Raw genomic sequence first — 57671 nt, forward strand, 5'->3', positions numbered from 1 at the left:
TTTAGAAAACACATACAAAAACGCAGGCCGGGGAATCCCCGGCCTGCGTGATTACTGCCTGGCGCATCGACTATCCGACAGCGGCTAGCGTGGCGCCATCACCCTTTGGTACCAGGGTGTGCCTGTCTCGTGATTAAGTGCTCAGGCCTGCGAACGGCGACGCACGGGGGCGTCGTCGTTGTTGCGACGGCGCGGTGCGCGCTCCGGCGCGCCGCTGTCTTCGCTGATCTCCAGCGGACGGCCACCGACCTTGGCGCGGGCCATCTTGCTGAGGATGCTGGCCGGCAGGCTGCTCGGCAGCTCGACCACGGAGAAGGCGTTGCGAATATCGATGCGACCGATGCGGGCGCCTTCGATGCCACCTTCGTTGGCCAGGGCGCCGACCAGCTGGCCCGGCTTGACGCCATCCTTGTGACCGACGGCGACGCGGTAGCGGGTCATGCCCTCGCGCGGAGCGCTGTCACGACGCTTCGGCTTGCCATCACGGCTGTTGCGATCGTTGCGCTCCTTCGGTGCCTGCATGCGACCGATCGGTGCTTCGTCGGCGCGAGCCATGGCGGCGAAGGCACAGGCCAGCTCGACCGGGTCATGGCCTTCAGCGACCAGGCGCTCGACCAGCGTACGCTGCTCGTCGCTGCCGGCGGTCAGGGTGCCGACCACACGCTGATGGAAGATCTCGTCGCGATGGGCGCGAATGGCGGCCTCGTCGGGCAGCGGCATGTCGCTCAGATGCTGGCCGGTGGCCTGCTCGATCCAGCGCACCTTGCGGGTCTCGCGGAAGCCAACGAAGGTGATGGCTACGCCGCTACGACCGGCACGACCGGTACGGCCGATGCGGTGGGTGTAGGCCTCGGAATCCTGCGGCAGGTCATAGTTGATGACGTGGGTGATACGCGGCACGTCGAGGCCGCGAGCGGCCACGTCGGTTGCGATCAGCACGTCGACCTTGCCGCGCTTGAGGCGCGTGATGGTGCGCTCGCGCAGGCTCTGGTCTAGATCACCGGACAGGCCAGCGGCGTTGACGCCGCGTGCGGTCAGCTGCTCCACCAGGGTGGTGCAGGCGGCACGGGTCCGCACGAAGACGATGGCACCATCGACCGGCTCGACCTCGAGAATGCGCGACAGCGCCTCGAGCTTGGCACCGCCTTCGACGCGCACCATGCGCTGGTCGATGCTGTCAGCGGTACCCTGAGCGGCCTCGATGGTCACCTTGACCGGGTCGACCAGGTAGCGATTGACGATACGCTCGATCTCGGTCGGCAGGGTCGCGGAGAAGAACACCCGCTGAGCGTCTTTCGGGGTATCGGCGACGACACGCTTGACGTCATCGATGAAGCCCATGCGCAGCATCTCGTCGGCTTCGTCGAGCACCAGGGCGGACAGGCCGTCGAGCTTCAGGCTGCCACGATCCAGGTGATCGATGATGCGGCCGGGGGTGCCGACCACGACCTGGGCGCCACGCTTCAGGGCACCCAGCTGCTCACGGTATTCCTGGCCACCACAAAGGGTCGCGACCTGCAGGCCCTGCAGGTTCTGGCCGTACTTGCTGAAGGACACAGCGACCTGCTGAGCCAGCTCACGGGTCGGCGCCATCACCAGCACCTGGGGCTCGCGACGGGCGAGGTCAACACGCGACAGAATCGGCAGGGCAAAGGCAGCGGTCTTGCCGGTACCGGTCTGAGCCTGGCCGATCATGTCACGGCCTTCGAGCAGGGCAGGAATGGTCTGCGCCTGAATCGGAGAAGGAGTTTCGTAGCCCAGGGTTTCGAGGGCAGTCAGCACGGCAGGCAGCAGTGCCAGTTCGCCGAAGCTCGGCGAGGCGACAGAAGTCGAGGTCATCAATCACACCTTGGTAGGCCGGTCAGTACCGGCAACAGAGTTTGGTGGCGTCCCCGACCCGAAACACGCAATAGCACAGGATCCACGAAGGGCCTGTAGGGTCGAATGCGAGCCACCCCATGTCGGGGCTGGCTCGGGGCGGAGTCTGGGACGCCGGTCGCACCTGGCATTCGGTTCGCGTCGTAACACGGGCATGGCCCGGATCAAACGAGCTTCGAACAAGCACGGGGGCCTGCCGGAAACTCTCGGCGAACCGCTGTGGCGACCTTACGCGCCTTGCCATCGGGCAGTGGGCGCTCCATCTACAAATCCAGGCGCACTGGGCGAGGCCTTGGGCCTGCCCCGGGCGAACACTTGGCGAGCCCGGTCACAGCGCTTGGTCGCGGATCATCGCGCCTGGCGTCTTGCGAAAGCTTGCCATCCCAACCTAATGAGGCGGGTGCAATTCGTCATGATGGTGGGGGTCAACACATGCGAGGAGAGCGCATGCTATCATCGCGCTCCTTGCCATGCCAGCCTTTTCGGGAGCCGTGAATGCCTAGCCTGTGGGTCGATGCCGATGCCTGCCCGCGTGTCGCACGCGAGATCATCGTGCGTGCCGCCGAACGCACCCAGACGCCGACCTGGTTCGTCGCCAACCACCAAGTACCGCTGCCGGCCTCGCCCTGGGTCAAGCCGCTTTCGGTGGCGAGTGGCTTCGATGCCGCCGATGACGAGATCGTGCGCCGCCTGACACCCGGCGACCTGCTGATCACCGCCGACCTGCCGCTGGCCCAGGAGGCCATCGACAAGGGTGCTGCAGTGATGACCAACCGGGGCGAGACCCTGGATCGCAGCAATATCCGCGCTCGGGTACAGATGAGGGATTTCATGGAGACGATGCGCTCCAGCGGCGAGCATACCGGCGGCCCCAAGGGCTACTCCGATGTCGATCGCCGAGAGTTCGCCAATGCCCTGGACCGCTGGCTGGCCAAGAACGCCTGAGCAGGTCGCCTCTTACAGATTCGGCGCACACAAGGACAGGCATGGGAGCGCACTCCAGCCGCGAGCACACCGGCGGCCCCAAGGGGCTCTCTCATAGGACTGCCGGGACGTGGATCGCCGAGAGTTCGCCAATGCCCTGGACCGCTGGCTGGCCAAGAACGTCTAGCCCCTCTCGACGCAGACTCCGACCAGCACCATGAAGCCTCCTGAAGACAGGAGGCTTTCTAATGACGCCAACTTGCTATGCCGGCTTACGGCGAACGCCCTGACCCGGCAGGCGCTCACGGTCGTGGGGGCGCTCGAGATCGAGGGCGGGGCCCTTGGGCACGATACGGGTCGGGTTGATGGTGTCGTGGCTGTAATAGTAGTGGCGCTTGATGTGATCCATGTTCACCGTCTCCCTGATGCCCGGCCACTGATAAAGCTCGCGGAGATAGTGCGAGAGGTTCGGGTAGTCCTCGATGCGCCGGATATTGCACTTGAAGTGGCCGTGATAGACGGCATCGAAGCGGATGAGGGTGGTGAACAGGCGAATATCGGCCTCGGTCAGCCACTCGCCGGCCAGGTAGCGATGCTCACCGAGCCGCGCCTCCATACGGTCGAGAGACTCGAACAGCGCGGTGACATGCTTCTCGTAGACGGCCTGATCGGTGGCGAAGCCTGTCTTGTAGACGCCGTTGTTGATGTGGTCGTAGACATCGGCGTTGATCGTGTCGATGGTCTCGCGCAGATCGGCAGGGTAGAAGTCCAGGCGATTGCCGGTGATGCCGTCGAAGGCATCGTTGAACATGCGCAGCAAATCGGCGGATTCATTGCTGACGATGTTGCCGGCCTGCTTGTCCCAGAGAGCCGGGACTGTGACGCGGCCCGTGTAGTGCGGGTCGGTCAGGGTATAGAGCTCCCGATGGTAGTGCGCCCCATTGATCGGATCGCCACTCGAGCCCTCGTCCTGGTGATAGCTCCAGCCCTGATCGAGCATCAGCGGGCTGACGTGGGAGCTGCCGATCAGGTCATCGAGCCCCTTCAGGCGACGCAGAATCAGGGCACGATGTGCCCAGGGGCAGGCCAGCGAGACATAGAGATGGTAGCGGCCGGCCTCGGCGGGGCGCCCCGGCTGGCCATCCGGGCCTTCGCCGCCACCGGCGGTCACCCAGTCGCGCAGCTTGGCCGACTCGCGGACAAACTCGCCGCCATGCTTCTTAGTGTCATACCACTGGTCGTGCCACTTGCCGTCGATCAACAGGCCCATATGCCCTCCTCAAAGATGGAAGATTCATCCTATGGAGCGAGAGCCTACGCCCATTTCTTCGACGCTCAAGCGCGTATTTTCCGGCATTTCATTCGATCAGATCGAATCATTTCGGCGAGACCACCGCCTCCCACTCCCTCACCGACTGCATCAGCGCCGCGGCCAAGGCACGGGTTGCCGGCCCCGCCCGGTCACGATCGCGATGGATCAGCTGGATCGGCACCTGGCGATGACCACCGACGATCAGCGGCAAAGGCACCAGTTGCCCGCTCGCCAGCGCATCCTGGATCAGCGTCTCCGGCAGCCAGGCGAAGCCCAGGCCCCGCTTGAGCATGTCCACCGAGGTGCCCAGGTGGCTGACCGTCCAGCGCTGCTCGGCCTTCAGCCAGCCCGAATCCATGGTCTCGCGCTGCGCCGAATCACGCACCACCAGCTGGCGATGCTGCACCAGGTCCCGCAGGTCCAACGGCCGCTCCAGCCGGTGCAGGGCATGTTCGGGATGAGCCACGGCCACGAAGGTCAGGGTCGTCAGCGGCTCGCCGAGGAAGCCCTGCGCCGCCAAGCCCGAGACGACCAGATCGGCCCGGCCGTCGTAGAGCATCTCGACCCCGCCGTTTAGTACGGTCTCGTGCAGCTGCACGCGTACGTGAGGAAAGGCGGCCGAGAAACGCTGCAAGGCCTGCGCCAGCGCCTCCGGCGGGAAGATCTGATCGATGGCCAGTACCACCTCGGCCTCGAGCCCCTCGGCGAGGCTGTCGGCGACGTCCTCCAGCGCCTCAGCGTTCTCGATCAGCTGGCGAGCCCGGCGCAGCAGCATCTCGCCGGCCTCGGTGAGCCGCACGTTGCGCCCCACCGGCTCCATCACCTTGACGCCTAGCTGCTCCTCGAGCTTGTGCACGGCGTGATTGAGCGTGGAAGGGCTCTTGTGCACGACCTGAGAGGCACGGGCAAAGCCGCCGTGATCGACAACCGCGGCCAGCATCCGCCACTGAGCCAGCGTCACTCGAGACATTTCGATTTCCTCGAATCATTTGAGCAAAACTATGCGCTATCGTTGCGCTGGGTGCATGATCAACAATCTCCGCCATCAACACCACCCCCTGATAGAGGATGGCTCATGAACACCACCTCAGAACGCATCACCCGACGCATCCAGCGCCGCCTCACCGCTCAGCCCAGCCAGGACGGCGACGGCGTCAAGATCAAGCGCCTACATGACTTCGGCGGCGGCATAGATCCTTTTCTGATGCTCGACGAACTGGGCTCGGACCAGCCGGACGACTACATCGGCGGCTTCCCGCCCCACCCGCACCGCGGCATCCAGACCCTGACCTACGTGATCCACGGGGGCCTGACTCATGAAGATCATCTGGGCCATGCAAGCACCATCGCGGCCGGGGACGCCCAGTGGATGCACACCGGGCGAGGCATCATTCACTCGGAGATGCCGCTCACCGACCAACAGGGGCTGCATGCCTTTCAGCTGTGGCTGAACCTGCCCCGTCGCGACAAGCTGAGTCCCGCCACCTACCGGGATGTGAAGGCCACCGAGATGCCACAGCTGACCGAGGGCGGCGCGCACCTCATCGCGTTGGGCGGGTACTGGCAGGCCAGCGGCGGCGAGGCCATCGAGGGCCCGCTGACGGCCCTGGCCGGCCAGGGTGCGGTGGCCCACCTGTTACTGGAGGCAGGGGCGTCGCTTGAGCTCAACGCAAAGGCGCCCACCCTGCTGGCCTATGTCTTCGAGGGTACACTCACGATCGCCGGCGAGACCGTCGGCGCCGGAGAGTTGGTCCGCCTGAGCGAGGGAGACCGGCTGGTGCTGTCGAGCAACAGCGGCACTCAGGGCCTGCTGCTGGCCGGCACCCCTCACCACGAGCCGATCGCTCACTACGGCCCCTTCGTGATGAATACGGAGGCGGAGCTTCAGCAGGCGTTGCGCGACTACCGGGACGGTACCCTGACCGGCTGATCCCCGGCTCGGATCGGGCCCGCGGCAGTGCCAGAGCTTTATCGGGAACTTCTGAGCAAAACAGCGTTAATTTTCTGGCATGCTGCGCCTTTTATGACGACACTTTCCAGACCCTGTTTAGGCTGGCGCATGTCGCGACTAGCTGTACATTCTTACAGACTAGGCAGCTAATACGCCATGGGGTAAGGTTCTGATGCCTTTTTATATCCATTTGATCCTTACTGGCCCTTATCCACTATGTTGCGAATCCTTCATTCGCTACCGCGCACGCACAAGTTTCTCTTGTTACCCGTCGCCACGATGGTCACCGTGCTGGGCGCGCAGCAACTTTACACCGCCGTATCGGCGTCGGACGACGGCGCAGGTGATGGCGAATTTACCGTCATCGAGGCGCCCATCGGCGCATCCGCCACCGCCCAGGTCGCTCGGGCGGCTTCTTCCGGCGAGATGCCCGAGCGGACGCGCCCCTCACTACGCAGCGACGAGGAAGGCTATGTCCCCCTCGCCGATCTTCGGGCACAGGAAGTCGTCGACATCAACTTCCTGGCCAAGGCCCATGCCGACGCGCCGGCCGCCGCCCCCCGCCTGATCCCCCAGGAGAGCACCGGCCGCACCGCCGATGATTCCGCCGGGCTCGTTGCCGGCGAACCGCCAAGCCTCGACCCCGACGTGCTTCAGCTGGCCAGCCACCTGGCCGACCTCAACCTCGATGCGGCCGCCGAGGACGGCACCTCCTACGAGGATTTCTCCGCCGATCCGTTGTGGCTGGTCGATGACGACCCGTCGCTGGAGGCGGAGATCGTCGCTCACCAGACCTTCGTGCCCCAGTGGGAAACCTACACCGTGCAGTCCGGCGACACCTTCGCCGTGCTCGCCGAGCGCACCCTGGGCCTGGGCTACAGCGAGGTCATGCAACTACTCGACGCCCTGCCGGACAAGAACGTACTGACTCGCTGGCGCGTCGGCCAGAACTTCGACTATCAGGTGGACCAGAACGGGGAACTACTCGCGCTGCGCATCATGAAGAACGCCCGCAGCGGCTACCTGATCGAACGCACCAACACCGACCAGCAGGCCTTCGAGATCGCCGACATAGAGAAGGCCGGCGAGGCAACTCAACGCCTGTTCGCGGGCACCGTGAACGGCAGCTTCGCGCGCTCGGCACAGTCCACCGGCCTGACCTCCAGCGAGGTCGCCGAACTGACGAACGTGTTGTCCAAGAAGCTCGACTTCCGCCGCGACACGCGGCGTGGCGACAACTTCCAGGTCCTGATCGAATCCGACATCATCGACGGCCAGAGCCTCGACTCACGCATTCTAGCGGTACGCTATCAAGGCGCGCGGATGGATCTGACGGTGCTGCGCAACAGCACCGATAACCGCTTCTATACCCCGGACGGCCATAGCCTGGACCCGGCCTTCAACCGCTACCCCTTCAGGGGTCATTACCGGAAGAGCTCGTCGTTCAACCTGCGCCGCAAGCACCCGATCACCGGCCGCATCAGCCCCCACTACGGCACCGACTTCGCCATGCCCACCGGATCCGCGGTGCGCGCGCCGGCGGACGGTCGCGTGGTCAAGTCCGCGTATCATCGCCTGGCGGGCAACTACCTGGTGGTACGCCACGACAACGGCTACAAGACCCGCTACCTGCACCTCTCCAAGCGCCTGGTCAGCGAGGGTGAACGCGTCACCATGGGCGAGCGCATCGCGCTGTCCGGCAATACCGGGCGCAGCACCGGCGCCCACCTGCACTACGAGGTGATCGTCAACGGCAACCGGGTCGACGCCATGCGCGTCGACCTGCCGGAGAATCAGAGCCTCTCCGGCAATGCCCTGGCGGCCTTCCAGCGTGAGGCCGAACCGCTGCTGGCTCGCCTGGAAAACAGCGACGACAGCACCGCCATCGCCCAGGCCCAGCCCGTCCAGGGCGCCGACGACAGCTGACCCGACACCATCAGCCCGAGGCAAGCAAGCCTCATGACGCCCTGCCCCAGCACCGCTGCGGCGGGGCGTCTTGATGACGGGGCCTGTCTTGTGGCACTCACTGCCCTTCGAGCCCGGACTTCGAGCCCGGCACCCGTTACCCGTCACCGCCCCTCGGCTCCCTCTTCAGCCCTGTCGTCAGCCCTGTCGTCAGCCCTGCCTTCAAGCCAGCATGGCCTTCAGGCATGGCGTCGTGCACCGCGCCCTCTCCTTTCTCCTTGAGCGTTATTCCTCCCCGGCCTGGGGCATCTCTGCCACCTAGCGGTGCAATACGCACCATCACGGCCCGCCCAACCGATGCCTTGTCGATGGAAGTAGAAAACAGTGAATTGATATTAAAGAAAAAAACATAAAAAGGCAGGCTTATTGCTTACTCTTTACCAGTCACTATCAGGCGTAGACCAGGCTCCTTAGGGGTACGAGTGCGTCGGACTCAACCTTCAACGGCGAAGGCCCAAGATCGTGTGTTCGAACGTCATTCGGCGAGGTATTCCCCTATGGAAATCCGCAACAAAGCCAATAAGATTCGCCTGCTCAACTGGAAGACGCCTCAGATGCGGGCCTTCCACTTTTCCTGGTTCGCCTTCCACATCTGCTTCTTCGGCTGGTTCGGCATCGCCCCACTCATGGCAGTGGTGCGTGACGATCTGGGCCTGACCAAGACCCAGATCGGCAATACCATCATCGCCTCGGTGGCCATCACCGTGATCGTGCGACTGGCCATCGGTGTGCTGTGTGACAAGATCGGTCCGCGCAAGGCCTACACCTGGCTGCTGTGCCTGGGTTCGCTGCCGGTGATGTGCATCGGCTTTGCCGACAGCTTCGAGTCCTTCTTCCTGGCCCGCCTGGCCATCGGCGCGATTGGCGCTTCCTTCGTGATCACCCAGTACCACACCTCGGTGATGTTCGCCCCCAACGTGGTCGGCACCGCCAACGCCACCTCCGCGGGCTGGGGTAACCTCGGTGGCGGCACCACCCAGATCCTGATGCCGCTGATCTTCTCAGGCATGCTGATGCTTGGCGTCAATGAGGCCTTCGGCTGGCGCCTGGCCATGGTGGTCCCCGGTATCGTGCTGTTCCTGACCGGCATCGCCTACTACCTGTTCACCCAGGATGCCCCGGACGGTAACTTCGACGAGCTGCGCGCCCGCGGTGAACTGCCCGAGGCCAATGGTGAACACGGCATGGGGGCAAGCTTCGCCGCTGCCGCCAAGGATATCCGGGTCTGGGCCCTGTTCGTGGTCTATGCCGCCTGCTTCGGTGTCGAGCTGACCATCAACAACATCGCCGCCATCTACTACTTCGACAACTTCGACCTGACGCTCGCCACCGCCGGGATGATCGCCGGCCTGTTCGGCCTGATGAACCTCTTCGCCCGCACCCTGGGCGGCATCTTCTCCGATCTCTTCGCCCGCAACTCGGGGCTCAAGGGCCGGGTGCGCTGGCTGTTCATTGCCATGCTCTGCGAGGGCGTGGCGCTGATGTTCTTCTCCCAGATGCACGTACTGGCCCTGGCCATCGGCATCATGCTGGTGTTCAGCCTGTTCGTGCAGATGGCCGAGGGCGCCACCTTCGGCGTAGTACCCTTCATCAACAAGAAGGCGCTGGGTGCCGTGGCCGGCATCGTCGGCGCAGGCGGTAACGCCGGTGCCGTGGCCGCGGGCTTCCTGTTCCGCTCCGAGTCCCTGACCTATCAGGAAGGCCTGTTCTACCTCGGCATCGCGGTGATCATCGCCGCGCTGTGCGCCCTGTTGGTGCGTTTCTCACCAGAGGTCGAGGCCGAGGAGAATGCCGCCTATCGGGAGGCCGCCGGCGAGCAGCCGCAGGCCGCCCTGTCCCTGCGCTGATCCTCTTCCCTTCACGCATAGGCCGTCGCCACCGCCGCCCCTCGGGGCGGCGGTGGCGTTTTCATGCGGCGCAAAACCATTGCGCGCCTTTCGCGCCTTCGCCATGCTGGAAGCATCCGCGGATTAATTAGAGGGAATACAGATGAACGATCGCGTCCTGCTGATTACCGGCGCGTCCAGTGGTATCGGCGCCGCCACCGCCCGTGCCGCCGCCCGCGAAGGCTTTCGCCTGGTGCTGGCGGCCCGCTCCCGCGACAAGCTCACGGCCCTGGCTCAGGAGCTCGGCCCGGAGAAGGTACTGACCGTGAGCTGCGACGTGACCTCGATGGACGACCAGCAGGCCATGGTCGAGGAAGCCCTGGAGCGCTTCGGGCGCATCGATGCCGTGTTCGCCAATGCCGGGCGCGGCGGCTCGCCGGGCGGCTTCAAGGGCGCCGACCACGAGGCCTGGAAGGAGATGATTCTGACCAACATCTACGGGGTCGGCCTGACCCTGCAGGCCTGCCTGCCGGCGCTCGAGCATACCCGGGGCCACGTGCTGCTGACCGGGTCGGCGGCCGGGCGCGCCACCATCCCGGGCTCGATGTACGGCGCCACCAAATGGGCCGTCACCGGCATCGGCTACAACCTGCGGGAGGAACTGCGCGGCAGCGGCATCCGGGTGACCCTGATCGAGCCCGGCATGGTCGATACCCCCTTCTTCGACGAACCGCCCACCCACGCCCTGGAAGACAAGGACATCGCCAACGCGGTGCTCTACGCCATCGACCAGCCGCCCCACGTCGACGTCAACGAGATCCTGGTGCGCCCCACCCCGCCGCTCGAGGGCTAGCCGGTCGGCCCCTGCGCCAGTCCCTGAGTCAGCCCAGGATCATCAGCACACAGGCCGCGGTCAGCAGCCCCATCACCGCATTGAAGACCCGCCAGTGGCGGCGGGTCTTCATCAGCCGGCCGACCGCCACGCCGAAGCCCGCCCACAGCGCGATCGACGGCAGGTTGGTCATGCCCATCACCAGGATCACCGCCACCGCCGAGGCCAGGAAGGCATCGCCAGACAGGGTGAAGGAAGCGATCCCCGAGATCGCCATCACCCAGGCCTTGGGGTTGGCGAACTGGAAGGCGGCGGCTTGCCAGAAGGTCAGCGGGCGCGCGTCGTCATCCACCCCGCGCCGATCCGGCGGCGGCGCGGTGGCGATCCGGTAGGCCAGCCACAAGAGGTAGGCACTGCCGGCGATCTTGAGCCCCCGCTGCAGCGGCGGCCACTGCTCGAAGAGCGCGCCCAGGCCCAGTGCCACGGCGCCCATCAGCCCCATCACCCCGATCGAGATCCCCAGCATGTGCGGCAGGGTGCGCAGAAAGCCGTAGTTGGCCCCGGACGCGGTCAACATCATGTTGTTGGGGCCGGGGGTGGCCGACATGCTGATCGCGAACAGCATCATCGGACCGACCAGGGCCAGCAGCTCGGGCAAGGGAACGGACATGACAGCCTCCTGTGGGTGATGGGAATAGCAGGCCGCCGACATTGTAGGGGTACAATTTCGGCGAAAGTTCCTGACAACGGCGGCAATTGCGCACACAATTGCAGTATGCGCCGCTATCCGTTCCGATCAAGCAAAGCTTTGTCACCCCGACATTGCCCGGTCTAAGACGTTGCCCCGTCCCCCTGACCATCGGCCGCGGCGGCCGGCCCCTTTCGCCTTTTCGTCTCTTCCGCCGTCTTGCCGCTGGAGCATCGCCTCATGGATATTCAGGCCCAGGCCCGCGCCCGCTGCCACTGGTTACCCAATCTCGACGCCGCCGCTACCCCGCGCTACCAGGCACTGGTCGACCGGCTGGCCGCCGACATCGCCGCCGGCACCCTCGCTCCCGGCGAGCGCCTGCCGCCCCAGCGCCTGCTGGCCGATGCCCTCAAGGTGACCGTCGGCACCATCACCCGCGCCTATCGCGAGGCCGAGCGCCGTGGCCTGGTCGAGGCCCGGGTCGGCAGCGGCACCCGAGTGCGCACCCTGGCGGCGGATGCACCGCGCTTTCACCATCTGTCTCACGCCGCCGATGGCAGCGTCGACCTGTCGCTGAGCGTGCCGGTCCCCCATCCCATGCGCGCCCAGCAACTCGCCACCGTGCTGGAGCGTCTGGCCCATCGCCCCGGGGCCATCGACGCCGCCCTGGCCTATCACCCCGAACAGGGCAGCCAGGCCAGCCGCGAGGCACTGGCCGGCTGGCTGACGGAGCAGGGCGTGCCCATGGCCGCCGACGAGCTGATCCTCACCAGTGGCGGCCAACACGCCGACTATCTGGCCCTGCAGGCGCTGGTAAAGCCCGGCGAGGCGGTGGCCTCGGCGGCCCTGACCTACCCGGGCATGATCGCCGCCACCCGTCAGCTCGGCCTCAAGCACGTGGCGGTGCCGATGGACGCCGAGGGCATCCGGCCCGAGGCACTCGAGCGGCTCTGCCTGCAACAGCGGATCCGCCTTCTGTACCTGATGCCGGAGCACAACAACCCCACCGGCGCCCGCATGGGGCAGGCGCGACGGGAAGCGATCGTCGAGGTCGCCCGGCGCCATGATCTGCTGCTGCTGGAAGATGGCGTGCAGTTCGTGACCGCCGAGACCCGCGGCACGCCCTTCTACCGGCTGGCGCCGGAGCGCTCGCTGTATATCTTCAGCGTCTCCAAGTTGCTCGCCGGCGGCCTGCGCCTGGGAGCCCTGCGAGCGCCCGCCAACCTGGTGGCACGCCTCACCGCAGCATTGCGCGCCCAGTACTGGGCCGTGCCCGAGCTGATGGCAAGGGTCGCCGCCGACTGGCTGACCAGCAGCGATGCCAGGACGCTGATCGACTGGCAATGGCAGGAAGTGGCCGCGCGCCAGCGGCTTCTCGCCGAGCGCCTCGAGGGCCACCGGATCGGCGCCCACCCCTGCGGCTTCCACGCCTGGCTGACGCTACCGGAGCCCTGGCGGGCGGTGGACTTCGTGGCCCGCGCCGCCGAGCGCGGCGTGACCCTGATCGGCGCCGACCCCTTCTGCGTGGGCAGCCAGCCGGCCCCTCAGGCGGTGCGCATCTGCGTGACGCCTCCCGCCGAACGTGCCCGACTCGACGAGGGCCTGACGCGTCTGACCGCCCTGCTCGCCGAGGAGCCCCGGCGGGATTCGCCGCTGGTCTGAGGGCCTGGTCCGAGCTCGCCCGCACAAGCAGCCGCTTCACGGAATGTATGAGAGGAGAGACCCATGCGGCTCGCCTCCTCAGGGATTACAGATGGAGGCCCGGCGTCGACGGACTCTGACGCAGCAGCGTGTTCTGATCGATCATGTATTCCGTCGATATCTGGAAGGCGGCTGCACCGAGTGCACGAGCGATGCCGCCGAAGTGACCCGGCTTGATATCGGGTCGAGTGACGCCCTGCATATCCAGTCGGTCGAGCTGCCGCTCCACCTCGCCCACGAGACGCTTCCGAATCGAGGGTGGGAAGGCGCCGTCGATGACCACGGCTTGAAAGTCGATGACCGCCAGGGTGGAAATGATCGCATGCGCCAGGCTCCGTCCCGCCCGGCTGATCCAGGGTTGAACATGGGATTCCACTGCGGCCCAGTCATCGGCCTCGGGATTGAGGTCGCGCAACGGTTCACCGCTATGGTCCGCAATCATGCGCTCGAGGACGACAAGGGAGGCATGATCGACCAGACGATCGCCCCCGGGCTCATCGGGCACACGCAGTGGACCAAAGCCGCCTGAATTCCCGCTACGTCCGGGGAAGACGCTACCGTTCAAGACGACACCGCCGCCGATGAAGGAGCCCACGAAGAAATAGACGAAATCCTGTGCCGTTTCGGGGGGGCCGAACACCAGTTCGGCCCGGCAGGCCGCATTCCCGTCGTTTTCCACGGTGATGGGCCAGGGCACGATCTCCTTGAACGCCGCCACCGGATCGAAACTCCGCCAGGCATCCATCTCCTGCTGGGGAGCACCGAAATCAGCGACCCAGCTCCAAAGTTCGAAGGGCATGGCGATATTCATCGCGGAGATGTCGCTCTGCGACCTGCCGGACGAACGCAGAAGCGAGGTCAGTTGCTCCTTCAGGAAGCGCAGAGTGGCGGAGGGGGTGGGATAGGCATGTGACTCGGTTCGCCTGGCAAGCACCTCTCCAACAAAGTTCACGATGACCAGATCGAAGGTGCGTCGGCCAATCTTGAGCCCCACGTAATGTCGTGCATCCGGGTTCAGCATCATGGGGACCGAGGGCTGCCCGATTCGACCACGAATCGGGGTGCCCCGCAGAAGCAGCCCATCAGCCTCCAGGGCTCGAAAGATGACCGACACGGCATTCGGCGACAGTCCCGTTAGCCTTGTCGCATCGGCCTTGGTGAGCTTTCCGTGGCTGCGCACTAGATGCAGGATCAAGCGTTCGTTAACCCCTCTCACCGTCGTCAGATTCGACCCTTTCAACGGATGAGCGCTCAAGTGCTCTTCGTGATGATCTCCATCTCTGTTCTGCATACTGACCCCTAGGTTCATGGAACAGCTGCGGCACCCGAGGCCACAAGGTAAAAGCTGTCGTCGCTCTTTTCGCTGTCGTACTTTTCGCTGCCGTACTCGATGCCGTCTGACACCATGCCTGCAAACCGCGTGGCGTCCCTATGCGACCAAGGTGAAGCGGCACCCGGAATCGACGACTGTTCTGCAACCAGCGTCATCAGGCTGACGCCCCGTTGGATCGCGATCATCCTCCGGCGATCGATGCCCAGGGGCTCGATACCCACAACAGCATCGCTCTCCAGAGGTCCGGCATCGCAGCTTGTCGCAGGGCAGTCAGCACGCGCCATGCCTGATGCCCCGACGACACTCCGCCTCCAACAGGCGTTGTACTTTGGTCCCAGAAACCGCCGCTGCTGTTGACTCCTCATGCACGCAGCGCCTATACCGGAATGCACACCACCTCAGGTGTAAGACGAAATGGCAGGAAAAGAGAGCTCTCGATGTCAGAGAGATAGTCTGCATAGACGATCTGCCTGCCTTGAAGGATAAACCTGCTGCCGTCCTGAATACTAATTACTTCAAAATGAAGTAGTAAATATTCTCGAAGGCATCCCATGACTCGAACCGGAAGGACAACAATGACAACAACCAAGACCCGCATTGCCGCACTGATGGCCGCAACTGCACTCGCGAGCACGACCATGGTGGGCACCGCCATGGCCGATGATCACACAACCAGCGCCTGCTTGATTACCAAGACCGAAACGAATCCCTTCTTCGTCAAGATGCGAGAAGGCGCTAACGCCAAGGCCGAGGAACTCGGCATCGAGCTCAAGTCGTTCGCCGGCAGGATTGACGGCGACCACAAGACCCAGGTGCAGGCGATCGAGACCTGCATCGCCGACGGCGCCGACGGCATCCTGCTAACGGCCTCGGATACCTCAGCGATCGTGTCAGCGGTTCAACAGGCGCGTGACGCCGGCATCCTGGTCATCGCGCTGGATACCCCTCTCGATCCGATCGACGCAGCCGACGCCACCTTCGCGACGGATAACTTCAGGGCGGGTGAGCTGATCGGTACCTGGGCAGCCGGCCGACTTGGCGACGAGGCCGAGAATGCACGCATCGGCCTGCTTAATGTGAATGTCAGCCAGCCCGCAGTTGGCGTGCTGCGCAATCAGGGGTTCCTGGAAGGCTTCGGCATCGACCTGGGCGACCCCAACAAGTGGGGCGACGAGACGGATTCTCGCATCGTCGGCCAGGACATCTCGGATGGCAACGAGGAAGGCGGGCGTGAGGGAATGGAAAACCTGCTCGTCGAAGACCCGATGATCAATGTGGTCTACACGATCAACGAGCCGGCCGCCGCCGGGGCCTATCAGGCGCTGAAGTCCATGGGCCGCGAGAACGAGGTGCTGGTCGTATCGGTCGATGGCAGCTGCTCTGGCGTCGCCAACGTCAGAGACGGCGTGATCGGCGCCACCGCGCAACAGTATCCCTTGCGCATGGCGTCCCTCGGCATCGAGGCCATCAAGACGTGGGCCGACGAGGGCATCAAGCCGGAGCCGACACCGGGTAAGGATTTCTTCGACACCGGCGTTTCGCTGGTCACCGATCAGCCCGTCGACAATGTGGATTCCATTTCGGTCGCCGAGGGCATGCAACGTTGCTGGGGCTGATTATCTGCCCATGAGCCGAAGGGGTGGCCGCGACGCCGCCCCTTTCCACCCCAAGGCGATAATTGTATCAACCCCGTGAGGACTCCATGGACAAACCTGAAGTGAAGCGGCAAGAGAGCGACGTCGCTCTCGCCACTGCCAGTGAGACCGTTGCCGACTTCAACCCCCATCGTTCCGGCGTTGCCCACCGGCTGCAGCACGCGCTGCACATGAACCCCGCGATCGTGCCCATGATCGTGCTGCTGCTCTCGATCCTGCTCTTCGGCGCCTTGCTGGGCTCCAAGTTCTTCTCGCCCTTCGCGCTCACCTTGATCCTGCAACAGGTGCAGATCGTGGGGATCGTCGCTGCCGCCCAGAGCCTGATCATCCTGACAGCGGGCATCGATCTCTCGGTGGGGGCGATCATGGTGATTTCATCAGTCGTGATGGGGCAGTTCACCTTTCGATACGGGATCCCGGTTCCGGTCAGCATTCTTGCCGGCCTCATGTGCGGCACCTTCTTCGGCTGGGTCAGCGGTGTCCTGGTATCCAAGGTCAAGCTTCCGCCCTTCATCGTGACGCTCGGCATGTGGCAGATCGTGCTTGCCACGAACTTCCTCTATTCGGCCAATGAAACGATACGGGCCCAGGACATCGAAACCCATGCGCCCCTCCTGCAGCTATTCGGCGAGAAATTCAACATCGGGGGCGCGGTCTTCACCGTGGGGGTCGTCTTCATGGTGGCGTTGGTGCTGGTGCTCACTTATGCCCTGCGCCATACCGCCTGGGGACGGCATGTCTATGCCGTGGGTGACGACAAGGAGGCCGCCGCTCTCTCAGGCGTCAAGACGGACCGGGTGCTGATCTCGGTCTACATGCTCTCGGGGCTGATCTGCGCCTTTGCGGGCTGGGCCCTGATCGGGCGTATCGGCTCCGTCTCGCCGACGGCAGGCCAGCTCACCAACATCGAATCCATCACCGCCGTGGTGATCGGGGGGATCTCGCTCTTCGGCGGTCGCGGCTCGATCCTCGGCACGCTATTTGGCGCGCTCATCGTCGGTGTCTTCACCCTCGGGCTGCGACTCCTCGGAGCCGATGCTCAGTGGACCTATCTTCTCATCGGCGTGCTGATCATCGGCGCGGTCGCCGTGGACCAATGGATCAGAAAGGTGTCTGTCTAATGCAAGCACAAGCCCCCATTCTGCAGGCCAAGAACCTCGTCAAGCGCTACGGCCGCGTCACCGCCATCGACCACTGCGACTTCGAGCTTTACCCCGGCGAGATCCTCGCGGTGATCGGGGACAACGGCGCGGGCAAGTCGTCCCTGATCAAGGCGCTGTCTGGCGCCGTCACACCCGACGAGGGCGAGATATACCTGGACGGCCAACGGGTGAAGTTCTCCTCCCCGCTGGATGCCCGCGAACAGGGAATCGAAACGGTCTACCAACAGCTGGCAATGTCGCCCGCCCTGTCGATCGCAGACAACATGTTCATGGGCCGCGAGATTAGAAAGCCGGGCATCATGGGCAAGTGGTTTCGGCAACTGGATCGACCGGCGATGGAGCAACTCGCGCGCGAGAAGCTGAGCGAGCTGGGGCTCATGACGATTCAGAACATCCGCCAGGCCGTCGAGACCCTCTCCGGTGGTCAGCGACAGGGGGTGGCCGTGGCCCGCGCCGCCGCATTCGGTTCCAAGGTCATCATTCTCGACGAGCCAACGGCCGCACTGGGCGTGAAGGAGAGTCGCCGCGTGCTGGACCTCATTCAAGAGGTGAGATCACGGGGCATCCCGATCGTGCTCATCAGCCACAACATGCCGCATGTCTTCGAGGTAGCCGATCGCATCCATATCCACCGACTCGGCAAGCGACTTTGTGTGATCCGGCCCGACGATTACACCATGAACGACGCGGTCGCACTGATGACAGGCGCGAAGGAACCCTCTCAACTGGCAGAGGCGGGCTGATCGATGGCACCAGCATGTACCGATAGCGAGGCCGTCCTGGAGCTGATCAACCAGACGACGCCCTGCGACAAGCGAATCCTCATCGCCATCGCCGGTCCCCCCGGCTCAGGAAAATCGACGCTCGCTAAAGACGTCGTCGAACGACTGAACGCGACGTCAGGAAGCGAATCCCGGGCGGCGCTATTGCCGATGGATGGTTTTCATCTCGATAACGATATTCTTGCGGCACAAGGCATGCTGGCCCGCAAGGGGGCGCCGGAAACCTTCGATGCTCAAGGGTTGGTGCGGCTGGTGCGCCGCATAAGGACAGGCGGGGCCGACATACCCTATCCGTTATTCGATCGAGCACTCGACCGGTCCCTGCCAGAGGCGGGGCTCCTCAAGGCGGACACCCCCATCGTCGTGATCGAGGGCAACTATCTGCTGCTCGATGCGCCGCCGTGGCAGGAGCTTGCCGAATTGTTCGACGCCTCGGTGTTTCTGGCGCCGCCGATCGAGACGCTCGAGGAGCGCCTCATCGAGCGCTGGCTGAGCTTCGGATTCTCCCCCGAGGCGGCCGTGGAGAAGGCCAAAGGAAACGATCTCAAAAACGCCTCCATCGTCCTCGACAACAGTCGCAAAGCCGACCTGCTGCTCACGCAGAAGGACAGTGACCACTGACTGGCTGCCCTGCCTTGCCCGGTTGCGGCGCCCCTGATCGATAACGCCTCATGTTAGAGGAACCACCATGCCTAACCTGCTCGAACAACTGAAACAACACAGCACCGTGGTCGCCGATACCGGCGATCTCGACGCCATCCGCCGCTTCGCTCCCCGGGATGCCACCACCAACCCCTCGCTGATTCTCAAGGCGGTGCGGTCCGGCCAGTATGATGCGCTGCTTGAAGAGATCCTGAACGCCGCCCGGGACCATAACGGGACCCTGGACGAGGCGGTGGATGAGGCCTGCGACCGGCTGGTCGTGGCGATGGGCGGTCTGATTCTCGACCATGTGCCCGGCCGCGTCTCCACCGAGGTCAATGCCCGGCTGTCGTTCGATACCGAGGGCAGCATCACCAAGGCACGCCGCCTGGTGGCACTGTATGAAGAGGCCGGTATCGGACGTGAACGCATCCTGATCAAGCTGGCCTCGACCTGGGAGGGAATCCGTGCCGCCGAGGTACTCGAGCGCGAGGGCATCCAATGCAACCTGACGCTGATCTTCAACTTTGCCCAGGCCCGCGCCTGCGCCGAAGCCGGCGCCTTCCTGATCTCGCCGTTCGTCGGCCGGATTCTGGACTGGCACCGCAAGGCGGATCCCGATACCCGCTATGCGCCGGAGGAAGAACCCGGCGTGCAGTCGGTACGGGCCATCTATCATTACTTCCGCCGGCTTGAGTATCCGACCGTGGTGATGGGGGCGAGCTTCCGCAACAGCGGCGAGATCCTGGCGCTGGCCGGCTGCGATCGCCTGACCATAAGCCCGGCCCTGCTGGAGGAGCTGACCAGCAGCGAGGGCAGGGTCGCGCCGGTGCTGAACGACTCGCGGGAACGCGACACCCGCCCGGCTCCACTGACCGAAGCGGCATTCCGCTGGCAGCTGAACGAGGATGCGATGGCGACCGAGAAGCTGGCCGAGGGCATCCGTGGCTTCGAAGCCGATCAGTTGAAGCTCGAATCACTGCTGCACGACCGCCTCGCCGCGGACAAGGCATAAAGGCACCCGAGACGCGTACATCATCGCGTCGCCGCTAATCTGAGGGCCTGGCCCGCATCGCCTCCAGATCAGGCGATGCGGGCGCTACGCTCGAGCCGGATCGCCACCGCCTTGGAGGTCGGGGTATCGGTACCCTGGCCGACACTCTCCAGCGGCACCAGGGGGTTGGTCTCCGGATAGTAGGCCGCGCAGCAGCCTTCGGGAATGTCGTATGCCACCAGCCGAAAGGCCGGGGCACGACGGGGCGCGCCATCGTGATCGAGCCCGATCAGGTCGACCCAGTCGCCGGCGGTCAACCCCAGTCGCTCCATATCCGCCGAGTTGGCGAACAACACCCGGCGCTGGCCTTTCACGCCGCGATAGCGATCGTTATAGCCATAAACGGTGGTGTTGTACTGATCGTGACTGCGCAGGGTCTGCAGGGTCAGCCAGCCGGCATCGCGCTTGGCGTGCATGCGCTGATGCAACAGCACCTCGGGCAGCGGTGCGGCGCTGAACTCGGCGCGCCCGCTTACCGTGGGAAAGCGCCGCTCGCGGACGGGATTGGCCAGATGGAAGCCCCGCGGCCGGTCGAGGCGCGTATTGAAGTCATCGAAGCCTGGAATCACCGCGGCGATCTCATCACGAATCCTGTCGTAGTCGCTGGCAAGGGCGTCCCAGTCGACCAGGGCGGGATCGATGCCTCGGCGCGGCAACACCCGCGCAAGGGTCGCCTCGGCGATACCGGCGATGATGGCGGGCTCGGAGCGCAGCCGGGGCGAGGCCGGTTCGGTGCGCCCGGCGCTTGCGTGCACCATCGACATCGAGTCCTCGACGCTGATCTTCTGAATCGCCCCCGCCGGCCCCTGGCGGTCGCGCTCGCTGCGCCCGAGGCAAGGCAGAATCAGCGCATCGCCGCCCACCACCAGATGACTGCGGTTGAGCTTGGTGCTGATCTGCACGCTGAGCCGGGTGCGACGCAGCGCCGCCTCGGTGCGCGGCGTGTCCGGGGTGGCGCGGGCGAAGTTGCCGCCAAGCCCCAGGAACACCTCCGCCTGGCCCGCCTCCAGGGCATGGATGGCGCCCACGGTATTGAGCCCGGGCTCGCGGGGCATGGCCACGCCGTAGCGCGCTTCCAGGGCATCGATCAGCCAGGTGGGCGCCGACTCGTCGATGCCCATGGTGCGATCGCCCTGCACGTTGGAGTGGCCGCGCACCGGGCAGGCGCCGGCCCCCGGCCGACCGACGTGGCCGCCCAGCAGCAGCAGATTGATGATCTCGCGCACCGTGGCCACCGAGTGCTCATGCTGGGTGATGCCCATCGCCCAGGTGATGATCAGCCGTTTGGTGCTGGCATAGATCTCGGCAACATGCTCAAGCTCGGCGCGCACAAGCCCGGACTGGTCTTCGAGATCCGGCCAGGGCGTCGCCTCGACCAGGGCTCGCCACTCGGAGAGTCCCTGGGTGTGCTGGTCGATAAACTCGGTCGCTGGGGTGAAGCGCCCCTGTGCCTCCAGGGCAAACAGCGCCTTGGCGATGCCCCGCAGCGCCGCCATGTCGCCGCCCATGCGCGGCTGCAGATAATCCGAGCTGATCGTCTGGCTGGCGCCACGCAGCATCTCGAACTTGTCCTGAGGGTCGGCGAAGCGCTCGAGCCCCCGCTCGCGCAGGGGGTTGAAGGTGACCACCCGCGCACCGCGCTTCACCGCCCGGCGCAGATCGCCGAGCATCCGCGGGTGGTTGGTGCCGGGGTTCTGACCGAGCACGAAGATGGTATCCGTCTCTTCGAAGTCCTCGAGCAGCACCGTGCCCTTGCCGGTCCCCAGGCTCGCCTTCATGCCTACACCGCTCGCCTCGTGGCACATGTTCGAGCAATCCGGGAAGTTGTTGGTCCCGAAGAGCCGCACAAACAGCTGATAAAGATAGGCAGCCTCGTTGCTGGCCCGGCCGGAGGTGTAGAACAGCGCCCGGTCGGGGTCATCGAGGGCCGCCAGGTGATCGGCGATCAACGCGAAGGCCTCGTCCCAACGGATCGGCACATAGCGGTCGCTGTCCGCGTCATAGCGCATCGGCTCGGTCAGCCGGCCCTGATCCTCGAGCCGGAAGTCGTCCCAGCTGGCAAGCTCGCTCAGGGTGTGACGGGCGAAGAAATCACGGCCGACCCGCTTGGCGGTGGTCTCCCAGGCGACCGCCTTGACGCCATTCTCGCAGAACTCGAAGGACGAACCCTCCAGCGGATCGCCCCAGGCACAGCCCGGGCAATCGAAGCCCGCCGGCTGGTTGGTCGACAGCAGCGCCCGCACACCGGTCAGCGGCGCCCGGTTGTGCTGCAAGTGTTCGCCCACGCTCTTCAGGGCGCCCCAGCCCCCGGCCGGGCCACCATAGGCCTTCACCCGCGGGTCGCGGGTCAACTCTGGGTCGGCTTGGGGAATACCTGCAGTGTCGTGCGTCTCGGCAGTCATGGAAGTCTCGGCAGTCGGGGCAGAATCAAGGGTGTCGGAGATCGAAGCAGACGTGTTCATCGGCCTGTTTCTGGGCCTGTGTCCAGGTATCGTCATGACCGGGGCTCCTCGTCGGGAGCATGACCGCTGATCAGCTCCAGGCGCCGACCGCGGTGACAGCAGATAAGATTGAGACCGCAGGCCCTCGCCACCTCCACGGCCATGGCCGAGGGGAGCGACAGGGTGGCCAGCGTCGTAATGCCGGCGCGCACCGTCTTCTGCACCAGCTCCAGGCTGCAGCGGCTGGACAGCAGCACGGCGTCAGGCATGCGCCCGCGGCGAAGCCCCTCGCCGATCACCCGATCCAGGGCGTTGTGGCGACCGATATCCCAGCCGTCCATCACAACGCTGCCGCTGGCCTCCAGTCCCAGCGCCCCATGCTGGCCGCGCCGGGCGCGGGCCTCGAGTTCTGCAAGCCCCCGACGAAGCGCCTCGCTTGGCAGCGGTGGCCGGGCCTCGAGCCGCTTGAGTCCGGCCATCAGCTGGGCCTCATCGACCATGCCGCAGGCCCCGCAGCTCGAGACCGACGCCGCCGGGCGCCTGCCCGCCTCGGCGCGGGCCGCCACCGACGGCGCGACCTCGAGGGCGACCGACAGGCCGTGTCGCAGCCGGGCCAGTTGCACGGCGTGCACCTGATCGATGCTGTCTATCCAGCCGGCGGTAAAGGCATGGCCCAGCGCCAGCGGCTCGAGGGATTCGGGGGTGGCAAGCAGCGAGACCATGGCGGTGTCGTTGAGCAGCAGGGTGATGGGCCGCTCCTGAGGGCCCTGCCAGTCTCGCAGGGGAGCCTCGCGACGGTCGTCATAGCCCGCGGAGGCGGAAGGGATATTACGCGGCGTCAGCGAGAGCGCGGGGGAGGACATGCGGCAGGATCCGGGTGGCGTAGAAGACACGACGCTACCCGAAGGCGATGGCCTGGCGCCAATCGAGACGGCTGATGCCGTCATAGAGGCTGTCTATCTAAAAGGCGGCTTGGCGACAGGAGCGCCTGGCGGCAAGCGGCCTTTCTAGACGCGAGCGAGGGACAGCCGATCGGGGCGCTGACTCCCCCGTGGCCAGTGCTGACTCGGATGAGTGGCTCATCCCGCCGGCCAGACCGCCAGCACCGCGTCGAGCAGCCGGCTGGTGGGCCGCTGCCGACTCCACAGTAGCCCCACACGATCTCCAGGGCCCGGCAAACGGCGCGCCACCAACCCGGGCGCCAGCCGCCTCGCCGCGGCCTCTGGCATCACCCCGACGCCGTGGCCGGCGACCAGCAGTTCCCCCAGGGCATGGAGGGAATTGGCCTCGAACACCGGCTCGATGGCAAGCCCCCGCTCGGCCAGCCGGGACTCGAGCAGCTGGCGGTTGTGCATCTCGGGCGTCAGCAGGCATAGCGGATAGGCCGACAGATGCGACCAGTCCAGGGGCTCTGGCAAGCTGAAGTGCGCAGGCGCGGCCACCAGGGCGGGCGCCTCCTCGATCAGTGGCCGGCAGACGAATCCCGCCATGGCGGGGGTGTCCAGATAGCCCACCACCAGATCCAGGGCGCCGTTGGCGAGCCCCTGCGCCAGATCCGGCGTGGCCAGCTCGCGCAGCCGAATCGAGAGCCTGGGATGCGACTGGCGAAGCGCGCCCAGGCGGCCGATCACCTCCCCAAGCGCGGTGGGAATGACACCTAGAGTGAGACATCCCGCCAGCGGTGCCTCGGTGGAGAGCTCGCCGCGCAGGGCGGCATATTCATCGAGAATACGCCGGCCATGCTCAAGCACCCGCTCGCCTTCAGGAGTGAAGCCTTCGAAGCGGCGGCTGCGCCGGATCAGGCGGGTGCCGAGTTCCTCCTCGAGCTGGCGCAGCCGCGCCGAGAGGGTCGGCTGGGTCACATGGCAGGCCGCGGCGGCGCGCCCGAAATGGCGCTCGCGGGCAAGCGCCGCGAGAAAGGCGAGCTGACGATGGTCCACGCGTGTCTCCGCGACTCGATGAGGTCGATAGGGTGCCCTGGCGGGGCGGCTCACGTCATTGGGCGCCACCGGCGCCGAGGGCGTGAACAGCACGCCCCCACCGGTACCGCCTGATACACTCGGGCCATGACCGCCAAGGAGGCTTATCTTGTCACCACCGCCCTCCCCCACGCCAGCCCGCTTCTCGAGCTTTATCGGCGTGTTTCGCTACAGCCGCCGTGCCCTGGCGCTGGTGTGGGATACCTCCCGTGGCCTGACCCTGGGGCTTGCGCTCTGCACCCTGGTGGCCGGCGTGCTGCCGGCGATGGCGGCCTATGTCGGCCAGCTGATCGTCGATGCGGTGGTGGCCGCCATGGATCACTACCAGGCCGCAGCCACGCCCTCACTGCTCGAGGAAGCTCGGCCGGTGCTCAAGTACGTGGCGCTCGAAGGGCTGATCATTGCCCTGATCGACCTGGCCCGGCGCGGGCTCTCGGCTCAGCAGTCGCTATTGCGGGCGCTGCTCGGCCAGAAGGTCAACGTGATGATCCTCGAGAAGGCCGGCACCCTGTCGCTTGCCCAGTTCGAGGACTCGGAGTTCTACGACAAGCTGACCAGGGCCCGCCGCGAGGCCTCGACCCGGCCGCTTTCCCTGGTCAACAAGACCTTCGGGCTCTTGCAGAACGGCATCTCGCTTGCCAGCTTCGCGGTGCTGCTGGTGCAGTTCTCGCCCTGGGCGATCGCCATCTTGGTGGTTGGCGCCCTGCCGGTGTTCCTCTCCGAGGCCAAGTTCTCCGGCGATGCCTTCCGGCTCTTTCGCTGGCGCTCTCCGCAGACCCGCATGCAGATGTACCTGGAGACCGTGCTGGCCCGGGAGGACAGCATCAAGGAGGTCAAGCTGTTCGGGCTCGAGCCCTTGTTCCTCAAGCGCTACCGGGACATCTTCGACGGCCTCTACGCCGAGGATCGGCGCCTAACCCTGCGCCGCGACGGCTGGGGCTTCGTGCTCGGCCTGCTGGGCACCCTGACCTTCTACGGCGCCTATGCCTGGGTGGTGCTCGACACCGTGGTCGGGCGGCTGACGCTTGGCCAGATGACCATGTACCTGATGGTCTTCAAGCAGGGCCAGGCGGCCCTTTCGGCTAGCCTCACCGCGGTCAGCGGCATGTACGAGGACAACCTCTACCTCTCGAATCTCTATGAATACCTCGAACAGCCGGTCGACGCAGAAGGCGGCAGCCTGACTCGGGGCGCGGCCCCCGGCGACGGCATCCGCTTCGAGGGAGTCGGGTTCACCTACCCGGGCGCCGAGACGCCGGTACTTGCCGATATCAGCCTGCACCTGCGCCCGGGCCAGAGCCTGGCGCTAGTCGGTGAAAATGGCTCCGGCAAGACCACCCTGATCAAGCTGCTGACGCGTCTCTACCCGCCGAGTGAAGGCCGCATCCTGCTCGACGGTAGCCCGCTCAAGGACTGGGACGTGCAGGCACTGCGCCGGCGCATCGGGGTGATCTTCCAGGATTTCGTGCGCTATCAGCTACAGGTGGGCGAGAACCTCGGCGTCGGCAACGTCGACGCCTTCTCCGATGAGGCCCGCTGGCGCTATGCCGCCGAGCACGGGCTCGCGGATGACTTCATCGCCCAGATGCCGGCCGGCTACGAAACCCAGCTGGGACGCTGGTTCAAGGGCGGCCAGGAGCTCTCGGGGGGGCAGTGGCAGAAGGTGGCGCTGTCGCGGGCCTACATGCGCGAGGACGCCGACATCCTGGTGCTCGACGAGCCGACGGCGGCCATGGACGCCGCCGCCGAGGCCCGGATCTATGCCCGCTTTCGCGAGCACCGCCGGGACAAGATGACCCTCCTGATCTCGCACCGCTTCTCGACCGTGCGGGCCGCCGACCAGATCCTGGTCATCGACCAGGGACGGATCATCGAGCGCGGCGATCACGAACACCTGCTGGCCGAGAACGGCCGCTACGCCCAGCTCTTCCGGCTGCAGGCCGAGGGCTATCGCTAGGCGGGCGCCCGGATAGCCCAGGGGGGACTAGGAGCTGGCCTCCTCGACCGCCGGCGTGGGCACCCTCACCGGCTTGGCCAGCAGCTGGCTGGCGACATAGTAGATCACCGCCCCCAGCGCCGAGCCGGTGAACCAGCCGAAGTCGTAGAACCAGCTCATGGTGCCGGTCGAAAGCGAGATCACGGTCAGCCCCACCGGGATCAAGAAGGCGATGAAGCCGGCCGGGTTGTAGGCCGGATAGGCGCCCCCATCCCGATACAGGCTTACCACATCCAGCGACTGGCGCTTCACCAGGAAGTAGTCCACCGCCATGATCCCGGCGATCGGCCCCAAGAGGCTCGAATACCCCAGCAGCCAGTTGGAGTAGAGGCTCTCCAGGGTCACGTCGGAGACGATCAGCCCGGCCTTCTGCAAGAGGTCATAGCCCATCAGCAGCACCCCGACCAGACCGGTCATCAGCACGCCACGCGTCTGGTTGATCAGCTTCGGCGCGATGTTCTGGAAGTCGTTGGTGGGCGAGACGATGTTGGCGGCGGTGTTGGTAGAGAGGGTCGCGACGATGATCAGCACCATGGCGATCCCCACCCACACCGGGCTGTCGATGCGCCCGATCAGGCTGACCGGATCGGAGACCGTCTCGCCGACCAGCGAGGCGGAGGCCGCGGTCATCACCACCCCAAGCGCCGCGAAGAAGAACATGGTCAGCGGCAGGCCGATCACTTGGCCGATGATCTGATCCTTCTGGCTCTTGGCGAAGCGGCTGAAGTCGGGAATGTTCAGCGACAGCGTCGCCCAGAAGCCGACCATGGCGGTCAGGCCGGCGAAGAAGTAGCCATACACCGAGGCTCCTTCCGGACGCGACGGCGGCTGGCTCATCAGCTCGCTCACCGACACATGGGGCATCGCCCACACCATCAGCCCCACGCCCACCGCCAGCAGCAGCGGCGCGGCCAGGGTCTCGAGCCACTTGATCGACTCGGCGCCGCGGATCACCACGTAGAGGTTCATGGCACCGAAAACGAAGAAGCCGATCACCTCGCCCACCCCGTCCAGCGCCTTCCAGGCCGGGAAGATCGCCGACAGCAGCAGGTGGATGGCCAGGCCGCCGAACATGGTCTGAATGCCGAACCAGCCGCAGCCCACCAGTGCCCGGATCAGGCAGGGCACGTTGGAACCGCGGATGCCGAACGACGAGCGCAACACCACCGGGAAGGGAATGCCGAACTTGGTGCCCGGAAAGGCATTCAGGGTCAGCGGTACCAGCACCACCACGTTGGCCAGCAGGATGGTCAGCAGCGCCTCGCCCACGGACAGGCCGAAGTAGGCGGTCAGCACGCCCCCGAGGGTGTAGGTCGGCACGCAGATCGCCATGCCTACCCAGAGCGCCGCCACGTTCCAGCGGCTCCAGGTTCGTTCCTTAAGCCGCGTGGGGGCGATGTCCTCGTTGAAGCGAGAGCTATCCCGCACGTCGCTGCCGACCTCGAGCTCGATGAGCTCGCCGCGGCGAATGGTATGTGAAGTGGTTGCCGTCATTGTTGTTGTCTCCTCAGTGGCTCGCCAAACGCCCAGACGTGCCGGGCCGTCATGCTGCATCGCAAGAAACATGCCCGAATCGCGATCGAACACGGCCTGCGTGGCCGGTGGAAGGCCGGATAGCCCGGCCTTTCGCCGCCAACTTATTGATTTATTTCCTCACCCAAAACCTGTCTCTACCGTCAATTTTTTAAGGGCACCTGCCCTGATGCCCTTCGCATCAAGCCAAGGCGGCATCCTGACACCATAGTCAATTTCTAAGATGGTGCATAAAACACCCCATCAGGCGCCTTGCACGGCCTAGAAGAGAAACACAAGCCAATGTTTTTAAAGATTAAAGCGCCCAGGACTGCAGAAGAGTCATAAGAGTGCACTCAACACACCAAAACGGAGAAAGCATTTTATTTCAATAAGTTAAGACATTTCATAAGCAAAAAGTCAGGTGATAAAAAATGCTTGCAAGGTCTGCCTGCGAGGGTCTAGCTTTTCCATAACCTGACTCGATAGTCAGTTTTTAAAAACCACAACAACAAGACCAGATGAGGATCATGCGATGGAAAAGGTGAAGATCGGCGTCATCCAGATGGGCCTGAAGACCGGCACCGACCTCGACCCCGCGGCGATTCGCGACGCCATGAACGAGGCGCACCTGCCGCTGATCGAGCAGGCCGCCGAACAAGGCGTCCAGGTGCTGTGCTTCCAGGAGGTGTTCAACCAGCCCTACTTCTGCCCCAGCCAGGACAAGAAGTGGTACGACGCCGCCGAGCGCGTCCCCGAGGGCCCGACCTGCCAGATGATGCAGAAGCTCGCCGCCAAGCACCGCATGGTCATCATCGTGCCGATCTACGAGGAAACGGTGACCGGCATCTACTACAACACCGCCGCGGTCTTCGATGCCGATGGCAGCTACCTCGGCAAGTACCACAAGACCCATATTCCCCAGGTCGCCGGGTTCTGGGAGAAGTTCTACTTCAAGCCGGGCCAGTCCGACTGGCCGGTGTTCGACACCGCCTACGGCAAGATCGGCGTCTACATCTGCTACGACCGCCACTTCCCAGAAGGCTGGCGGGCCCTGGCCCTCAACGGCGCCGAGATCATCTTCAACCCCAGCGCCACCGTCGCCGGGCTTTCCCAGTACCTGTGGGAACTCGAGCAGCCCGCCTCCGCCGCCGCCAACGGCTGCTTCATCGCCGCCATCAACCGGGTCGGCACCGAAGCCCCCTGGAACATCGGTGAGTTCTACGGCAGCTCCTACATCGCCAATCCCCGGGGCGAGATCGAGGCCCAGGCCAGCGCCAAGGATGACGAACTCCTCGTGCACGAGGTCGACCTGGCCATGGTCCGCGAGATCCGCAACAACTGGCAGTTCTTCCGCGACCGCCGCCCCGAGACCTACACCCGCCTGACCGACGGCGAATAGCCGCACGCCCTGCCGCCCGACGGGCGGCAGGCCCACGACTGCGAGACTCCGACAATAAGCACGACTTTTCGGACAACACCTAGGGAGCAGCGACCATGACGCTCTTGATCCGTGGCGGCACCGTCGTCACCCATGACGAGACCTACCGCGCCGACGTCCTGTGCGTCGACGGCCAGATCGCCGCCGTCGGCCCCGACCTCGAGGTCCCCGCCGGCGCCGAGATCATCGATGCCGCCGGCCAGTACGTGATGCCCGGCGGCATCGACCCGCACACCCACATGCAGTTGCCCTTCATGGGCACGGTGGCCAGCGAGGATTTCTACACCGGCACCGCGGCGGGGCTGGCCGGCGGCACCACCACCATCATCGACTTCGTGATCCCGAGCCCCGGCCAGTCGCTGATGGAGGCCTTCGAGACCTGGCGTGGCTGGGCCGACAAGGCCGCCGCCGACTACGCCTTCCACGTCGCCATCACCTGGTGGGACGACAGCGTGCGCGAGGACATGGGCACGCTGGTCCGCGAGCACGGGGTGAACAGCTTCAAGCACTTCATGGCCTACAAGAACGCCATCATGGCCACCGACGACATCCTGGTGGAAAGCTTCACCCGTTGCCTGGAACTCGGCGCCGTGCCCACCGTGCATGCCGAGAACGGCGAACTGGTCTATCACCTGCAGCAGAAGCTGCTGGCTCAGGGCATCACCGGTCCTGAGGCCCACCCGCTGTCGCGTCCGCCGCAGGTCGAAGGCGAAGCCGCCAGCCGTGCGATCCGCATCGCCGGCACCCTGGGCGCCCCGATCTACGTGGTGCACGTGTCCTGCAAGGATTCGCTCGACGAGATCACCTATGCCCGCCAACAGGGCCAAGCGGTCTATGGCGAGTGCCTCGCCGGCCACCTGGTGATCGACGAGAGCGTCTATCGCAACAAGGACTGGGACACCGCCGCCGGCTATGTGATGAGCCCGCCGTTTCGCAGCAAGGCGCATCAGGACGCCCTGTGGAAGGGCCTGCAATCAGGCAACCTGCAGACCACGGCAACCGACCACTGCTGCTTCTGCGCCGAGCAGAAAGCCATGGGCAAGGACGACTTCACCAAGATTCCCAACGGCACCGCCGGCATCGAGGACCGCATGGCCGTGCTGTGGGACGAGGGCGTCAACTCGGGCCGGCTTTCGCTTCAGGAGTTCGTCGCCCTGACCTCCACCAACGCCGCCAAGATCTTCAACCTCTATCCGCGCAAGGGCGCGGTGCGGGTCGGCGCCGACGCCGACCTGGTGGTCTGGGATCCCAAGGGGACGCGCACCATCTCGGCCAAGACCCACCACCAGAACATCGACTTCAACATCTTCGAGGGCAAGACGGTCACCGGCATTCCGCGCCACACCATCAGTCAGGGCAAATGGGTATGGCGTGACGGCGAGCTGCATGCCGAACGCGGCGCCGGCCGCTACCTCGAGCGTCCGGCCTACCCAGGCGTCTATGACGTACTCAAGCGTCGCGCCGAGGTCAATACCCCCACCGCCGTCGACCGCGATTGAAGCGTTGCTCACGAAAGCGCACTGAAGCCCCTCGCGCCTGACAGGCGCGAGGGGCCTATAACAACAAACGAGGTGATCACCGTGACCCACCCACTCAGCCATCCACTCAGCCACCTGCCCCGCGCCGCGGACAGCCGTGACGCGAGCGTGGCCCTGGAGGCAGGCTTCAGCGACCTGCATCCACCGCTGACCTCGCGCCAGGCCATTATCGAGAGCCAGCGCTGCCTGTACTGCTATGACGCGCCCTGCATCCAGGCCTGCCCCTCCGATATCGACATCCCGCGCTTCATCCGCGAGATCAGCGAGGACAACCTCAACGGCGCCGCCCAGACCATCCTCGAGCAGAACATCCTCGGCGGCAGCTGTGCCCGGGTCTGCCCCACCGAGATCCTCTGCGAGCAGAGCTGCGTGCGCAATCACCACGAGGAATGCCAGCCGGTACTGATCGGCCTGCTGCAACGCCACGCCATCGACAATATGGACTTCGACGGCCATCCCTTCACCCGCGCCGCCGAGACCGGCAAGCATATCGCCGTGGTCGGGGCCGGCCCGGCGGGCCTGTCCTGCGCTCATCGTCTGGCGACCCATGGCCACCGGGTGACCATCTTCGAGGCCGAGCCCAAGCCCGGCGGGCTCAACGAATACGGCATCGCCCGTTACAAGCTCACCGACGACTACGCCCAGCAGGAGATCGATTTCCTGCTCGAGATCGGCGGCATCGAGATTCGCCATGGCCAGCGCCTGGGCGACAACCTGACCCTCGAGACGCTCCAGAGCGAGCATGACGCCGTCTTCCTCGGCCTCGGCCTCGGCGCCAGCCGGCAGCTGGGCCTGACCGGCGAGCGCTCGGATGGCGTAGCGACGCCCGGCGTAGCGACGCCCGGCCTGATGCCGGCCACCGACTACATCAAGGAGCTACGGCAGGTGAGCGATCTCGGCGAGTTGCCGCTGGCCCGGCGCTGCGTGGTGATCGGCGCCGGCAACACCGCCATCGACATGGCGGTGCAGATGGCCCGCCTGGGCGCCGATGACGTCACCCTGGTCTACCGCCGCGGCGTGGAGGCCATGTCGGCCACCGGCCACGAACAGGACATCGCCCGAGCCAACGGGGTGCGCATCGTCACCTGGGCCAAGCCCGACGAGGTGCTGCTGGATGATCAGGGCCGAGTGGCCGGCATGCGCTTCGAACGCACCCGCGAGCAGGATGGTCGCCTGGTCGGCACCGGCGACACGCTGGAGCTTCCCGCCGATGCGGTCTTCACCGCCATCGGCCAGACCTTCGCCGCGGACAGCCTGAGCGATCCCCGCGCCGCGCGACTCGAGCCGCAGGGCGACAGGATCCATGTCGATGCCCACCTGCGCACTAGTCTGCCCGGGGTCTATGCCGGCGGTGACTGCGTGGCGCCGGGACAGGATCTCACCGTGCAGGCCGTGCAGCACGGCAAGCTGGCCGCCGAGGCCATTCACCAGGACCTCATGGCCCGTCAGGAGGTGGCGTAATGAAGGCGTCAGCGAAACATCCCAAGGTCGATCTGAGCATCGAGTTCGCCGGCATCAAGTCGCCCAACCCCTTCTGGCTGGCCTCGGCGCCCCCCACCGACAAGGCCTACAACGTCGAGCGCGCCTTCGAGGCCGGCTGGGGCGGCGTGGTGTGGAAGACCCTCGGCGAGGACCCGGCACCGGTCAACGTCTCCTCGCGCTATTCGGCGCACTTCGGCAAGAATCGTGAGGTGCTGGGCTTCAACAACATCGAGCTGATCACCGACCGCAGCCTCGAGATCAACCTGCGCGAGATCACCGAGGTCAAGAAGCGTTGGCCGGATCGGGCCATGATCGTCTCGATCATGGTGCCCTGCGTCGAGGAGAGCTGGAAGGCGATCCTGCCCCGGGTCGAGGCCACCGGCGCCGACGGCATCGAGCTCAACCTGGGCTGTCCGCATGGCATGCCCGAGCGCGGCATGGGCGCCGCAGTGGGCCAGAACCCAGAGCTGATCGAGCAGGTCACCCGCTGGTGCAAGACCTACTCGAGCCTGCCGGTGATCGTCAAGCTGACTCCCAACATCACCGATATCCGTGAACCGGCCAAGGCCGCGCTGCGCGGTGGCGCCGATGCGGTGTCGCTGATCAACACCATCAACTCGATCACCTCGATCGATCTCGACCAGATGGTGGCCAAGCCGACGGTGGGCACCCAGAGCACCCACGGCGGCTACTGCGGGTCGGCGGTCAAGCCGATTGCCATGAACATGGTCGCCGAGATCGCCCGCGACCCGGCCACCCAGAACCTGCCGATCTGCGGCATCGGCGGCATTTCCACCTGGCGCGATGCCGCCGAGTTCGTGGCACTCGGTGCCGGCGCCGTGCAGGTGTGCACCGCCGCCATGCTGCATGGCTTTCGCATCGTCGAGGAGATGAAGGACGGCCTGGCGCGCTGGATGGAGGAGCAAGGCCACGCGAGCCTCGAGGCGTTCTCGGGCAAGGCGGTGGCGAACACCACCGACTGGAAGTATCTCGACATGAACTTCCAGACCATCGCCCACATCGACCAGGACAAGTGCATCCAGTGCGGGCGCTGCTACATCGCCTGCGAGGACACCTCGCACCAGTCGATCGCCCAATTGATCGAGACCAGTGGCGCCCGTCGCTATGAAGTCATCGAGAAGGAATGCGTGGGCTGCAACCTGTGCCAGATCACCTGCCCGGTGCAGGACTGCATCACCATGGTGCCGCAGCAGCACGACAAACCCTACATGAGCTGGAACGAGGACCCCCGCAACCCCTTCCGCGCCGCGGGTTAAGAGAGGTCTTTAGCTAGACTTTTCGGACAAAACCTAAGTCCCATCTCCTCGCCACTCTCTCGACACTCTCACGCCACCCCGGGTCCGCCCGGGGTGGCGTGTGTCTGGCGGGTCATTATTCGGGACTTAATTAAGGCTCGGGACTTAAGGCTCAGGACGACAGGCCGATGCCGCGCAGGATGATGCTGGTCACCGACTGCACGGCGCGCTCGAACTGCAGGTCGTCGAGCGGCACATCGTCGTTGAGCAGGCAGATCTGATAGTCGAAATCGGCGTAATGCTGGGTCGAGGCCCAGATCATGTACAACAGGTAGGAAGGATCGACCGGCAGGATCTGTTCGGCCTCGATCCAGCTGCGGATCTTGGCCTCCTTGAGCTTGGCCCATTCATAGAGGTGCTCACGCAGACAGTCCCCGAGCACTGGCGCGCCCTGCATCACTTCGGTGGCCCACACCTTGGACCCCGCGGCACGATCACGGGAATGCGTCATCTTGGCGCGAATATAGGTCGAGAGCACCACCCTCGGGTCGTCATAGAGCTCGAAGCACAGCGCATCCTGCTTCCAGACCTCGAGCAGCCCCAGCAGCACCTCGCGGTAAAGCTCCTCCTTGGTCGAGAAATAGTAGTGCACGTTGGACTTGGGGATCTCGGCAAGCTCGGCGATCTCACCGACCGATGCACCCGCATAGCCCTTCTCGGCGAAGACCTGCTCGGCCGCCAGCAAAATATTCTCGATATTTCGGCGCCGAATGCCGCCTTTTCGCTTGGCCATTTACTCTCTCGATCCGATGGAACTCCCTGGGACAGGGGGCCAGTCTAGCATCCTCCGCGCCTCACCGGCCTCAAGTCTTGGGCCCTACCTCAGGCGCTAGGGCTGGGTATCCACGTGGGCGCGATCACGATGCTCATGGGCTACAAGCGTGGCACCTCCTCGGCATGAGCCACGGCATCGCCCTGCCCTCAATCGAGAGGATCAGATGGTATCCGCTCGATCACGAGACGCAGCTCCAGCGCGGCCTGAGTCGTCAGCCATTGCCGGGCCGCCGGTTTCCCCCGCTTGCGCGCCCTTGCTAGAGTGAAGGCCCGCTGGCCGGCGAGACCGGCCGCGCCATTTGCCAACAAAGGAAGCGCCGCATGACTATTTCCGTAGGCGACAGGATCCCCGACGTCACCATCAAGACCAACGGCGCCAATGGCCCGGAAGACATCGCCCTGGGCGAGCTGTTTGCCGGCAAGAAGGTGGTGCTGTTCGCCGTGCCCGGCGCCTTCACGCCGGGCTGCTCCAACACCCACATGCCCGGCTTCGTGATCAAGGCCGACGACATCCTCGCCAAGGGCGTGGACACCATCGCCTGTCTGTCGGTGAACGATGCCTTCGTGATGGATGCCTGGCAGAAAGACCAGAACGCCCAGCAGATCACCATGCTGGCCGACGGCAACGCCGAGTTCGCCAAGGCCCTGGGCCTGGAGATGGACGTCAGCGCCGGCGGCATGGGTATCCGCAGCAAGCGCTTCGCCCTGATCGCCAACGACGGCGTGGTGGAATACCTGGGCGTCGACGCCAAGGGCGTGGAGCAGAGCAGCGCCGACACCGTGCTCGGCCAGCTATAAGCCAGACGACAGCGCTCCTCGACGACGCTCCTGGAGACAGGCCGGTGCATGACACCGGCCGTTGTATCCTCCCTCCCCCGCCCTTCTTCCGTCCTTCTCCCATCCGCACCTGACTGGAGACATGCCGCCCGAAAGCGCTGATCCGTCGTGCCCAGCGAACCGGTTACGCGGGTCCCCGGTCGCGTCGTGGGAGAGCGGTTCGGAGGATTCCCCTAGTCGCCAGGGCGCGTCGCAGCCTGCCGAGGCAAGACGGCCTTCCTGATGGCCTCTTCGCTGATATCGTCCACCTCGGAGAGCTGCACCATCAAGGCTTCCCCTTCCTCCAGCACCCGGTCGAATACCACGATGGAGGCCTGGGGAAATTCCGGGCATTTCTCGGCTTCCATCTTCACGTAGTAGAGCTGATTGATGAGGTTGTTGATGATGTGCTGGGCACTATAGAGCGTCGCCAGATAGATCTTTTCCTTTTCCCGTTCTCTCGCCATGGTGTGCAGCTCTTCCGTCTTCCTCATCCAGCTGATGGAAAGAATCGCGGTCACCCAGATCGCAAAGATGGCGAGCAACCGATTGAGCAGCACCTGCCAGGGTTCGCCCCCGGGCGGAGAGAAGTAATAGCCAAGCACCGTCATCAGCGTGCAGATGGCCGCCACCCCCACCACCCCGCGGCTGTCGCGAGTCCAGAGGGCCAGCAACACCGCCGCCACATAGGGCTCGCCCCCGGCGATCCCCCGCGGCAGCTGAAGATCCACGACAAAGACCAGCCCGATCAGTGCCGCCACCGACCCATAGCGCATCCAGCCCGACGAGGTCTCACGCGCAGGCATCATTCCCTCCCCGCCCGACCAGCCTATCCCCGGGGCATCGCGGTGTTCCGTTCACTGGCATCAAGGTGTCTCACCCCATCGCTGCGCCTCGAAGCCCGCGATGACGTCGAAGAGCTCGGCATCGATCGAGCCCTGGCGCAGGCGATGCAGGGTGCCGTGAAGCGTCTCCATCAGTTCATCGATGTTGCGATCGGCGCGCTCCATGGCCGCCAACCGGCTGGCATTCTCGCTGGCCAGCGACTCGGCACAGGCCCGGTAGAGCGAGATGAACAGGTATTCATGGATCAGCCCGCGCAGGGTGACGCTGCCCTGGCAGAGCACCTCGGGCAGGTTGTGGGTCGGCCAGGGAATCCTGGCCAGGCGCTGCTGCCAGGCCGCATCGAGCGGCAACAGCCGCTGATGGGTCGGCGCATAGAGCGAGCCGCGCTGGGGCCGGTTATGAAAGACGTAGAAGACGCCGGCATCGCGGTGGGCGTCACTCTCGAGCTGGATCTGCCCGACCAGCGCCGCGATGCCCTCTACCGAACCCGGCACGCCGAACTGCCCGGCCGGCTCAAGCCCCGCATCGACCAGCCGGGCGTAGACCCGCTCACCCACCGCCCATATTTCCGGCGTGCCCGGCAGCGCCGCGAGCACGCGGCCCGCCTCGTCGGCCACCCGATCGTTGAACCGGCCCACCAGCCCCTGATCGGAACCGAATACCACGGCACTGACCGGCCCCGTCGCCGAGCCAGCGCCAGCAGCACTCTCCGGGCACCCCTCTTCCGGCGCAGGCTGTACCAGGGCCGCCTCGCGAAAGCAGGCCGAGAGCCCCAACTCCACGGTGCGGGTATAGTCGGCCAGGGCCGTCACCGCGTGCTCGTACTGACCGATGCTCGAGGCCGCCAGCGCCTTCATGGTCTGCACCACCGCCTGCAGGTCGCCGGCGCTGTCGATCTTGCGGCGCAGGCTGGCCATGGTATCGATCATCAGGCGCCCTCCTTGTCGGCATCAGACGTACCGGCAGCGGTCGTCTGAAACGGGGTCAGTGCCTCGCGGGCCACGGCCAGCACCGCCTGACGATCCTCGCCGCTCAGGGTATCGGCGCTGGTGAAGCGTGCGCACAGCGCCTCGGGAAGCGTCGTGGCGGCGTCATGCAGGGCCTGCTCGGCGGCCGGCATCTGCTCGAGGGGCAGCGCGTCGAACAGCCCCTCGCTGAGCGCCAGCAGCAGGGTGATCTGCGCCGGCACCGCCACCGGCGCGAAGGCGGGCTGCTTGAGGCAGGCGCGGATGCGTCGGCCATGCTCGAGCACTTGGCGCGTCGCCGGGTCGAGCCGGGCGCCGAAGCGCACGAAGGTCTCGAGCTCCTCGAACTGGGCGTAGGCCAGTTTGAGATCGCCAGCCGCCAGCCGATAGGCGGCCCGCTGTGCCTTGCCGCCGACCCGCGACACCGACTGACCGATGTCCACCGCCGGCAGCACGCCAAGCTCGAATAGCGTCGGCGACAGGTAGATCTGGCCATCGGTGATCGAGATCAGGTTGGTGGGAATGTAGGCGGCGATGTTCTGGGCCTCGGTTTCGATGATCGGCAGGGCGGTAAGCGAGCCGCCCCCCAGTTCCTCGCGCAGATGGGTGGCGCGCTCCAGAAGCCGCGAATGGATGTAGAAGATATCGCCGGGGAAGGCCTCGCGTCCCGGTGGGCGTCGCAGCAGCAGCGACAGCTCGCGATAGGCCCGGGCGTGCTGGGTGAGGTCGTCGTAGACGATCAGCACGTCGCGGCCGGCCTCCATGAAGTGCTCGGCGATGCTGGTCGCCGCATAGGGCGCAATGTAGGACAGCCCCGGCGGCTGATTGCCCTCGGTGACCACTACCACGGTATAGGCCAGCGCCCCCTGCTCGCGCAGCACGGCCACCGCCTTGGCCACCGCCGAGGCCCGCTGGCCGATCGCGCAGTAGACGCACACCACGTCCTGCCCACGCTGGTTGAGGATGGCATCCAACGCGATGGCGGTCTTGCCGGTCTGTCGGTCGCCGAGAATCAGCTCGCGCTGGCCGCGGCCGATCGGGATCAGCGCATCGATGACCTTGAGGCCGGTCTGCAGCGGCACGCTGACCCGGGCGCGATCCATGATCGGCGCCGCCGGCCGCTCGATGGGCAGGCGCTCATCGGTGGCAAGCGCGCCTTGACCATCCAACGCGCGCCCCAGCGGGTCGATGATGCGCCCCAGCAGGCCCTCGCCCACCGCGACATCCACCACGCGGCCGGTGCGCTCGACATCATCGCCGGCCTCCAGCTGCCAGTAGTCGCCGAGCAGCACTACCCCGATGTCGTCCTCGTCGATGTTGAAGGCGATACCGTAAATCTCGCCCGGAAAGCGCAGCAGTTCCTCGAAGCCGACGTTGGGCAGGCCCGCGACCCGGGCGATACCGGTGGATACGCTAATGACGATGCCCACCTCGCGAGTCGACAGCGCAAAGGGCGTGCCCTCCCGCGTCTCGCTCAGGTCGGCGAAGGCCTCGGTGAAGACGGCTTCGAGGCTTGCCGGTGACACGGGCCCGACGTCACCAGGCCCCGGCGTCTTGCCGGTGTCAGCCTCGCCTTGGGTGCCGAAATCGGGGCGGACATCAGGAGCGGTATCAGCGCTGACATCGGCCGCGGGATCGGAACGGACATCACGCCGGACATCGTTCATGACGCGGCGTCCGGCGTGACCCTGTCCTCGAGCAGCGCGGCGACGGCCTGCGCCTGGGCATCGAGATAGCCCTCGAGGCTCCAGGCGAGCTGCTGGCCGTTGGCGGTAAGCTCGATGCCGCTGATCAGCTCCGGCGCCGTCTGGAATGCGATAGGAGTGCCTGCCGCGGGGCCATCGGGCGAGAAAGCCTGCGGAAAGCGCCGGGCGAGCGCCTCTTGAATCGCCGCCTGCTGGGCCTTCGGCAGCGGGAAGGCGCTGCGCACCCTGACGGACGATGCGCCCTTGGAAGCCGTAGGCTCGAGCGCCGCACCAAAGCGCTGCGCGGTGGCCTCGTCCATCGTAGCGAGACGCTTGAGAAACACCGCGACCAGGCGCGCCTCCAGACCCTCGTCGGCCATGTCACCAAGCGCCTGGCGGGTCATCGCGAACACCTCGTCCTGAGTCTGGCGCCGCAGGGCCTGGTTAAGCCGCTGAGCCTCGGTGCGCAGCGCGCTCTGGCGCTGATCGCGCATGGCATCCGCCGCCTGCCGGGCCTCCTCGATCAGCCGCGCACGCTCAGCCGCGGCTTCTTCGCTTGCCGTAGCCAACAGCTGAGTGCGCTGCGCCTCGAGTTCGGCATTTCGGGCATGAAAGCGCTCACGCTCCTCATCGGCCTCGGCCTGCCTGGCATCGGCGTCGGCGAGGGTCGCGGCGATCCGGCTCTCCCGGGCATCGATGGCATTCAGAATCGGCTGATAGAGAAAGCGCTTCATCAGCCAGACCAGAATGGCGAAGTTAAGCACCTGGGCCAGCACGGTGAACCAGTCGATCAGCATGGTTCAGGACCCCGAGCCCAGCGTGAGGGCATGATTCCAGAAGGGATTGGCGAAGATCAGGATCATCGAGACCACGAAGCAGTAGATGGCGGTGGACTCGATCATCGCCAGGCCAACGAACAGGGTGCGGGTAATGGTGGCCGAGGCGTCGGGCTGCTGGGCCAGCGACGTCAGGGCGGTGGACACCGCCTTCCCTTCACCGAGCGCCGGCCCCATGGTGCCAAACCCGGTGGTGATCCCGGCGGTAAAGATCGAGACCATCGCGATAAGCGTCATGCTGTCCATAGAAGTCTCCTTGATGAGAGGGAAAGACACATCACCGCGGGGCCTCGGCGTCGACAGGCGCTGGGGCCTCGGGCTTCGGCCTGGGCTTTCGCGTGCGGGTGGCGGCCGCGATATAGACGGTGGCCAGGATGCTGAAGATGTAGGCCTGCACCATGCCGGTGAGCAGGCCCAGCAGGTTCATGATGATCGGGAACAGGAAGGGCGTGATGGATAACAGAATGGCGATGATCAGGGTGCCACTCATCATGTTGCCGAACAGGCGCACCGCCAGCGCCAGCGTGCGCGACAGCTCGCTGATGATATTGAAGGGCAGCATTACCACGGTGGGCTGCATGTAGGAGCGTAGATAGCCCCCGAGACCCTGCTCGGTGATACCGAAGAACGGCACCGCCACGAACACCGTCAGCGCCAGGGCCACGGTGGTCGACAGTGAACCGGTCGGCGGTTCGTAACCGGGAAGGATGGTGGCGAGACTCGCCGCGGCCACGAACAGGAACAGGGTGCCGATGAAGCCCAGATACTGGCGCGGCTGATCGAGCCCCACGTCGCGGATCTGCGCGACGATGCCGGTGACGATGATCTCCAAAAGGTTCTGCCAGCGCGAGCGCTCGTGGCTGCTCGACAGCCGGCGAGTGATCAGCCGCGAGCCGACCACCAGCACCAGCATCAGTCCCCAGGTGGAGAGAATGGTGGCGTTGAGCTTGAGCACGCCGAACTGCCAGAAGATGATCTCGTCAGGGCTCAGGCGCATGGCGAGCCTCCTTGGCTGGGGCGGCATCCGCTGGGCGGGTCCCGCGAGTGAGCCAGGTGATCGCTCCGCGGGCGATGAGAAAGCCGACCAGACAAGCCAGCAGCCGCGGCCACTGATCGCCGGCCACCAGGTAGAAGCCCGCGAGGGTCACGCCCAGGCGCACCGCGAGGCTTGCCAGAAACCACTGCGCCGGTCGCGTCGAGACGAGCCCGCGGCGCACTGTCCAGTAGAGCCCACCGAAGAAGAAGGCGCCGAGCGCCAGTCCCGCCAGTCCCGCCGGGGCCAACGTGAACGACTCGAAAACCATCTGGATAACCCCGCTGAATCGCTCAGTCATGTCGGTGCTCCTCTTCATCCGCTGGCGCCTGGGGCTCAGCCTTCGCGTCTGCCTGGGTCTCGGCCCCATCGCCGTTGCGCTGCGCGTCGTGGATGGCCCGATCCTCCTTGGCCACCCAGTGCCAGGCGTTCCAGCAGCCGATCACCAGCCCGATCAGCAGAAGCGTCAGGGTCCAGGACGGCGGGCCCGGATGGCGCTTGTCGAGCCACACCCCGATCATCGCCCCGGCGAGGGTCGGCACCACCACCGACCAGCCGATCAGCCCCATCATGCCGAGCCCGAACCACACGCCCTGACTGCGGTGGCGGCGCGCCTTGAGCTTGCGCGCTGCCTTGGCACCGACCTGCTCCGCGAGGCTCGGCCTGTCCTTATCGCCCCCCCTCCTCGGCGCGTCAGTCATGCCCGAAGCCCGCGAAGCGCTTGAGGAAGCCGCTTTCCAGCTTGGCCATCACCGAGCGCACCCGCTTTTCCTGCTCGTCCACGCTGAGGAAGGCCTGCTCCACCGCCGCACGCAGCTCGGCGAGATCGCGACCCACCAGCGCCCGGCGCACCGACACCAGCACCTGCTGCCCGGCCTTGACCAGCACCCCTTCGTCCACGGCGACATAGCGCTCACCCTCGGCGGCGGTTTCATAGATCAGGATCCCCGGCGCCAGCGCGGCCACGCAGTCGAGCCGCCGGGGCAGCAGGCCGAAGGCCCCCTCACCGGTTTCGGCTACGATCCGCGACACCCCCTCGATCTCGACGAACACCTGGAAGGGCAGCAGCACCTTGAAGGTCATCAGCGCCTCAGGGGGCATCGCTTGAGTCGGCATGGCCGGCCTCCTCGTTGCTGCGCTCCACTTTGCTGTGCTCCTTTTTGTTGCCCCCCTTTTCGCTGCTCTCCTTCTTACTGAGCTCCTCATCGGTGTCCCCGCGACCCGCGTCCCCGCGACCCGCGTCGCCCGCCTTGAGCCTTGCCTCATGGATGGCCCCGATCATGTACAGGGCACTTTCCGGCACGTCCTGGAACTCGTCGGCCAGGATGCGCTCGCAGCCGTCCAGGGCGTCCTCGAGGCTAACCAGGCGGCCGGTGAGGCCAGTGAACTGCTCGGTGGTGAAGAACGGTTGGGTGAGGAAGCGCTCCAGCCGGCGGGCCCGGGCCACCACCCGGCGATCCTCCGGGGAGAGCTGCTCGAGGCCGAGCATGGCGATGATGTCCTTGAGCTCCGCGTACTGGGCGAGGGTGCGGCGTATCTCCTGGGCCAGCCGGTAGTGGCGCTCACCGACGATGCCGGGGGTCGCCATCTTGGAGCTCGACTGCAGCGGGTCGATGGCCGGGTACAGGCCTTCGCTTGCCCGCTTGCGGGACAGCACGATGGAGGCGGACAGGTGCGAGAAGGTGTGCACCGCGGCCGGGTCGGTGAAGTCATCCGCCGGCACATAGACCGCCTGGATCGAGGTGATGGCGCCACTGTCGGTGTTGGCGATACGCTCCTCGAGCCCCGAGAGCTCGGTGCCCATGGTCGGCTGGTAGCCGAGCCGCGAGGGCATCTGGCCCATCAGCCCCGACACCTCGGCGCCGGCCTGGATGAAGCGGAAGATGTTGTCGATCAACAGCAGCACGTCGCGGTGCTCGTCGTCGCGGAAGTACTCGGCCATGGTCAAAGCGGCATGGCCGACCCGAAAGCGCGCCCCGGGCGGCTCGTTCATCTGCGCGAACACCATCACCATGTCGGGCAGCACGCCGGCCTCCTGCATCTCCCGGTAGAGCTCCTCGCCCTCGCGGCAGCGCTCGCCGATGCCGCAGAACAGGCTGACGCCCTGCTGGCTGCCCACCATGTTGTGGATCATCTCGGTCAGCAGCACCGTCTTGCCCACCCCGGCACCGCCGAACAGGCCCGCCTTGCCGCCCCGCTCCAACGGCACCAGCACGTCGATCAGCTTGATGCCGGTCAGAAAGATCGCCGACTGGGTCGAGCGCCTGGCCAGCGCCGGTGGCGCCCGATGCACCGAGCGCCACTCGACCGGATCCGGTGCGGGCAGGCGGTCGATGGGCCGGCCGAAGACATCGAACATCCTCGACAGGGTCTGGCGACCCACCGGGGCCTTGAGCGGGGCGCCGCTGTCGACCACCGGCATGCCGCGCGAAAGCCCCTGGGTCGGGGTCAGGGCGATGCCGCGCAGCCGGTGGGCATCGAGCTGTGCCAGCACCTCGATGACGATCTGCTGCTCGGCGCCGGCCCGCAGGATGGTGTGGATCGGTGGCAGGCGGGCGGCGAAATGTACCTCGACGACGCTGCCACGTACCGCCACCACCACACCCTGGTTCGCCTCGAGGGCGCTCACTCCAGCCCCGTCGCGCGCAGCCGGGCTCGCAATCGCTCGACTTCCTCGAGCAGGTCGGCGACCAGGGCCGCGAGTTCCGGCTCGGCCTCGAAGTCCCGCTCGACCCGGCGCAGACGCCGAGCCCGGGTCAGGTCCCGGCTGGTGAAGCGCTGGCTGGCCACATAGCGGCTGCCATCGGCCAGCAGGCCGCTCTCGAGGCGCTCGATGACCCAGTCTGACTCCACCGCACAGGCCCGGGCCAGCTCCTCGAGGGTCAGCGCGGCCTCGTCGATCAACTCACCCCTCGCGGCATCATCGTCTGCCATCATCTAACCTCCCTTGCGCCGGCGCGGGTCGAAGTCGAGCTCCAGCGCCATGGTGGCGTAGAGCTCGCGGGCCTTGTCGCTATCCGCCGGCGGCAGCACCACCTTGAGTTCCACGTAGAGATCGCCCGGCTCCCGGCCGGGGATGCCACGCTCCTTGAGGCGCAGCCGGCGGCCGCTCTGGGAGCCGGCCGGCACCTTGAGCCTGACCGGCCCGGCGGGAGTCGGTATGTCGATGCTGGCCCCAAGGGCCGCCTCCCAGGGTGTCACCGGCACGCTGTTGAACACATCACGGCCCTCGACGCGAAAGGCCGGGTCGGGACGGAAGTGGATCTCCAGGAACAGATCGCCCGGCGGCCCTCCGCCGAGGCCCGGGCTGCCCTGCCCCGTCAGGCGGATGTGCTGGCCTTCCTTGACCCCCTTGGGAATCTTCACGCTGAGACGATGCTCCCGGGTCACCACCCGCCCCTGCGCATCCATCTCGGGCACCTGCAGGGTGATGGTAGGGTTCGCGCCCTGGTAGGCGTCGGCCAGGTCGATCAGCACCTTGGCATGGCGGTCCTCGCCGCGCCGCTGATAGCCGCCGCGACTGGATCTCTCGCGGCGCCCGGCCTGGCCGAAGAGGTTGGCGAAGAAGTCGCTGAACTCGTCCGCCTCGGCTCCCTCGAAGCCGCGGCCAGTGAACTCGAAGCCCGCATCCCAGTCCGGCGGCGGGCGGAAATCCTGGCCCGCTCGATAGTCCTGGCCCAGCTGGTCATAGGCGGCCCGCTTCTCGGGATCGCTCAGCACTTCCTTGGCCTCGTTGATCGCCTGCATGCGCGCTTCGGCATCCGGTTCCTTGCTGACATCCGGGTGATACTGGCGGGCCAGCTTGCGGTAGGCCTTCTTGATCTCCGCGGCGGTGGCGGTCTTCTCCACCCCGAGGGTCTGGTAGTAGTCCTTGAATTCCACCTGGCCGGGCTCCGGGCAAGCGTGGCGGCGGGCCACGAATCAACGCCGATGCCTAAAAGCTAGCCGAAAATCCTCACGCCCGGGGAATGATATGGCTCACGCCATGGTCAATCCCGCCGGTGCGGCGGGGGAATGCTCGACCATGCGCACCACGCTGCCGACCACGATCAGGCAGGGTGAGGGCAGCGGGGTCTCGGCGAGACGCGTCGGCATGTCGGCGAGGGTGCCGGTGAGGGCGGCCTGCTCAGGCAGGCTGGCGTTGGCGACCAGCATGATCGGCCAGTCCGCGGGCAACCCGGCCCCGCGCAGCCCCGCACAGATCGCCGCGACCTTCGACAGCCCCATGTAGAACACCAGGGTCTCGTCGCGGCGGGCAAGCGACGTCCAATCCGGCTCGCCACCCTCGCGACACAGCTGGGCGGTGACCAGCCGTAGCTGCTGGGCATGGGCCCGGTCGGTGAGCGGGATGCCGAGACTCGCGGCGGCCGCCGAGGCGGCGGTGATGCCCGGCACGATCGCGGCCGGCACCTCGGCCTCGGCCAGGGCGGCGAGCTCCTCGCCCATGCGCCCGAAAACGCCCGGGTCGCCGCCCTTGAGACGCACCACCGACTTGCCCTCCCGGGCCAGACGCACCAGCAGCGCGCCGATCTCGGCCTGAGGCACGCTGTGCCGTCCCCGGGCCTTGCCGACGTAGTAACGCTCCCGTCCGGCGGAAATCAGCGCCAGGACGTCATCGCCGACCAGCCGGTCGTAGACCACGGCATCGGCCTCGCGCAGCAGACGGGCGGCCTTAAGGGTCAGGAGCTCGACGTCGCCGCTGCCGGCGCCGACCAGGTAGACCGTGCCGGGGCGACAGCCACCGGACGCTCGCGGCGCCACCTCAAGGGACCGCGGCAGGCCACCGCCCCGCATCCGCCGCGTCAGTTCCTGGCCCAGTCGGGCGAGCAGGCTCAGGGCCTCAGACGGCTTGGTTTTCCAGCTTCTGGTCAGGGCGCGCATGGCGGGCCTCCTCTTCGGCACTGTCTTCGATAAGGGACTTGAGTTCGGGAATGCAGCTGCCGCACTGGGTGCCGCAGGCGAGTCGGGCGCCCAGGGCCTCGACGCTGGTGTCACCGGCATGAATCGCCGCGACGATGGCCTGCTGGCCGACCTGGTGGCAGCTGCAGACCAGCGGGCCGGCATCGGCCTCGCCACTGTCGCAGCCCGCCAGCAGCCGCCGGCGCTGGCTCTCCGCGAGCGCCTCGCCCCCGGCCGCCTGGGCGAAACAGGCATCCAGCCAGCCAAGGCCCGGCAGCTCCGCCGGCGGGCCTACCATCAGCCACCAGCGCAGGCGGCCCTGTTCCACACCGGCGGCGCGCAGGCGACCATGGGTCGGGTCGGCACACCACAGGGTCGGCGCCACCGGCAGCCAGGCCGCGAGCCGTTCCAGCCAGGCCTCGAGGGGCTCATCGGCCCCGACTGACTCGCCACCGGCCAGCTGCCAGCGCTCACCATGGGACAGCGGGATACGCGCCCAGTAGGCGGTCTCGTCGCACCAGGCGGTCTCGGTCGGCAGGTCGTCGGCGACCAGCAGGGTCGCCTCCCAGGCGGTCGCCAGCGGCGAGAGCGCCACGGCGCCGTGCTTGGATTCCGGCTGCCCCGACAGCGGGTCGAGGTGCGCGGCAAGCAGCCCGCCCATGCGCGCCCGCTTGGTGAACTGGTCGGTCCAGTGCATCGGCACGAAGACCTCGCCCCGGCGCTGCCCCTTGGCGAGGCGCACCCGGCCCAGGTAGTCGCCGTCGGCGCCGCTGAGCCGCGCCAGCTGCTGATCGCCGAGGCCGGCGTCGACGGCATCCTCCGGGTGCACCTCGATGAAGGGCTCGGCGCGATGGTTCATCAACCGCGGGGCGCGGCCGGTACGGGACATGGTGTGCCACTGGTCACGTACCCGCCCGGTGTTCAGGCGCAGCGGTCGCGTCGCGTCGAGGGCCTGCGCCGGACCCCGCGGGCGCACCGGCAGCAGCCGGGCGCGACCGCTCGGCGTGGCGAAGCGGCCATCCTCGAACAGCCGCGCGGTGCCATGGGGGGCGGCCGCCGTGACCGGCCACTGGATCGGCGCCAGGGCGTCATAGCCGGCCCGATCGAGCCCGGCGAGCCCGGAGATGTCGAAGAGCCGAAAGCCCTCGCCCCGCGATGCGGCATCGTTCTCGAAGCCGGAGAGCCTGGCATGCTCGTCGAAGATCTCGGCGGGATGCGTGTAATCGAAGGCCTCGCCATAGCCCAGGCGGCTCGCCACCTGACTGATGATCCACCAGTCATGGCGGGCCTCGCCAGGGGGCGACAGCATGCCGCGCTGGCGCGAGAGGCGTCGCTCGGAGTTGGTCACGGTGCCGTCCTTCTCGGACCAGGACGACGCCGGCAGCACGATGTCGGCGTAGGGCAGCAGGTCGGTGTTGGCCATGCATTCGGAGACGATCACCAACGGACACTTGGCCAGCGCCGCGCGCACCCGGTTGGCCTCCGGCAGGCTCACCGCCGGATTGGTGGCCATCACCCACAGCGCCTGCACCTCGCCGCGCTCGATGGCGTCGAACAGGGCGATGGCCTTGTGGCCGGGCCCCTCGGGCAGGGTCGGTGTCAGGGTCTCGGTGGCCCAGAAGCGGGTCACCCGATCGATGGCCCCGGGGGTGTCATAGTCCATGTGGGCGGCCAGCTGGTTGGCAAGCCCGCCGACCTCGCGCCCGCCCATGGCGTTGGGCTGGCCGGTGATCGAGAAGGGACCGGCGCCGGGCAGGCCCAGTTTGCCGCCGGCCAGGTGGCAGTTGATGATGGCGTTGCACTTGTCGGTGCCGCTGCTCGACTGGTTGATGCCCTGGGAGTAGAGGGTGACCACGTGCAGCTGGCTTGCGAACCAGTAGTAGAAGGTCTGCAGCGCCTCGGGGTCCAGGTCGCAGTCGGCGGCGATCGCCTCCAGCGAGGTGTCATCTTCCCGGGCGGCGGCCAGCGCCTCGTCCAGACCATCGGCATGGCCCTCGAGATAGACGCGATCGAGCCGCCCCCGGTCCGCCATGAAGGTCAGCAGGCCGTTGAACAGGCGGGCGTCGCTGCCCGGCGCCAGGCCCAGGTACAGATCGGCGATCTCGCAGCTGTCGGTGATCCGCGGATCGATCACCACCACCCGCATCAGCGGATTGCGCGCCTTGGCGGTACGCAGGCGCTGGTAGAGCACGGGGTGGTTCCAGGCCAGGTTCGAGCCCACCAGCACCACCAGCTCCGCCTCCTCCAGGTCCTCGTAGCTGCAGGGCACGGCATCGGCGCCGAAGGCGCGCTTGTAGCCGGCCACCGCCGAGGCCATGCACAGCCTGGAGTTGGTATCCAGGTGCGGGGTGCCGAGGAAGCCCTTGAACAGCTTGTTGGCGACATAATAGTCCTCGGTGAGCAGCTGCCCGGAGAGATAGGCCGCCACGGCCTGGTCGCCATAGACCTGCCGGGTCGTGGTGAGCCGCTCGGCCACGGTGGCAAGCGCCGTCTCCCAGTCGACCTCGACGCCGTCGACCCGTGGCCGGGTCAGGCGCCCCTGGTGGCCCAGGGTCTCGTGCAGCGCCGAGCCCTTGACGCACAGCCGCCCGTAGTTGGCCGGGTGCTGCTGGTCGCCACTGACCCCGCTCAAGCTCGCGTCCTCCACATCGGCCAGCACGCCGCAGCCGACCCCGCAGTATGGACAGGTCGTTCGCACCTGGTGCATCCGGCTCTCCCCCCGTTCTCGCTGGTGGGCCGGGTCCGCGGCGCCCGGTACAAGTCGCCGGCGCCGCGGACCGCCCAACAAAAAGGCGCCCGACTCCCTTGCCGCTGGGGCAGGAAGCCGGACGCCGTTGTCTGGATGGAGGCACCGCCCTTGGCGCCTCGCTGATCAACCATTAAGCAAGCCGCGTGCCATATCACGACGAACAGGGCTCCGGCCCCGCCACGGCGGGGTATCTGGCGGATCAGGCAGGCACCCCCAGCCCGGAACGACGCCGGCCGACGGCTCGCCGACGCACCATAAGGCGACACGTTTCCCCCCCCCTGCACCAGCGGCGCGCGCGATAGCGATACCTCCGGTTGAGTCGGGCCTCGCCCGGGGTGGCAAGGCATCGCCAACTGCCCGGAAACAGTGCATTGGCAGACAAGATGCGGCAAAACGGAACATTACTTGCATGACCCTGATTGGCTCACGAGGAGTCACGTCTTTCGTCCATCGAACACCGCGAGTCCCTGCCATGCCCCCACCGCTGAACATCCTGCTGGTCGACGACGAGGTCGTGCGCGCTGCCATGGTCGAGGAGGCCCTCACCCACGAGGGCCATCGGGTCATCTGCCGCCTGCAGAGCCCCACCAGCCTCAACGAGATGGTGGCTCGCCACGAGCCCGATGTGGTGATCATCGACATGGAATCACCGGACCGCGACACCCTCGACAGCATGGCCCTGCTCAACCGGGAGAATCCTCGCCCGGTGGTATTCTTCGCCGACCAGCATGATTCCGACACCATGCAGGCGGCGCTCAAGTCCGGGGTCAGTGCCTATGTGGTCGACGGCCTGGTGCCGGGGCGGGTGCGGGCGATCATCGATGTCGCCATCGCCCGCTTCGATGCCTTCCAGTCGATGCGCAGCGAACTCGACAAGGCCCGCAACAAGCTCGCCGAGCGCAAGCGCATCGAGCGCGCCAAGGGGCTGCTGATGCAGCACCAGGACTGCGGCGAGGAGGAGGCCTACCGCATGTTGCGCAAGATCGCCATGGATCGCAGCCAGCGCATTTTTGAGGTGGCCAAAAGCGTCATCGATATTCTCGAACCTCTGGAGAAGGGCCAATGACTATGCCGCAAGACGCCGAACTCGACCGGCTGACGCTGGGCTTCGTGCCACTGATCGACTGTGCCCTGCTGGTGGTGGCCCGCGAACAGGGCTGCTTCGCCGACCAGGGCCTCGAGGTCACGCTGTCGCGCCAGAACGCCTGGTCGACGCTGCGCGACCGGGTCGCCGCCGGCCTGCTGGATGGGGCCCAGATGCTCGCCCCGCTGCCGCTGGCCATGAGCCTGGGCCTCGGCCGCGCGCCCTGCGACACCCTGGCGCCGATCACCCTGGGACGCCACGGCAACACCATCGCCCTCTCCCATGAGATCGCCGAGGCGAGCGGCGCCCGGCTCACCGAAGACCCGGCGACAAGCGCCCGGGCGCTCGCCGCCTACCTCACCCTCCGGGGCGATCGCCGGCTACGCCTGGCGATGGTCTATCCGCATTCCTGTCAGCACTATCAGCTGCGCCAGTGGCTGTCGCTTGGCGGCATCGATCCCGATGAGGACGTGGAGATCACGGTGCTGCCGCCGCCGCAGATGGTCGAGGCCCTGGCAGCCGGGCGCATCGACGGCTTCTGCGTCGGCGAGCCCTGGGGGTCGCTGGCCGAGTCGCAGCAGGCCGGGCGGCTCGTCGCCACCGGCGCCCAGCTGTGGCCGGGCTCCCCCGAGAAGGTACTGGGGGTGACGCGCTCCTGGGCGCACCGCTACCCCGCGACCCTGGCGCGCCTGATTCGCGCCCTGCGCGATGCCAGCGAATGGCTCATGGCCGACCCCGCCCACCTGCGAAAGGCGCGGGACTGGCTGGCCCTGCCCCCCTACCTGGATCGCTCGATGAACCACCTCGAGACCCTGGCGCTGGACAGCGGCCACATCGCCCAGCAGCTGTATGGCCCCGGCATCCTGCGTCCCGATCCCGATGCCGCCGGGCGCTTCGCCGAACATATGGACCAGCAGATGCGCCGCCATGGCCGTCGCCTGGATCGCGCCACCCTCGAGGAATGCTACAGCCCCGTGCATTTCGACGCCGCCACGCACCAATGATGGGCATGACGGCCCGCCAGCGGGCCGTCCCGGCGCCCTCGGCCATTTCATAACCCGCTGCCAATAAAGGAAAAACATAAGAAAGCCGGCCCCTTGGCCGGCCCCTTGCAAATAGCCTTTCAGCAGTTTCCCTGTCCTCAGGGACCACAACCAGAGGTGGGTGGCGATCAACGACGGTCGCCGCCACGCCACGGACGAAGACGTCCGGCCAGGTGCTACCGCGCGTTGCGGTGGCCCCTGACCGGGCGTCTTTTTTTTGCGCTCCCGCCGAGGCTCTCAACGGCGGATGGCGCCAAGGCAATGACCGCTGGAGGAGAGGCACCATGACCCCTCACCCGACGCCTACCCCCGAGCACCTGGTGATCATCGGCAACGGCATGGCAGGCCATCGCCTGCTCGAGGCCCTGCTCGAACGGCCCGGCCGCCCGGCCCGCATCACCGTGATCGGCGAGGAAACCGTGCCGGCCTATAACCGCATCCTGCTCTCGCCCTGGCTGGCCGGCGAGATGACGCGCGAGGCGCTGACCCTGCGCGAGACCGCCTGGTACTCAGACCAGGGCATCGAACTGCTGCTCGGTGATCGGGTCGCCGACATCGATGCCGGGGCAAAGCGGCTCACCACCCGGGGCGGCCGGTCGCTCACCTACGACCGCCTGGTGCTGGCCACCGGCTCGCGCCCGGCGATGCCTGCCGTCGAGGGCATCGGCCTCGACGGCGTGCATGGCTTTCGCGATCTCGAGGATGCCCGGGCCCTGACCCGGGCCGCCACTCGGGGCGGCCGGGCGGTGGTGGTCGGCGGCGGCCTGCTGGGCCTCGAGGCCGCCGAGGGGTTGCGCAAGCAGGCCAAGGCCACGCAGGGCCGCGAGATGGCCGTCAGCGTGCTGCAGCGCGCGGATCGGTTGATGAATCGCCAGCTCGATGCCACCGCGGCTCGGCTGCTGGAAGACGAACTCGCCGCCCGCGGCCTGTCCATCGTCACCGGTGCCCGCCTGGCGGCCCTGGAAGGCGACGCCCGGGGCCGGGTCTGTGCCGTGCACCTGGAGGATGGCCGACGGCTGGCCGCCGACTGCGTGGTGATCGCCGCCGGCATCACGCCCAACGCCGAGCTCGGCCAGGCCGCCGGCCTCGCGGTGGAGCGCGCCATCGTCGTCGACGAATTTCTCACCACCTCGGATCCGGCCATCCACGCCCTCGGCGAATGCTGCCAGTTCCGGGGCACCACCTACGGCCTGGTCGAGCCGATCTGGCGTCAGGTCGAGGTGCTGGCCGATCGCCTGAGCCAGCGCCAGGACGCGGCCCTGCCCGGCTACGTCGAACGCCCTACCGCCACCAAACTCAAGGTCAGCGGCGTCTCGCTCTTCGCCTTCGGCCCCATCGAGCCGGAGGACGACCACGAGGTGCTGACCTACCACGACCCGCGCCAGGGCGACTACCGCCGTCTGCTGTTGCGCGACAACCGCCTCGAGGGCGCCGTGCTCTATGGCGATACCGCCGCCGGCCCCTGGTACTTCGAACAATCCCTGGCAGGACACGACCTTTCGGCCTGCCGCCAGGCGCTGATGTTCGGCGCCGGCGATGCCAATGCCCTGCTCGACGACGCTTCTTCCCCGTCACCCGCCACTCAGGAGGCCGCCGCATGACGACATCCACCCCCCAAGAACTGATCATCATCGGTAACGGCATGGTCGGCCACCATCTGGTCGAGCAGCTGATCGAACGCGGCGCCACCGAGCAGTACCGCATCACGGTGTTCGGCGAGGAGCGTCACCGCGCCTACGACCGCGTCCACCTCTCCGAGTACTTCTCGGGGCGTGACGCCCAGTCGCTGGCCATGTGCGATGCGGACTTCTACGCACAGAACGGCATCGAACTGCGTCTCCACGAAGCGGTGACCGCCCTCGACCGCGACAAAGGCGAGCTGGTGACCGATCAGGGCCGCTACGCCTACGACCGGCTGGTGCTGGCGACCGGCTCCTACCCGTTCGTGCCGCCGATCCCCGGCAACGACCGCGAGAACTGCCTGGTCTACCGCACCCTGGACGACCTGGACGACATCCGCGCCGCGGCCGAGAAGGCCAGCACCGGCGTGGTGGTGGGCGGTGGCCTGCTGGGCCTGGAGGCGGCCAACGCCCTGCGCGGGCTCAACCTCGACACCGCCGTGGTCGAGTTCGCCCCACGCCTGATGCCGATGCAGGTCGACACCGAGGGCGGCGAGTTGCTGCGCGAGAAGATCGAGGCGCTGGGGGTCCAGGTGCTCACCGGCCGCGCCACCCAGCATATCGAGGACGGCGAATCCAGCTTCCATCGCATGGTGTTCCAGGACGACAAGGTGCTGGAGACCGACCTGATCGTGTTCTCCGCCGGCATCCGGCCCCGCGACGAGCTGGCCCGGGACGCGGCCCTGGAGCTGGGCGAGCGCGGCGGCGTGATCATCGACGACCGCTGCCTGACCAGCGATCCGGCGATCCTGGCCATCGGCGAGGTGGCGCTGTGGAACAACAGCATCTTCGGCCTGGTGGCGCCCGGCTACCAGATGGCCAAGGCCGCCGCCGATACCCTGCTCGGAGGCGGGCTGACCTTCGAGGGCGCCGACATGAGCACCAAGCTCAAGCTGCTCGGCGTCGATGTGGGCGCCATCGGCGACGCGCATGGCAACCAGAACCCCGGGGCGCGGATGTTCCGCTACCTGGATGAGATCAAGCAGGAATACCGCAAGCTGGTGGTCTCAAGCGACGGAAAGAAGCTGCTCGGGGCGATGCTGGTGGGGGACAACGCCTACTACGACACCCTGATGCAGTACTACAGCAACGGCCTGGCGCTGCCGGAGGACCCGGCGTCGCTGATCCTGCCGTCCACCGAGGGAGCACCGACCCTGGGCGCCGACGCCCTGCCCGACGGGGCGACCATCTGCTCCTGCCACAACGTCACCAAGGGCGCGATCTGCGAGACGATCGACGCCGGCGCCGGCGACCTGGGCGCCATCAAGGCAGAGACCAAGGCCAGCACCGGCTGCGGTGGCTGTGCCGCCCTGCTCAAGAGCGTGGTCGACCATGAGCTCGAGGCCCGTGGCGTCGAGGTCGACCGCTCGATCTGCGAGCACTTCGCCCACACCCGCCAGGAGCTCTACTCCCTGGTGCGCGTCGAGGGCATCAAGACCTTCAGCGAGCTGATGGAGAAGCACGGCGCCTCATCGACCCCGAGCCTTGGCTGCGACATCTGCAAGCCGGCGGTGGCCTCGATCCTCGCGTCCTGCTTCAACGAGCCGATCACCGATGCCGCCCATATCCCGCTCCAGGACACCAACGACACCTTCATGGCCAACATGCAGAAGAACGGCACCTACTCGGTGGTGCCGCGCATTCCCGGTGGCGAGATCACCCCGAGCAGGCTGCGGGTGCTGGGTGAGGTCGGCGAGAAATACGGCCTCTACACCAAGATCACTGGCGGCCAGCGGGTCGATCTGTTCGGTGCCCACCTCGAGGACCTGCCGGACATCTGGAGCGAGCTCATCGACGCCGGCTTCGAGACCGGCCATGCCTATGGCAAGTCGCTGCGTACCGTGAAGTCCTGCGTGGGCAGCACCTGGTGCCGCTACGGCGTGCAGGACAGCGTGGGCATGGCGATCCATCTCGAGAATCGCTACAAGGGCCTGCGCTCGCCCCACAAGCTCAAGTTCGCGGTCTCAGGCTGCACCCGCGAGTGCGCCGAGGCCCAGAGCAAGGACATCGGCGTGATCGCCACCGAGCACGGCTGGAACCTCTACGTCTGCGGCAACGGCGGCATGCGACCGCGCCATGCCGAGCTCTTCGCCACCGACCTGGACGACGAGGCGCTGATCCGCACCATCGACCGCCTGCTGATGTTCTATGTGCGCACCGCCGACCGCCTGCAGCGCACCTCGGTATGGCGCGAGAACCTGGAGGGTGGCCTCGACTACCTGAAGGCCGTGATCCTCGACGACAGCCTGGGCATCAATGAGGAGCTCGAGCAGCAGATGGCCGCGGTGATCGACAGCTACGAATGCGAATGGGCCAACGCCATCCAGGACCCCGAGAAGCTCAAGCGCTTCAGAAGCTTCGTCAACGATGCCCGCCCGGACCCGGACATCATCGTGACTGAAGAGCGCGGCCAGCTGCGCCCGGCCTGACACCACCGGCACGCCACGGCCCCAACGAGCGCCGTGGCGCCGCCGGACGCGGCAACCGGCGCCATCATCGACCATTCGAGGACTTCCCATGACCAGCGCAACCGCACAAGCAAAGACCCCCCCCATGACACAGACCTGGCACCCCCTATGCGGCAAGGGTGATCTGGTCGCCTTCTCCGGCGTCGCCGCCTGGATCGAGACGCCTGAGGGACCGGCCCAGGTGGCCCTGTTCTACCTGCCCGGCCATGCCACCGAGCTCTACGCCCTGGATCATCATGATCCCTTCTCCGACGCCAACGTCATCGCCCGGGGCATCGTCGGCGATAGCCAGGGAGAGCCGGTGGTGGCGTCACCGATCTACAAGCAGCACTTCCGGCTTGGCGACGGCCAGTGCCTGGAAGACGAGGCGGTGCGGCTGCGCTGCTGGCCGGTGCGCTTCGAGGGGGAGCGGGTCCTGATCGACCTGGGCTGACATCCCGCCCGGGCGCGGCCAGCCCTGGCGCGGCCAGGGTGCGGCGGCTATGCTGCCTAGCATAAGCCTCATATTGCAGCGCACCATATCGTCCCGTCGGGCCCCGTGCCTGCACACGCCCCAGGGGAATCCCATGGCCGACCCCAAGACCATCGATCTCGCCCTGCAGGGCGGCGGCGCCCACGGCGCCTTCACCTGGGGAGTACTGGACAAGCTGCTCGAGGACCCGCGCATTCGCATCGAGGGCATCAGCGGCACCAGCGCCGGGGCCATGAACGCGGTGATCATGGCCGACGCCCTGACCCGCGGCGATGAGACCACCGCCCGCGAGGCCCTGGAGCGCTTCTGGCGAGCGGTCAGCCGGGCCGCCATGGGCAGCCCCATCCGCCGCTCGCCGCTGGACGTGATGAGCGGCACCTGGAGCCTCGATCATTCGCCGGGCTTTCTGTGGCTCGACCTGATGACCCGGCTGGTGTCGCCCTACCAGTTCAACCCGATGAACCTCAACCCGCTGCGCGACCTGCTTATCGAGCATGTCGACTTCGCCCGCGTGCGCGCCTGCGAGGACCTCAAGCTGTTCGTCTGCGCCACCAGCGTCACCACCGGGCGCCAGCGCATCTTCCGTCGTGCCGAGATGAGCGCCGATGCGGTGATGGCATCGGCCTGCCTGCCCTTCCTCTTCCAGGCCGTGGAGATCGACGGCGAGGCCTACTGGGACGGCGGCTACACCGGCAACCCGCCGCTGCTGCCGTTGATGGCGGAGTGCAGCACCCGGGATATCGTCATCGTGCAGATCAACCCGATCCGTCGCGACACCGTGCCGACCAGCGCACCGGAAATCCTCAACCGCCTCAACGAGATCACCTTCAATGCCTCGCTGAACAAGGAGATCCGGCTGGTGGCAATGCTCAAGGACCTGGCCGGCGAACTCGACAGCGCCTACTGCTGCTATCGCGACGCCCTCTTCCACCGCATCAGTGCCGACGAGGCCCTGGCGGGGCTCTCGGCCTCCAGCAAGATGAACGCCGAGTGGCCCTTCCTGTGCCGGCTGATGGAGCAGGGCCGCGCGGTGACCGCCGACTGGCTCGACGCCCACCATGAGGCCCTGGGGACGCGCTCGACGCTGGATATCGACACCATCTATCCGGCCGAGGGCGGTTCGACGCCAAGCGTCGGCACAGCGTGAAAGCCCTCACTGGCGCCATGCACGGCGACGGCGCATGCTAGGGACGTAAGGAAACTCCACCCGAGACGGGAGGCGCCACGACAGAAGAGCGTTAGGCAAGGAAGGCGACACTGGCCAAGACCGGCGGATGAGTGTCATGCCCCTGTAAGGGCTCGCTGCCAGTGTCGGAACAGCGGTTAACCAAGGAGTGTTCCTGCCGATGGTACGAATCGACAAGAAAGCCACCCGGCTTTACGTGCTGGACACCAATGTCCTAATTCATGACCCTGCCGCCCTCTACCAGTTCGAAGAGCATGACGTGGTCATCCCCATGACCGTGCTGGAAGAGCTCGACAAGCACAAGAACGGCATTCGCGAGATCGCCCGTACCGCCCGCCAAGTCAGCCGCACCCTCTCCGACATCACCAGCCGGGTCAGTTTCGACGAGATCCAGGCCGGCATCCCGATTCCCGGCTCCATCGGGGTCACCGGCCGCCTGCGCTTTCTCTGCTACAACGACCTGAAACCGCTGGACAACCTGGAAGATAGCCCCGACAACCGCATTCTTGCCGAGACCTGCCGGCTGCGCGACGACCGCCCGGACGCCTCGGTGATCCTGGTCACCAAGGACATCAACCTGCGTGTCAAGGCCGCCGCCCTGAAGGTGCCGGTCGAAGACTACCTCAACGACCGCGCCTTCTCCGATCTCGACGCCATGACCGAGGGCGCTCGGATCTATCCCGAAGCCGGCGAGCACGGCACCGGCCTGTGGGAAGACCTCAACGTCGAGGTCAGGGTCGAGCGTGCCGACCATCACACCTACTACCAGCTGAGCGGCGAGATGCCCACCGACTGGCATGTCGGCATGCTGGTCTCAGACGGCGAGAACGGCGCCAACTTCGAGGCCATCATCCGCGAGCTGGGACCGACCAGCGCGCGGCTTCAGCTGCTCACCAACTACCGCCATCACGCCGGCGTGTGGGGGGTACACGCCCACGACAGCCGCCAGAACTTCACCCTCAACCTGCTGATGGATCCGGACATCGACCTGGTGACCATCGCCGGCAACGCCGGCACCGGCAAGACCTTCATGACCCTGGCCGCGGCACTCGAGCAGACGCTGGACATGAAAGGCTTCGAGCGCATCGTCTTCACCCGGGCGCCGATCCCCATGGGCGAGGATATCGGCTTCCTGCCCGGCACCGAGGAGGAAAAGATGTCGCCCTGGATGGGCGCCTTCCACGACAACATGGACAACCTGCTGCGCGACGAGAAGGACGGCTCATCGAGCTGGAACAATGATGCCACCCGCTCGCTGATCGGCTCGCGGGTGCAGATCCGCTCGCCCGGGTTCATGCGCGGGCGCACCCTCAATGACACCTTCCTGATCATCGACGAGGCGCAGAACTTCACGCCCAAGCAGCTCAAGTCGCTGATCACCCGCGCCGGGCGCAACACCAAGATCGTCTGCCTGGGCAACGTCGGCCAGATCGATACCCCCTACCTCACCGCCAACACCTGCGGCATGGCGGCCGTGGTGCAGAACTTCCGTGACTGGCCCCATGCCGGGCACATCACGCTGAGAAGCGTCGAACGCTCGCGGCTGGCGCTGGCCGGCGAGGAGCTGCTCTAGGCGGCCAGACCGTCACCCCTGACACGACGACGCCCGCCATTCGGCGGGCGTCTTGCATCGAGTGTCTTGCGCTGGGCAAGGATACCGGCCGCTTCAGCGTTGCCGGTTGGCGGCTGCCTCGAGCAGCGCCTCACTGTCGCTGCCCGCTCCCT

49 protein-coding genes and 1 pseudogene (1 of these 50 running past the window's edge) are annotated in these 57671 nt (G+C 66.4%); 24 read left to right on the plus strand and 26 right to left on the minus strand.

What is annotated here, in order from left to right; all coding sequences use genetic code 11:
• Positions 1-141 precede the first annotated feature (141 nt).
• Positions 142-1839 (minus strand): DEAD/DEAH box helicase, encoded by a 1698-nt coding sequence (locus IEJ03_RS11970; protein WP_192035081.1) that lies wholly within the window; start codon positions 1837-1839, stop codon positions 142-144.
• A 534-nt stretch (positions 1840-2373) separates the two neighbouring features.
• On the opposite strand from IEJ03_RS11970, the gene IEJ03_RS11975 reads away from it, so the two are divergent.
• Complete coding sequence (locus IEJ03_RS11975; protein ID WP_192035082.1) at positions 2374-2823, plus strand: YaiI/YqxD family protein; 450 nt, start codon at positions 2374-2376, stop codon at positions 2821-2823.
• A 241-nt stretch (positions 2824-3064) separates the two neighbouring features.
• On the opposite strand, the gene IEJ03_RS11980 is transcribed toward IEJ03_RS11975, so the two are convergent.
• Complete coding sequence (locus IEJ03_RS11980) at positions 3065-4072, minus strand: glutathione S-transferase family protein (protein ID WP_192035083.1); 1008 nt, start codon at positions 4070-4072, stop codon at positions 3065-3067.
• A gap of 106 nt (positions 4073-4178) precedes the next feature.
• Positions 4179-5084 carry a LysR family transcriptional regulator gene (locus tag IEJ03_RS11985; protein WP_192035084.1) on the minus strand — a complete coding sequence of 302 codons (906 nt, stop codon included), beginning with the start codon at positions 5082-5084 and terminating at the stop codon, positions 4179-4181.
• Positions 5085-5189: 105 nt separating this feature from the next.
• On the opposite strand from IEJ03_RS11985, the gene IEJ03_RS11990 reads away from it, so the two are divergent.
• From IEJ03_RS11990 to IEJ03_RS12005, 4 genes are all read left to right on the plus strand, one after another.
• Positions 5190-6044: a pirin family protein gene (locus tag IEJ03_RS11990; RefSeq protein ID WP_192035085.1), complete on the plus strand. Its 855-nt coding sequence runs from the start codon at positions 5190-5192 to the stop codon at positions 6042-6044.
• A 282-nt stretch (positions 6045-6326) separates the two neighbouring features.
• The gene (locus tag IEJ03_RS11995; protein WP_347400981.1) at positions 6327-7991 is read left to right on the plus strand and encodes a peptidoglycan DD-metalloendopeptidase family protein; all 1665 of its coding nucleotides are present in this window, start codon (positions 6327-6329) and stop codon (positions 7989-7991) included.
• A 536-nt stretch (positions 7992-8527) separates the two neighbouring features.
• Positions 8528-9877 (plus strand): MFS transporter, encoded by a 1350-nt coding sequence (locus tag IEJ03_RS12000; RefSeq protein ID WP_192035087.1) that lies wholly within the window; start codon positions 8528-8530, stop codon positions 9875-9877.
• Between the two features lie 142 nt (positions 9878-10019).
• Positions 10020-10709: an SDR family oxidoreductase gene (locus tag IEJ03_RS12005; protein WP_192035088.1), complete on the plus strand. Its 690-nt coding sequence runs from the start codon at positions 10020-10022 to the stop codon at positions 10707-10709.
• Positions 10710-10737: 28 nt separating this feature from the next.
• Here the strand turns inward: IEJ03_RS12005 and IEJ03_RS12010 are convergent, their stop codons facing one another.
• The gene (locus IEJ03_RS12010) at positions 10738-11358 is read right to left on the minus strand and encodes a LysE family translocator (RefSeq protein ID WP_192035089.1); all 621 of its coding nucleotides are present in this window, start codon (positions 11356-11358) and stop codon (positions 10738-10740) included.
• A gap of 258 nt (positions 11359-11616) precedes the next feature.
• Here IEJ03_RS12010 and IEJ03_RS12015 point away from each other — a divergent pair, with 258 nt between their 5' ends.
• The gene (locus IEJ03_RS12015; RefSeq protein WP_192035090.1) at positions 11617-13038 is read left to right on the plus strand and encodes a PLP-dependent aminotransferase family protein; all 1422 of its coding nucleotides are present in this window, start codon (positions 11617-11619) and stop codon (positions 13036-13038) included.
• An 85-nt stretch (positions 13039-13123) separates the two neighbouring features.
• Here IEJ03_RS12015 and IEJ03_RS12020 read toward each other — a convergent pair whose 3' ends face one another.
• Together IEJ03_RS12020 and IEJ03_RS12025 are read right to left on the minus strand one after the other, a co-directional pair.
• Positions 13124-14368 carry an ROK family transcriptional regulator gene (locus IEJ03_RS12020; protein ID WP_192035091.1) on the minus strand — a complete coding sequence of 415 codons (1245 nt, stop codon included), beginning with the start codon at positions 14366-14368 and terminating at the stop codon, positions 13124-13126.
• A 14-nt stretch (positions 14369-14382) separates the two neighbouring features.
• Positions 14383-14694 (minus strand): hypothetical protein, encoded by a 312-nt coding sequence (locus tag IEJ03_RS12025; RefSeq protein WP_192035092.1) that lies wholly within the window; start codon positions 14692-14694, stop codon positions 14383-14385.
• 291 nt (positions 14695-14985) lie between these two features.
• On the opposite strand from IEJ03_RS12025, the gene IEJ03_RS12030 reads away from it, so the two are divergent.
• The 5 genes from IEJ03_RS12030 (at position 14986) to tal (ending at position 19667) form a co-directional block, all read left to right on the plus strand.
• Complete coding sequence (locus IEJ03_RS12030; RefSeq protein WP_202884369.1) at positions 14986-16026, plus strand: sugar ABC transporter substrate-binding protein; 1041 nt, start codon at positions 14986-14988, stop codon at positions 16024-16026.
• A gap of 86 nt (positions 16027-16112) precedes the next feature.
• A complete protein-coding gene (locus IEJ03_RS12035) occupies positions 16113-17186 on the plus strand; it encodes an ABC transporter permease (protein ID WP_192035093.1) in 1074 nt (357 codons plus the stop codon).
• On the plus strand, positions 17186-17971 hold the full coding sequence (locus IEJ03_RS12040; protein ID WP_242457954.1) for an ATP-binding cassette domain-containing protein: 786 nt from the start codon (positions 17186-17188) through the stop codon (positions 17969-17971). Before IEJ03_RS12035 ends, IEJ03_RS12040 begins: the two co-directional genes overlap by 1 nt.
• Before the next feature lie 3 nt (positions 17972-17974).
• Positions 17975-18631, plus strand: a complete 657-nt coding sequence (locus tag IEJ03_RS12045; protein WP_192035095.1) for a nucleoside triphosphate hydrolase — start codon at positions 17975-17977, stop codon at positions 18629-18631.
• Positions 18632-18698: 67 nt separating this feature from the next.
• On the plus strand, positions 18699-19667 hold the full coding sequence (gene tal / locus IEJ03_RS12050) for a transaldolase (protein WP_192035096.1): 969 nt from the start codon (positions 18699-18701) through the stop codon (positions 19665-19667).
• A gap of 68 nt (positions 19668-19735) precedes the next feature.
• Here the strand turns inward: tal and IEJ03_RS12055 are convergent, their stop codons facing one another.
• The 3 genes from IEJ03_RS12055 to IEJ03_RS12065 all read right to left on the minus strand — a co-directional run bounded on the left by IEJ03_RS12055 (position 19736) and on the right by IEJ03_RS12065 (position 24087).
• Complete coding sequence (locus tag IEJ03_RS12055) at positions 19736-22108, minus strand: FdhF/YdeP family oxidoreductase (protein WP_192035097.1); 2373 nt, start codon at positions 22106-22108, stop codon at positions 19736-19738.
• A 92-nt stretch (positions 22109-22200) separates the two neighbouring features.
• Complete coding sequence (locus tag IEJ03_RS12060) at positions 22201-23010, minus strand: formate dehydrogenase accessory sulfurtransferase FdhD (protein ID WP_192035098.1); 810 nt, start codon at positions 23008-23010, stop codon at positions 22201-22203.
• 216 nt (positions 23011-23226) lie between these two features.
• A complete protein-coding gene (locus tag IEJ03_RS12065; RefSeq protein WP_192035099.1) occupies positions 23227-24087 on the minus strand; it encodes a LysR family transcriptional regulator in 861 nt (286 codons plus the stop codon).
• A gap of 148 nt (positions 24088-24235) precedes the next feature.
• Here IEJ03_RS12065 and IEJ03_RS12070 point away from each other — a divergent pair, with 148 nt between their 5' ends.
• Positions 24236-26083 carry an ABC transporter ATP-binding protein gene (locus IEJ03_RS12070; RefSeq protein WP_192035100.1) on the plus strand — a complete coding sequence of 616 codons (1848 nt, stop codon included), beginning with the start codon at positions 24236-24238 and terminating at the stop codon, positions 26081-26083.
• A 27-nt stretch (positions 26084-26110) separates the two neighbouring features.
• Here the strand turns inward: IEJ03_RS12070 and IEJ03_RS12075 are convergent, their stop codons facing one another.
• Entirely contained in the window at positions 26111-27616 is a 1506-nt protein-coding gene (locus IEJ03_RS12075; protein ID WP_192035101.1) for an NCS1 family nucleobase:cation symporter-1, read from the minus strand.
• Positions 27617-28169: 553 nt separating this feature from the next.
• Between IEJ03_RS12075 and IEJ03_RS12080 the strand changes: the two genes are divergently transcribed.
• The 4 genes from IEJ03_RS12080 to preA all read left to right on the plus strand — a co-directional run bounded on the left by IEJ03_RS12080 (position 28170) and on the right by preA (position 33372).
• Positions 28170-29036 (plus strand): nitrilase-related carbon-nitrogen hydrolase, encoded by an 867-nt coding sequence (locus IEJ03_RS12080; RefSeq protein ID WP_192035102.1) that lies wholly within the window; start codon positions 28170-28172, stop codon positions 29034-29036.
• Positions 29037-29131: 95 nt separating this feature from the next.
• The gene (gene hydA, locus IEJ03_RS12085) at positions 29132-30574 is read left to right on the plus strand and encodes a dihydropyrimidinase (protein WP_192035103.1); all 1443 of its coding nucleotides are present in this window, start codon (positions 29132-29134) and stop codon (positions 30572-30574) included.
• Between the two features lie 81 nt (positions 30575-30655).
• Positions 30656-32074, plus strand: a complete 1419-nt coding sequence (locus IEJ03_RS12090; protein WP_202884370.1) for an NAD(P)-dependent oxidoreductase — start codon at positions 30656-30658, stop codon at positions 32072-32074.
• Positions 32074-33372, plus strand: coding sequence for an NAD-dependent dihydropyrimidine dehydrogenase subunit PreA (preA, locus tag IEJ03_RS12095; protein ID WP_192035104.1), 1299 nt, complete (start codon positions 32074-32076; stop codon positions 33370-33372). The genes IEJ03_RS12090 and preA overlap by 1 nt, the downstream gene beginning before the upstream one ends.
• Before the next feature lie 151 nt (positions 33373-33523).
• Here the strand turns inward: preA and IEJ03_RS12100 are convergent, their stop codons facing one another.
• The gene (locus tag IEJ03_RS12100) at positions 33524-34144 is read right to left on the minus strand and encodes a TetR/AcrR family transcriptional regulator (RefSeq protein ID WP_192035105.1); all 621 of its coding nucleotides are present in this window, start codon (positions 34142-34144) and stop codon (positions 33524-33526) included.
• Positions 34145-34506: 362 nt separating this feature from the next.
• On the opposite strand from IEJ03_RS12100, the gene IEJ03_RS12105 reads away from it, so the two are divergent.
• Complete coding sequence (locus IEJ03_RS12105) at positions 34507-34983, plus strand: peroxiredoxin (RefSeq protein WP_192035106.1); 477 nt, start codon at positions 34507-34509, stop codon at positions 34981-34983.
• A 212-nt stretch (positions 34984-35195) separates the two neighbouring features.
• Here IEJ03_RS12105 and IEJ03_RS12110 read toward each other — a convergent pair whose 3' ends face one another.
• The 14 genes and pseudogenes from IEJ03_RS12110 to IEJ03_RS12175 all read right to left on the minus strand — a co-directional run bounded on the left by IEJ03_RS12110 (position 35196) and on the right by IEJ03_RS12175 (position 47972).
• The gene (locus IEJ03_RS12110; protein ID WP_192035107.1) at positions 35196-35807 is read right to left on the minus strand and encodes a hypothetical protein; all 612 of its coding nucleotides are present in this window, start codon (positions 35805-35807) and stop codon (positions 35196-35198) included.
• Positions 35808-35867: 60 nt separating this feature from the next.
• Positions 35868-36776 (minus strand): F0F1 ATP synthase subunit gamma, encoded by a 909-nt coding sequence (locus IEJ03_RS12115; RefSeq protein ID WP_192035108.1) that lies wholly within the window; start codon positions 36774-36776, stop codon positions 35868-35870.
• On the minus strand, positions 36776-38479 hold the full coding sequence (locus IEJ03_RS12120; protein WP_192035109.1) for an alternate F1F0 ATPase, F1 subunit alpha: 1704 nt from the start codon (positions 38477-38479) through the stop codon (positions 36776-36778). The genes IEJ03_RS12115 and IEJ03_RS12120 overlap by 1 nt, the downstream gene beginning before the upstream one ends.
• Positions 38476-39294 (minus strand): F0F1 ATP synthase subunit B, encoded by an 819-nt coding sequence (locus tag IEJ03_RS12125; protein WP_192035110.1) that lies wholly within the window; start codon positions 39292-39294, stop codon positions 38476-38478. The genes IEJ03_RS12120 and IEJ03_RS12125 overlap by 4 nt, the downstream gene beginning before the upstream one ends.
• Positions 39295-39297: 3 nt before the next feature.
• The gene (locus IEJ03_RS12130; protein WP_192035111.1) at positions 39298-39579 is read right to left on the minus strand and encodes a F0F1 ATP synthase subunit C; all 282 of its coding nucleotides are present in this window, start codon (positions 39577-39579) and stop codon (positions 39298-39300) included.
• Positions 39580-39610: 31 nt separating this feature from the next.
• Positions 39611-40330: a F0F1 ATP synthase subunit A gene (locus IEJ03_RS12135; RefSeq protein ID WP_192035112.1), complete on the minus strand. Its 720-nt coding sequence runs from the start codon at positions 40328-40330 to the stop codon at positions 39611-39613.
• Positions 40314-40667: an ATP synthase subunit I gene (locus IEJ03_RS12140; RefSeq protein ID WP_202884371.1), complete on the minus strand. Its 354-nt coding sequence runs from the start codon at positions 40665-40667 to the stop codon at positions 40314-40316. The genes IEJ03_RS12135 and IEJ03_RS12140 overlap by 17 nt, the downstream gene beginning before the upstream one ends.
• Positions 40660-41067: an AtpZ/AtpI family protein gene (locus tag IEJ03_RS12145; RefSeq protein ID WP_192035113.1), complete on the minus strand. Its 408-nt coding sequence runs from the start codon at positions 41065-41067 to the stop codon at positions 40660-40662. The genes IEJ03_RS12140 and IEJ03_RS12145 overlap by 8 nt, the downstream gene beginning before the upstream one ends.
• Positions 41060-41482 (minus strand): F0F1 ATP synthase subunit epsilon, encoded by a 423-nt coding sequence (locus tag IEJ03_RS12150; protein ID WP_242457955.1) that lies wholly within the window; start codon positions 41480-41482, stop codon positions 41060-41062. The genes IEJ03_RS12145 and IEJ03_RS12150 overlap by 8 nt, the downstream gene beginning before the upstream one ends.
• Before the next feature lie 112 nt (positions 41483-41594).
• A pseudogene (atpD, locus tag IEJ03_RS12155) lies at positions 41595-42995 on the minus strand (F0F1 ATP synthase subunit beta); the annotation flags it as partial.
• Positions 42992-43303 carry a chaperone modulator CbpM gene (locus IEJ03_RS12160; RefSeq protein ID WP_242457956.1) on the minus strand — a complete coding sequence of 104 codons (312 nt, stop codon included), beginning with the start codon at positions 43301-43303 and terminating at the stop codon, positions 42992-42994. The gene IEJ03_RS12160 and the pseudogene atpD, both read right to left, overlap by 4 nt.
• Entirely contained in the window at positions 43304-44248 is a 945-nt protein-coding gene (locus tag IEJ03_RS12165; protein WP_192035115.1) for a DnaJ C-terminal domain-containing protein, read from the minus strand.
• A gap of 96 nt (positions 44249-44344) precedes the next feature.
• Positions 44345-45160, minus strand: a complete 816-nt coding sequence (cobA, locus tag IEJ03_RS12170) for a uroporphyrinogen-III C-methyltransferase (RefSeq protein WP_192037303.1) — start codon at positions 45158-45160, stop codon at positions 44345-44347.
• 46 nt (positions 45161-45206) lie between these two features.
• On the minus strand, positions 45207-47972 hold the full coding sequence (locus IEJ03_RS12175; protein WP_192035116.1) for a nitrate reductase: 2766 nt from the start codon (positions 47970-47972) through the stop codon (positions 45207-45209).
• A 514-nt stretch (positions 47973-48486) separates the two neighbouring features.
• Here IEJ03_RS12175 and IEJ03_RS12180 point away from each other — a divergent pair.
• The 7 genes from IEJ03_RS12180 (at position 48487) to IEJ03_RS12210 (ending at position 57519) form a co-directional block, all read left to right on the plus strand.
• Positions 48487-49080: an ANTAR domain-containing protein gene (locus tag IEJ03_RS12180; protein ID WP_192035117.1), complete on the plus strand. Its 594-nt coding sequence runs from the start codon at positions 48487-48489 to the stop codon at positions 49078-49080.
• Positions 49077-50102, plus strand: coding sequence for a CmpA/NrtA family ABC transporter substrate-binding protein (locus IEJ03_RS12185; RefSeq protein WP_192035118.1), 1026 nt, complete (start codon positions 49077-49079; stop codon positions 50100-50102). The genes IEJ03_RS12180 and IEJ03_RS12185 overlap by 4 nt, the downstream gene beginning before the upstream one ends.
• Before the next feature lie 323 nt (positions 50103-50425).
• Positions 50426-51742, plus strand: a complete 1317-nt coding sequence (locus tag IEJ03_RS12190; protein WP_192035119.1) for an FAD-dependent oxidoreductase — start codon at positions 50426-50428, stop codon at positions 51740-51742.
• Positions 51739-54249: a nitrite reductase large subunit NirB gene (gene nirB, locus IEJ03_RS12195; RefSeq protein ID WP_192035120.1), complete on the plus strand. Its 2511-nt coding sequence runs from the start codon at positions 51739-51741 to the stop codon at positions 54247-54249. Before IEJ03_RS12190 ends, nirB begins: the two co-directional genes overlap by 4 nt.
• Positions 54250-54373: 124 nt before the next feature.
• Positions 54374-54721, plus strand: coding sequence for a nitrite reductase small subunit NirD (nirD, locus tag IEJ03_RS12200; RefSeq protein ID WP_242457957.1), 348 nt, complete (start codon positions 54374-54376; stop codon positions 54719-54721).
• 133 nt (positions 54722-54854) lie between these two features.
• Positions 54855-55907 carry a patatin-like phospholipase family protein gene (locus IEJ03_RS12205; protein WP_192035122.1) on the plus strand — a complete coding sequence of 351 codons (1053 nt, stop codon included), beginning with the start codon at positions 54855-54857 and terminating at the stop codon, positions 55905-55907.
• A 199-nt stretch (positions 55908-56106) separates the two neighbouring features.
• A complete protein-coding gene (locus IEJ03_RS12210) occupies positions 56107-57519 on the plus strand; it encodes a PhoH family protein (RefSeq protein ID WP_192035123.1) in 1413 nt (470 codons plus the stop codon).
• A 93-nt stretch (positions 57520-57612) separates the two neighbouring features.
• Here IEJ03_RS12210 and IEJ03_RS12215 read toward each other — a convergent pair whose 3' ends face one another.
• A protein-coding gene (locus IEJ03_RS12215) for a hypothetical protein (RefSeq protein ID WP_192035124.1) crosses the window boundary here: on the minus strand, positions 57613-57671 show its final stretch. It continues 163 nt past the right edge of the window; only the last 59 of its 222 coding nucleotides appear in the window; the start codon falls outside the window, past its right edge — the gene reads right to left on this strand; the stop codon is at positions 57613-57615.

The organism is Halomonas sp. YLGW01 (assembly GCF_014840935.1).
Lineage (GTDB): Bacteria > Pseudomonadota > Gammaproteobacteria > Pseudomonadales > Halomonadaceae > Onishia.

Excerpts from the sequence above, each read along its gene's own strand:
- IEJ03_RS11970 (WP_192035081.1), bottom strand. The coding sequence starts at position 1,839 with ATGACCTCGACTTCTGTCGCCTCGCCGAGCTTCGGCGAACTGGCACTG.
- IEJ03_RS11975 (WP_192035082.1), top strand. The coding sequence starts at position 2,374 with ATGCCTAGCCTGTGGGTCGATGCCGATGCCTGCCCGCGTGTCGCACGC.
- IEJ03_RS11980 (WP_192035083.1), bottom strand. The coding sequence starts at position 4,072 with ATGGGCCTGTTGATCGACGGCAAGTGGCACGACCAGTGGTATGACACT.
- IEJ03_RS11985 (WP_192035084.1), bottom strand. The coding sequence starts at position 5,084 with ATGTCTCGAGTGACGCTGGCTCAGTGGCGGATGCTGGCCGCGGTTGTC.
- IEJ03_RS11990 (WP_192035085.1), top strand. The coding sequence starts at position 5,190 with ATGAACACCACCTCAGAACGCATCACCCGACGCATCCAGCGCCGCCTC.
- IEJ03_RS12000 (WP_192035087.1), top strand. The coding sequence starts at position 8,528 with ATGGAAATCCGCAACAAAGCCAATAAGATTCGCCTGCTCAACTGGAAG.
- IEJ03_RS12005 (WP_192035088.1), top strand. The coding sequence starts at position 10,020 with ATGAACGATCGCGTCCTGCTGATTACCGGCGCGTCCAGTGGTATCGGC.
- IEJ03_RS12010 (WP_192035089.1), bottom strand. The coding sequence starts at position 11,358 with ATGTCCGTTCCCTTGCCCGAGCTGCTGGCCCTGGTCGGTCCGATGATG.
- IEJ03_RS12015 (WP_192035090.1), top strand. The coding sequence starts at position 11,617 with ATGGATATTCAGGCCCAGGCCCGCGCCCGCTGCCACTGGTTACCCAAT.
- IEJ03_RS12020 (WP_192035091.1), bottom strand. The coding sequence starts at position 14,368 with ATGCAGAACAGAGATGGAGATCATCACGAAGAGCACTTGAGCGCTCAT.
- IEJ03_RS12025 (WP_192035092.1), bottom strand. The coding sequence starts at position 14,694 with ATGGCGCGTGCTGACTGCCCTGCGACAAGCTGCGATGCCGGACCTCTG.
- IEJ03_RS12030 (WP_202884369.1), top strand. The coding sequence starts at position 14,986 with ATGACAACAACCAAGACCCGCATTGCCGCACTGATGGCCGCAACTGCA.
- IEJ03_RS12035 (WP_192035093.1), top strand. The coding sequence starts at position 16,113 with ATGGACAAACCTGAAGTGAAGCGGCAAGAGAGCGACGTCGCTCTCGCC.
- IEJ03_RS12040 (WP_242457954.1), top strand. The coding sequence starts at position 17,186 with ATGCAAGCACAAGCCCCCATTCTGCAGGCCAAGAACCTCGTCAAGCGC.
- IEJ03_RS12045 (WP_192035095.1), top strand. The coding sequence starts at position 17,975 with ATGGCACCAGCATGTACCGATAGCGAGGCCGTCCTGGAGCTGATCAAC.
- tal (WP_192035096.1), top strand. The coding sequence starts at position 18,699 with ATGCCTAACCTGCTCGAACAACTGAAACAACACAGCACCGTGGTCGCC.
- IEJ03_RS12055 (WP_192035097.1), bottom strand. The coding sequence starts at position 22,108 with ATGACTGCCGAGACGCACGACACTGCAGGTATTCCCCAAGCCGACCCA.
- IEJ03_RS12060 (WP_192035098.1), bottom strand. The coding sequence starts at position 23,010 with ATGTCCTCCCCCGCGCTCTCGCTGACGCCGCGTAATATCCCTTCCGCC.
- IEJ03_RS12075 (WP_192035101.1), bottom strand. The coding sequence starts at position 27,616 with ATGACGGCAACCACTTCACATACCATTCGCCGCGGCGAGCTCATCGAG.
- IEJ03_RS12080 (WP_192035102.1), top strand. The coding sequence starts at position 28,170 with ATGGAAAAGGTGAAGATCGGCGTCATCCAGATGGGCCTGAAGACCGGC.
- hydA (WP_192035103.1), top strand. The coding sequence starts at position 29,132 with ATGACGCTCTTGATCCGTGGCGGCACCGTCGTCACCCATGACGAGACC.
- preA (WP_192035104.1), top strand. The coding sequence starts at position 32,074 with ATGAAGGCGTCAGCGAAACATCCCAAGGTCGATCTGAGCATCGAGTTC.
- IEJ03_RS12100 (WP_192035105.1), bottom strand. The coding sequence starts at position 34,144 with ATGGCCAAGCGAAAAGGCGGCATTCGGCGCCGAAATATCGAGAATATT.
- IEJ03_RS12105 (WP_192035106.1), top strand. The coding sequence starts at position 34,507 with ATGACTATTTCCGTAGGCGACAGGATCCCCGACGTCACCATCAAGACC.
- IEJ03_RS12110 (WP_192035107.1), bottom strand. The coding sequence starts at position 35,807 with ATGCCTGCGCGTGAGACCTCGTCGGGCTGGATGCGCTATGGGTCGGTG.
- IEJ03_RS12115 (WP_192035108.1), bottom strand. The coding sequence starts at position 36,776 with ATGATCGATACCATGGCCAGCCTGCGCCGCAAGATCGACAGCGCCGGC.
- IEJ03_RS12120 (WP_192035109.1), bottom strand. The coding sequence starts at position 38,479 with ATGAACGATGTCCGGCGTGATGTCCGTTCCGATCCCGCGGCCGATGTC.
- IEJ03_RS12125 (WP_192035110.1), bottom strand. The coding sequence starts at position 39,294 with ATGCTGATCGACTGGTTCACCGTGCTGGCCCAGGTGCTTAACTTCGCC.
- IEJ03_RS12130 (WP_192035111.1), bottom strand. The coding sequence starts at position 39,579 with ATGGACAGCATGACGCTTATCGCGATGGTCTCGATCTTTACCGCCGGG.
- IEJ03_RS12135 (WP_192035112.1), bottom strand. The coding sequence starts at position 40,330 with ATGCGCCTGAGCCCTGACGAGATCATCTTCTGGCAGTTCGGCGTGCTC.
- IEJ03_RS12140 (WP_202884371.1), bottom strand. The coding sequence starts at position 40,667 with ATGACTGAGCGATTCAGCGGGGTTATCCAGATGGTTTTCGAGTCGTTC.
- IEJ03_RS12145 (WP_192035113.1), bottom strand. The coding sequence starts at position 41,067 with ATGACTGACGCGCCGAGGAGGGGGGGCGATAAGGACAGGCCGAGCCTC.
- IEJ03_RS12150 (WP_242457955.1), bottom strand. The coding sequence starts at position 41,482 with ATGCCGACTCAAGCGATGCCCCCTGAGGCGCTGATGACCTTCAAGGTG.
- IEJ03_RS12160 (WP_242457956.1), bottom strand. The coding sequence starts at position 43,303 with ATGATGGCAGACGATGATGCCGCGAGGGGTGAGTTGATCGACGAGGCC.
- cobA (WP_192037303.1), bottom strand. The coding sequence starts at position 45,160 with ATGCGGGGCGGTGGCCTGCCGCGGTCCCTTGAGGTGGCGCCGCGAGCG.
- IEJ03_RS12175 (WP_192035116.1), bottom strand. The coding sequence starts at position 47,972 with ATGCACCAGGTGCGAACGACCTGTCCATACTGCGGGGTCGGCTGCGGC.
- IEJ03_RS12180 (WP_192035117.1), top strand. The coding sequence starts at position 48,487 with ATGCCCCCACCGCTGAACATCCTGCTGGTCGACGACGAGGTCGTGCGC.
- IEJ03_RS12185 (WP_192035118.1), top strand. The coding sequence starts at position 49,077 with ATGACTATGCCGCAAGACGCCGAACTCGACCGGCTGACGCTGGGCTTC.
- IEJ03_RS12190 (WP_192035119.1), top strand. The coding sequence starts at position 50,426 with ATGACCCCTCACCCGACGCCTACCCCCGAGCACCTGGTGATCATCGGC.
- nirB (WP_192035120.1), top strand. The coding sequence starts at position 51,739 with ATGACGACATCCACCCCCCAAGAACTGATCATCATCGGTAACGGCATG.
- nirD (WP_242457957.1), top strand. The coding sequence starts at position 54,374 with ATGACACAGACCTGGCACCCCCTATGCGGCAAGGGTGATCTGGTCGCC.
- IEJ03_RS12205 (WP_192035122.1), top strand. The coding sequence starts at position 54,855 with ATGGCCGACCCCAAGACCATCGATCTCGCCCTGCAGGGCGGCGGCGCC.
- IEJ03_RS12210 (WP_192035123.1), top strand. The coding sequence starts at position 56,107 with ATGGTACGAATCGACAAGAAAGCCACCCGGCTTTACGTGCTGGACACC.